The 56,917-nt window shown below is 71.4% G+C and carries 48 protein-coding genes and 1 tRNA gene (2 of these 49 running past the window's edge); 24 read left to right on the forward strand and 25 right to left on the reverse strand.

What is annotated here, in order from left to right; genetic code table 11:
• From ACZ63I_RS30840 to ACZ63I_RS30855, 4 genes are all read left to right on the forward strand, one after another.
• Positions 1–410, forward strand: the 3' portion of a protein-coding gene (locus ACZ63I_RS30840) for a methylated-DNA--[protein]-cysteine S-methyltransferase (RefSeq protein WP_469342542.1). It extends 148 nt beyond the left edge of the window; the window shows 410 of its 558 coding nt (coding positions 149–558); its start codon lies beyond the left edge, outside the window; the stop codon is at positions 408–410.
• A gap of 98 nt (positions 411–508) precedes the next feature.
• The gene (gene fdhA, locus ACZ63I_RS30845) at positions 509–1,738 is read left to right on the forward strand and encodes a formaldehyde dehydrogenase, glutathione-independent (RefSeq protein WP_469342543.1); all 1,230 of its coding nucleotides are present in this window, start codon (positions 509–511) and stop codon (positions 1,736–1,738) included.
• 117 nt (positions 1,739–1,855) lie between these two features.
• Entirely contained in the window at positions 1,856–2,770 is a 915-nt protein-coding gene (locus ACZ63I_RS30850; protein WP_469342544.1) for a pseudouridine-5'-phosphate glycosidase, read from the forward strand.
• A gap of 41 nt (positions 2,771–2,811) precedes the next feature.
• Complete coding sequence (locus ACZ63I_RS30855) at positions 2,812–3,696, forward strand: carbohydrate kinase family protein (RefSeq protein WP_469342635.1); 885 nt, start codon at positions 2,812–2,814, stop codon at positions 3,694–3,696.
• 36 nt (positions 3,697–3,732) lie between these two features.
• Here ACZ63I_RS30855 and ACZ63I_RS30860 read toward each other — a convergent pair whose 3' ends face one another.
• Entirely contained in the window at positions 3,733–4,374 is a 642-nt protein-coding gene (locus ACZ63I_RS30860) for a nucleoside/nucleotide kinase family protein (protein ID WP_469342546.1), read from the reverse strand.
• Positions 4,375–4,517: 143 nt separating this feature from the next.
• Between ACZ63I_RS30860 and ACZ63I_RS30865 the strand changes: the two genes are divergently transcribed.
• On the forward strand, positions 4,518–5,045 hold the full coding sequence (locus ACZ63I_RS30865) for an excalibur calcium-binding domain-containing protein (RefSeq protein WP_469342547.1): 528 nt from the start codon (positions 4,518–4,520) through the stop codon (positions 5,043–5,045).
• A gap of 93 nt (positions 5,046–5,138) precedes the next feature.
• Here ACZ63I_RS30865 and ACZ63I_RS30870 read toward each other — a convergent pair whose 3' ends face one another.
• The gene (locus tag ACZ63I_RS30870; protein WP_469342548.1) at positions 5,139–5,789 is read right to left on the reverse strand and encodes a winged helix-turn-helix transcriptional regulator; all 651 of its coding nucleotides are present in this window, start codon (positions 5,787–5,789) and stop codon (positions 5,139–5,141) included.
• Positions 5,790–5,857: 68 nt separating this feature from the next.
• On the opposite strand from ACZ63I_RS30870, the gene ACZ63I_RS30875 reads away from it, so the two are divergent.
• Together ACZ63I_RS30875 and ACZ63I_RS30880 are read left to right on the forward strand one after the other, a co-directional pair.
• Positions 5,858–7,069 carry a pyridoxal phosphate-dependent aminotransferase gene (locus ACZ63I_RS30875; protein ID WP_469342550.1) on the forward strand — a complete coding sequence of 404 codons (1,212 nt, stop codon included), beginning with the start codon at positions 5,858–5,860 and terminating at the stop codon, positions 7,067–7,069.
• Positions 7,070–7,142: 73 nt separating this feature from the next.
• Entirely contained in the window at positions 7,143–7,676 is a 534-nt protein-coding gene (locus ACZ63I_RS30880; RefSeq protein WP_469342551.1) for an HAD domain-containing protein, read from the forward strand.
• A gap of 38 nt (positions 7,677–7,714) precedes the next feature.
• Here ACZ63I_RS30880 and ACZ63I_RS30885 read toward each other — a convergent pair whose 3' ends face one another.
• A complete protein-coding gene (locus ACZ63I_RS30885; protein ID WP_469342552.1) occupies positions 7,715–8,143 on the reverse strand; it encodes a hypothetical protein in 429 nt (142 codons plus the stop codon).
• Between the two features lie 271 nt (positions 8,144–8,414).
• Here ACZ63I_RS30885 and ACZ63I_RS30890 point away from each other — a divergent pair, with 271 nt between their 5' ends.
• Entirely contained in the window at positions 8,415–8,834 is a 420-nt protein-coding gene (locus ACZ63I_RS30890; protein ID WP_469342553.1) for a hypothetical protein, read from the forward strand.
• 88 nt (positions 8,835–8,922) lie between these two features.
• Here ACZ63I_RS30890 and ACZ63I_RS30895 read toward each other — a convergent pair whose 3' ends face one another.
• The 4 genes from ACZ63I_RS30895 to ACZ63I_RS30910 all read right to left on the reverse strand — a co-directional run bounded on the left by ACZ63I_RS30895 (position 8,923) and on the right by ACZ63I_RS30910 (position 15,786).
• Complete coding sequence (locus ACZ63I_RS30895; RefSeq protein ID WP_469342554.1) at positions 8,923–10,170, reverse strand: SWIM zinc finger family protein; 1,248 nt, start codon at positions 10,168–10,170, stop codon at positions 8,923–8,925.
• On the reverse strand, positions 10,167–13,124 hold the full coding sequence (locus tag ACZ63I_RS30900; protein ID WP_469342636.1) for a DEAD/DEAH box helicase: 2,958 nt from the start codon (positions 13,122–13,124) through the stop codon (positions 10,167–10,169). The genes ACZ63I_RS30895 and ACZ63I_RS30900 overlap by 4 nt, the downstream gene beginning before the upstream one ends.
• Positions 13,125–13,284: 160 nt before the next feature.
• A complete protein-coding gene (locus ACZ63I_RS30905) occupies positions 13,285–14,739 on the reverse strand; it encodes a carboxylesterase/lipase family protein (RefSeq protein ID WP_469342556.1) in 1,455 nt (484 codons plus the stop codon).
• A 78-nt stretch (positions 14,740–14,817) separates the two neighbouring features.
• Positions 14,818–15,786 carry a slipin family protein gene (locus tag ACZ63I_RS30910; protein WP_469342557.1) on the reverse strand — a complete coding sequence of 323 codons (969 nt, stop codon included), beginning with the start codon at positions 15,784–15,786 and terminating at the stop codon, positions 14,818–14,820.
• 211 nt (positions 15,787–15,997) lie between these two features.
• Here ACZ63I_RS30910 and ACZ63I_RS30915 point away from each other — a divergent pair, with 211 nt between their 5' ends.
• Complete coding sequence (locus ACZ63I_RS30915) at positions 15,998–16,336, forward strand: hypothetical protein (RefSeq protein ID WP_469342559.1); 339 nt, start codon at positions 15,998–16,000, stop codon at positions 16,334–16,336.
• Between the two features lie 16 nt (positions 16,337–16,352).
• Here the strand turns inward: ACZ63I_RS30915 and ACZ63I_RS30920 are convergent, their stop codons facing one another.
• A complete protein-coding gene (locus tag ACZ63I_RS30920; protein ID WP_469342560.1) occupies positions 16,353–16,832 on the reverse strand; it encodes a DoxX family protein in 480 nt (159 codons plus the stop codon).
• A 72-nt stretch (positions 16,833–16,904) separates the two neighbouring features.
• Entirely contained in the window at positions 16,905–17,837 is a 933-nt protein-coding gene (locus ACZ63I_RS30925; protein WP_469342561.1) for an acyltransferase domain-containing protein, read from the reverse strand.
• An 84-nt stretch (positions 17,838–17,921) separates the two neighbouring features.
• On the opposite strand from ACZ63I_RS30925, the gene ACZ63I_RS30930 reads away from it, so the two are divergent.
• Complete coding sequence (locus tag ACZ63I_RS30930) at positions 17,922–18,257, forward strand: DUF6343 family protein (protein ID WP_469342562.1); 336 nt, start codon at positions 17,922–17,924, stop codon at positions 18,255–18,257.
• A gap of 17 nt (positions 18,258–18,274) precedes the next feature.
• Here the strand turns inward: ACZ63I_RS30930 and ACZ63I_RS30935 are convergent, their stop codons facing one another.
• The 6 genes from ACZ63I_RS30935 to rpsA form a co-directional block, all read right to left on the reverse strand.
• Entirely contained in the window at positions 18,275–18,640 is a 366-nt protein-coding gene (locus ACZ63I_RS30935; RefSeq protein ID WP_469342564.1) for a tetratricopeptide repeat protein, read from the reverse strand.
• A gap of 87 nt (positions 18,641–18,727) precedes the next feature.
• Positions 18,728–19,096, reverse strand: coding sequence for a hypothetical protein (locus tag ACZ63I_RS30940; RefSeq protein WP_469342565.1), 369 nt, complete (start codon positions 19,094–19,096; stop codon positions 18,728–18,730).
• A gap of 101 nt (positions 19,097–19,197) precedes the next feature.
• Positions 19,198–19,791: a dephospho-CoA kinase gene (gene coaE, locus ACZ63I_RS30945; RefSeq protein ID WP_469342567.1), complete on the reverse strand. Its 594-nt coding sequence runs from the start codon at positions 19,789–19,791 to the stop codon at positions 19,198–19,200.
• A 62-nt stretch (positions 19,792–19,853) separates the two neighbouring features.
• A complete protein-coding gene (locus tag ACZ63I_RS30950) occupies positions 19,854–20,795 on the reverse strand; it encodes a PAC2 family protein (RefSeq protein ID WP_078863692.1) in 942 nt (313 codons plus the stop codon).
• A gap of 81 nt (positions 20,796–20,876) precedes the next feature.
• Positions 20,877–22,403, reverse strand: a complete 1,527-nt coding sequence (locus ACZ63I_RS30955) for a flavin monoamine oxidase family protein (RefSeq protein ID WP_469342637.1) — start codon at positions 22,401–22,403, stop codon at positions 20,877–20,879.
• A 339-nt stretch (positions 22,404–22,742) separates the two neighbouring features.
• On the reverse strand, positions 22,743–24,260 hold the full coding sequence (gene rpsA / locus ACZ63I_RS30960; protein ID WP_041990850.1) for a 30S ribosomal protein S1: 1,518 nt from the start codon (positions 24,258–24,260) through the stop codon (positions 22,743–22,745).
• Positions 24,261–24,587: 327 nt separating this feature from the next.
• Here rpsA and ACZ63I_RS30965 point away from each other — a divergent pair, with 327 nt between their 5' ends.
• Both ACZ63I_RS30965 and hrpB read left to right on the forward strand, forming a co-directional pair.
• Entirely contained in the window at positions 24,588–25,421 is an 834-nt protein-coding gene (locus ACZ63I_RS30965; RefSeq protein WP_469342568.1) for a class I SAM-dependent methyltransferase, read from the forward strand.
• A gap of 2 nt (positions 25,422–25,423) precedes the next feature.
• A complete protein-coding gene (hrpB, locus tag ACZ63I_RS30970) occupies positions 25,424–27,943 on the forward strand; it encodes an ATP-dependent helicase HrpB (RefSeq protein WP_469342569.1) in 2,520 nt (839 codons plus the stop codon).
• Between the two features lie 370 nt (positions 27,944–28,313).
• Here the strand turns inward: hrpB and ACZ63I_RS30975 are convergent, their stop codons facing one another.
• Both ACZ63I_RS30975 and polA read right to left on the reverse strand, forming a co-directional pair.
• Positions 28,314–30,011 carry a lytic transglycosylase domain-containing protein gene (locus ACZ63I_RS30975; protein ID WP_469342570.1) on the reverse strand — a complete coding sequence of 566 codons (1,698 nt, stop codon included), beginning with the start codon at positions 30,009–30,011 and terminating at the stop codon, positions 28,314–28,316.
• Between the two features lie 160 nt (positions 30,012–30,171).
• Entirely contained in the window at positions 30,172–32,883 is a 2,712-nt protein-coding gene (gene polA / locus ACZ63I_RS30980; protein ID WP_469342571.1) for a DNA polymerase I, read from the reverse strand.
• A gap of 117 nt (positions 32,884–33,000) precedes the next feature.
• Between polA and ACZ63I_RS30985 the strand changes: the two genes are divergently transcribed.
• From ACZ63I_RS30985 to ACZ63I_RS31020, 8 genes are all read left to right on the forward strand, one after another.
• Positions 33,001–35,322: an FdhF/YdeP family oxidoreductase gene (locus tag ACZ63I_RS30985; RefSeq protein WP_469342572.1), complete on the forward strand. Its 2,322-nt coding sequence runs from the start codon at positions 33,001–33,003 to the stop codon at positions 35,320–35,322.
• A 67-nt stretch (positions 35,323–35,389) separates the two neighbouring features.
• Positions 35,390–35,854, forward strand: coding sequence for a PaaI family thioesterase (locus ACZ63I_RS30990; RefSeq protein ID WP_469342574.1), 465 nt, complete (start codon positions 35,390–35,392; stop codon positions 35,852–35,854).
• Positions 35,855–36,058: 204 nt separating this feature from the next.
• Entirely contained in the window at positions 36,059–36,664 is a 606-nt protein-coding gene (locus tag ACZ63I_RS30995; RefSeq protein WP_469342575.1) for a hypothetical protein, read from the forward strand.
• A gap of 288 nt (positions 36,665–36,952) precedes the next feature.
• A complete protein-coding gene (locus ACZ63I_RS31000) occupies positions 36,953–38,188 on the forward strand; it encodes a branched-chain amino acid ABC transporter substrate-binding protein (protein ID WP_469342576.1) in 1,236 nt (411 codons plus the stop codon).
• A 193-nt stretch (positions 38,189–38,381) separates the two neighbouring features.
• Positions 38,382–39,311 (forward strand): branched-chain amino acid ABC transporter permease, encoded by a 930-nt coding sequence (locus tag ACZ63I_RS31005; RefSeq protein ID WP_469342577.1) that lies wholly within the window; start codon positions 38,382–38,384, stop codon positions 39,309–39,311.
• A gap of 5 nt (positions 39,312–39,316) precedes the next feature.
• Positions 39,317–41,086: a branched-chain amino acid ABC transporter permease gene (locus ACZ63I_RS31010; protein WP_469342579.1), complete on the forward strand. Its 1,770-nt coding sequence runs from the start codon at positions 39,317–39,319 to the stop codon at positions 41,084–41,086.
• Between the two features lie 5 nt (positions 41,087–41,091).
• A complete protein-coding gene (locus ACZ63I_RS31015) occupies positions 41,092–41,958 on the forward strand; it encodes an ABC transporter ATP-binding protein (RefSeq protein ID WP_469342638.1) in 867 nt (288 codons plus the stop codon).
• Complete coding sequence (locus tag ACZ63I_RS31020) at positions 41,955–42,671, forward strand: ABC transporter ATP-binding protein (RefSeq protein ID WP_469342581.1); 717 nt, start codon at positions 41,955–41,957, stop codon at positions 42,669–42,671. Before ACZ63I_RS31015 ends, ACZ63I_RS31020 begins: the two co-directional genes overlap by 4 nt.
• A gap of 71 nt (positions 42,672–42,742) precedes the next feature.
• Here the strand turns inward: ACZ63I_RS31020 and ACZ63I_RS31025 are convergent, their stop codons facing one another.
• Positions 42,743–43,405, reverse strand: coding sequence for an ANTAR domain-containing response regulator (locus ACZ63I_RS31025; protein WP_041990833.1), 663 nt, complete (start codon positions 43,403–43,405; stop codon positions 42,743–42,745).
• A 94-nt stretch (positions 43,406–43,499) separates the two neighbouring features.
• Between ACZ63I_RS31025 and ACZ63I_RS31030 the strand changes: the two genes are divergently transcribed.
• Positions 43,500–43,582: transfer RNA gene (locus ACZ63I_RS31030), tRNA-Leu, on the forward strand.
• Between the two features lie 91 nt (positions 43,583–43,673).
• On the opposite strand, the gene pyk is transcribed toward ACZ63I_RS31030, so the two are convergent.
• Positions 43,674–45,107 (reverse strand): pyruvate kinase, encoded by a 1,434-nt coding sequence (gene pyk, locus ACZ63I_RS31035; RefSeq protein WP_469342582.1) that lies wholly within the window; start codon positions 45,105–45,107, stop codon positions 43,674–43,676.
• A gap of 137 nt (positions 45,108–45,244) precedes the next feature.
• On the reverse strand, positions 45,245–45,970 hold the full coding sequence (locus ACZ63I_RS31040) for an SIMPL domain-containing protein (RefSeq protein WP_469342583.1): 726 nt from the start codon (positions 45,968–45,970) through the stop codon (positions 45,245–45,247).
• Positions 45,971–46,112: 142 nt separating this feature from the next.
• On the opposite strand from ACZ63I_RS31040, the gene ACZ63I_RS31045 reads away from it, so the two are divergent.
• A complete protein-coding gene (locus tag ACZ63I_RS31045; RefSeq protein WP_469342585.1) occupies positions 46,113–47,921 on the forward strand; it encodes a bifunctional metallophosphatase/5'-nucleotidase in 1,809 nt (602 codons plus the stop codon).
• Positions 47,922–47,939: 18 nt separating this feature from the next.
• Here ACZ63I_RS31045 and ACZ63I_RS31050 read toward each other — a convergent pair whose 3' ends face one another.
• From ACZ63I_RS31050 to ACZ63I_RS31065, 4 genes are all read right to left on the reverse strand, one after another.
• On the reverse strand, positions 47,940–49,355 hold the full coding sequence (locus ACZ63I_RS31050; protein ID WP_469342586.1) for a lysine N(6)-hydroxylase/L-ornithine N(5)-oxygenase family protein: 1,416 nt from the start codon (positions 49,353–49,355) through the stop codon (positions 47,940–47,942).
• Between the two features lie 189 nt (positions 49,356–49,544).
• Positions 49,545–52,082 carry an aminopeptidase N gene (gene pepN / locus ACZ63I_RS31055; RefSeq protein ID WP_469342587.1) on the reverse strand — a complete coding sequence of 846 codons (2,538 nt, stop codon included), beginning with the start codon at positions 52,080–52,082 and terminating at the stop codon, positions 49,545–49,547.
• Positions 52,083–52,657: 575 nt separating this feature from the next.
• Positions 52,658–52,993 (reverse strand): chorismate mutase, encoded by a 336-nt coding sequence (locus ACZ63I_RS31060; protein WP_469342588.1) that lies wholly within the window; start codon positions 52,991–52,993, stop codon positions 52,658–52,660.
• Between the two features lie 129 nt (positions 52,994–53,122).
• A complete protein-coding gene (locus ACZ63I_RS31065) occupies positions 53,123–53,896 on the reverse strand; it encodes a S1 family peptidase (RefSeq protein ID WP_469342590.1) in 774 nt (257 codons plus the stop codon).
• 201 nt (positions 53,897–54,097) lie between these two features.
• On the opposite strand from ACZ63I_RS31065, the gene ACZ63I_RS31070 reads away from it, so the two are divergent.
• Complete coding sequence (locus tag ACZ63I_RS31070; protein WP_469342591.1) at positions 54,098–54,997, forward strand: hypothetical protein; 900 nt, start codon at positions 54,098–54,100, stop codon at positions 54,995–54,997.
• 63 nt (positions 54,998–55,060) lie between these two features.
• Positions 55,061–56,638, forward strand: coding sequence for an ankyrin repeat domain-containing protein (locus ACZ63I_RS31075; RefSeq protein ID WP_469342592.1), 1,578 nt, complete (start codon positions 55,061–55,063; stop codon positions 56,636–56,638).
• A 24-nt stretch (positions 56,639–56,662) separates the two neighbouring features.
• Here ACZ63I_RS31075 and ACZ63I_RS31080 read toward each other — a convergent pair whose 3' ends face one another.
• Positions 56,663–56,917, reverse strand: partial view of a barstar family protein gene (locus ACZ63I_RS31080; RefSeq protein WP_469342593.1) — the 3' portion only. 132 nt of this gene lie beyond the right edge of the window; 255 of the gene's 387 nt are visible here — the last part of the coding sequence; its start codon lies beyond the right edge, outside the window; it ends in the stop codon at positions 56,663–56,665.

The following is a 56,917-nucleotide window of genomic DNA, read 5'->3' on the forward strand; positions in this document are numbered from 1 at the left end:
TCGACCGGTTGCGGACCCGGCTCGGCGCCGAGCTGACCCCGTCGGCCACCGGCCGGCTCGCCGAGCCGATACGCCGGTTGTCGGCGTATTTCGCGGGCGGGCTGCGCGAGTTCGGGCTGCCGCTGGACTGGTCGCTGTCCACGGGCTTCAACCGCGAGGTGCTGCGCGAGCTGGCGGCGGGCGTGCCGTACGGCTCGGTCGTCGGCTACGGCGATCTCGCGGCGCGGGTGGGCCGGCCGGGCGGCGCGCAGGCGGTCGGCACCGCGATGGGGTCCAATCCGCTGCCGATCGTGGTGGCGTGCCACCGGGTCGTGGAGAGCGGCGGCGGTCTCGGCGGATTCGGCGGCGGGCTGGAGACCAAGCGGCAGTTGCTGGCCCTGGAAGGCGTGCTGCCGCAGCCGCTGTTCTGAGGCATTTGCTAGCTGTTGTCACGGTTCGCCCGATCGGCCTACTGTGAAACGGAGTGCGCGCGCGTCATCGACACGAGCCGAAGGGACGGCGAGTAGGGATGAGTGGAGGAAACAGGGCGGTCGCCTATCTCGAACCAGGTGAGGTGGAGGTTCAGGAGACCGATTACCCGACGTTCGAGCTCAAGGACGGGCCCGGCGTGGCCAAGGAGAACGTAGGGCGACAGCTCAATCACGGCGTGATCCTGAAGGTACTGGCAACCAACATCTGCGGCAGCGACCAGCACATGGTGCGCGGTCGCACCACGGCGCCCGCAGGTCTGGTCCTCGGGCACGAGATCACGGGCGAGGTGGTCGAGCGCGGCTCCGACGTGGAGTTCATCAACGTCGGCGATGTCGTGTCGGTCCCGTTCAACATCGCCTGCGGCCGCTGCCGCAACTGCAAGGAGCGCAAGACCGGCATCTGTCTGAACGTCAACCCGGCCCGGCCAGGGGCCGCGTACGGCTACGTCGACATGGGCGGCTGGGTCGGCGGCCAGTCGGAGTACGTGCTGGTGCCGTACGCCGACTTCAACCTGCTGGCCTTCCCCGACAAGCAGGCCGCGCGCGAGAAGCTGCTCGACCTGACGATGCTGTCGGACATCTTCCCGACCGGCTTCCACGGCGCGGTGACGGCCGGCGCGGGTGTCGGTTCCACGGTGTACGTAGCGGGGGCGGGGCCCGTCGGTCTCGCGGCCGCCGCCTCGGCCCAGTTGCTCGGCGCCGCCGTCGTGATAGTCGGCGACCTCAACGCGGAGCGGCTGGCGCAGGCCCGCAGCTTCGGCTGCGAGACGGTCGACCTCACCAAGGGAAGCGTCGAGGACCAGGTCGCCGAGATCCTCGGCGAGCCCGAGGTGGACGCGGCGGTCGACGCGGTGGGCTTCGAGGCCCGCGCGCACGGCGTGGACACGGAAGAGGCGCCGGCGACGGTGCTCAACTCGCTGATGGGCGTGACCAGGGCGGGCGGCGCCCTCGGCATCCCAGGGCTGTACGTCACCGACGACCCGGGAGGCGTCGACAGCGACGCCAAGTCCGGGACGCTGAAGGTCAGGCTGGGGCTCGGCTGGGCGAAGAGCCACACGTTCAGCACGGGCCAGTGCCCGGTGATGAAGTATCACCGGGGCCTCGCGCAGGCGATCCTGCACGACCGGGTCCACATAGCGAAGGCCGTCAACGCGACGGTGATCTCGCTGGACGACGCGCCGCGCGGCTACGCGGAGTTCGACCAGGGCGCGAGCAGGAAGTACGTCCTGAACCCGAACGGCGCGCTGGACAACGTCAAGGCGGCGTAGCCGGAGCGTCAAGGCGGCGTAGCCGGAGCGCCGAGGCCGTCGAGGCGAAGGCGGCGTAGCCGGAGCGCCGCCGGAGCCGGACGTTTGCGGGCGCCTTCCGCGCGCCAGGGATGGGACATGGCTGAGATCTCTGTGCACCTGTCCCCCGAGGTGCGGGAGGCGCTTGCCGCGCGCCGTCCCGTGGTCGCCCTGGAGTCGACGATCATCGCGCACGGGCTGCCGCGCCCGCGCAATCTGGCGGTCGCCGAGGAGTTGGAAGCGCTCGTACGGGCCGGTGGCGCCGTGCCCGCGACGGTCGCCGTGCTGGACGGGCGGCCGCATGTCGGCCTGGCCAAGGACCAGGTGGAGCGGATCGCCCAGGACGACTCGCTACGCAAGCTCGGCCACCGCGATCTGGCGCCCGCGCTCGCCACCGGGGCGAGCGGGGCGACGACCGTCTCGGCGACGGCGTTCCTCGCGGCGCGGGCCGGGATCCGGGTCTTCGCGACGGGCGGCCTCGGCGGGGTCCACCGCGGCTGGACGCAGACGCAGGACGAGTCGGCGGATCTGCGGCTGCTGGCGCGGACCCGGATCACGGTCGTCTGCGCCGGCGTCAAGTCGATCCTGGACGTACCGGCGACCTTGCAGCGCCTGGAGACTTTGGGCGTGTGCGTCCTCGGCTTCGGCACCGAGTACTTCCCCGGTTTCTATCTGGCCTCGTCGGGCGAGCGGGTCGACTGGACGGTCCGTACGCCCGAGGAGGTGGCGGCCGTGATGGCGGCCCAGGACACGCTGGGCGGCCCGGAGGCGGCGGTCATCGTCGCCAATCCGGTGCCGGAGGCGGAGCAGTTGGACCCGGAGTCGCACGACCGGGTCCTGGCGGAGGCACTCGCCGAGAGCGGGCGGCGCGGGATCACCGGACAGGCCGTCACGCCGTTCCTGCTCGCCGAGCTGACGCGGCGGACCGGCGGCGCCTCGCTGGAGGCCAATCTCGCGGCGGTACGCGGCAACGTACGACTGGCGGCGCGGATCGCCGTGGCGCGCGCCCGGTGACGGGCGGGCTGCTCGTCGTCGGTGACGTGGTCACCGACGTGATGGCCCGCTACCGGCCGCCGCTCGCGCACGGCACGGACACCGTCGCCGAGATCCGGACCCTGCCCGGCGGGGCGGGCGCGAACGCGGCCTGCTGGGCGGCCCGTTCGGGCTGCGCGGCGGTGACGCTGCTGGCGCGGGTCGGCGCCGACGCGAGCGGCTGGCACGAACAGGTGCTGCGCCGGGCGGGCGTACGGGCGGCCTTCGTCGTGGACGAGCAGGTGGCGACGGCGACGGTGATCTCGCTGGTGGACACGGCCGACCGGGCAGCCGAGCGTACGTTCCTCACCGACAGCGGCGCGGCCCTGCGGCTCACCGCGGCCGACTGGTCGCCGTCCCTGCTGGACGGAGTGGGCCGGCTGCATCTGTCCGGCTACCTCTTCTTCGCCGAACCGAGCCGCCGTGCGGCCCGCGCGGCGCTGGCGTCGGCGCGCGAGCGCGACATCCCGGTGAGCGTGGACCCGGCGTCCACGGGCTTCCTCGAACAACTCGGCGCCGACCGGTTCCTGACGGAGGTGGCCGGCGCGGAGACACTGCTCCCGAACGCGGACGAGGCCCGGCTGCTGACCGGCCTCACAGACGTCGAAGCCGCGGCGGCGGCACTGAGCCGCCACGCACCGGTCACGGTGGTGACCCTGGGCGCGGCAGGCGCACTGATCGCGGAGGCGGGCCGCGTGACCGCGCACGTGCCCGGCGTCCCGGCACGCGCGGTCGACTCGACGGGCGCGGGGGACGCCTTCACGGGCGCGTACCTCGCGGCACGACTGGCGGGCGCCGACCTCGCAGCGGCAGCGGCAGCGGGCTGCCGAGCGGGAGCCGTGTCGGTGACGCTCGCGGGCGGCCGCCCGCCGGAGCCGTCCGCGTCCGCCGGGACGGCCGGGATCTAGCCGGCGTCCGACGGCTCCGGTCGAGGCAGCCCCAGGTCAGGCCCGTAGGCCGCCCCACGCCGGGTGGTTCGGGTGGTCCGTTCGTACGACCACGTCGGCCGCCGCTGACGGGTCCACCTCCTCTTCGTAGCGGGCGAAGGCCGGGAGGGTCCAGCGGTCGGTGGGGGGTGTGCGGCGGGTCAGGGCGGGTGGGGAGAGGTGCAGGTGGACCGTGAGGTCGAAGGGGAACCAGTGGCCCAGCAGCAGCGGGCCGTGTACCACCAGTACACCGCCCGGGGGCAGTTCGCGGTGGGCGCTGCGGGTGGCGCGGTCGGTGGCCGGGTCCCAGAGGTCGGGCAGGACGCGGCCTGTGCCGCCCGGGTCCAGCGGTCCGAAGACCTCGCGCCACAGCGCGCCGGTGTCGAACCAGCCTCCGTAGTACGTGTCGGGGTCCTCGCGCCCGTACTCGTACCGCAGCGAGGCGGGCCGGAGGAATCCGGCGGTGCCGACCACCAGCACCGATCGGCCGCGCAGCCGCAGCGCTTCGGCGAGCGCCTCCGCCGGTTCGCCGGGGTGCGCGGCGGGCGCGCCGTCGAAGGCGACGCGCGGCCAAGCGCCGCCGTCGGCCGCTCCGGTCTCCATGACCCGGTCGGCGAGGGCGTCGGTCAGCCGGTCCCAGGTGATCGCTTCGAGTTGCACCCGTCCATCATCCATCGGACGGGCGACGGAGACGGGAGGAGACGGAACGACCGGATTTCCCCCTACTGGGTACGGAAAGCGCGTTCCGGGAACACACTGTCCCCCTTCGCACCACGCTTCACATCACACGAGGGGGGCACCTCATGTATCCCACGGCACCACAGCCGGGCTGGCCACCGCAGCCGCCGCCGAACACACCGGTGCGACCGCGCTGGGCGAGGAAGCGGATCGTCTTACCCGCTCTTCTGCTGACGCTGTCCATCGGCGCGGCCATCGGCGGTGCGGGCGATTCCGGCGATTCGGGCGGTACGCAGGTCAAGGCGGCGGCTGACACCTCCGCGCAACCGACAGCGACCGTGACGGCCACCGCGACCGAGACGCGGACGGCGACCGCGACCCCGGACGCGCCGGAGCCCGCGCCGACGGTCACGGTCACGGCGACCCGTACCGCCAAGGTCAGGGTCACCGTCACGGCCCGCGCCCCGAGCGGAGGCGGCGGCACCAGTGGCGGCGGTACGAGCGACAACGGCACCAGCGGCGGCGGGGATTCGGACACGTACTACGCCAACTGCACCGCCGTACGGGCCGCCGGAGCCGCCCCCATCCATGTCGGCGACCCCGGCTACGGCGCGCACCTGGACCGCGACGGCGACGGCGTCGCCTGCGAGTAGCCGACCCGCACCACGAGGCCCGCGCCGCGTGACCCGCGCTCCAGGCCCGCGCCACGAGGCCCGCGCTCCAGGCCCGCGCCGCGAGACCCGCGCTCACTCCCCGCGCAGCACCTTCGCGAGACCGCCCTCGCCCGACACCTCGATCCGCCCGTCCCGCACCCCGTCCTCCACCGCCAGCGCGCCGCCGCCCACCGCGCGGCACGTGTCGGCGTCGAGTACGAGGCGGGCGTCGGGGGCCGGCGCCGGGCCTTCGCCGTACGCGGGCGCGCCGTCGCCGAGCACGATGTGGAACTCCCCCTCGTCCAGGCGCACTTCGACCGTGCCCGGGGTGCCGAGCTGATCGAAGAGCGACAGCAGCGGCAGGGCGAACCAGTGGGCCCGTACGGCGTCGGTGGGCCTGCGTTCGGCCAGTTCCGGCGCGCCCCACGTCGCCAGCGCGTCGAGGACGGGCAGCAACCCCCGCCCCCGTTCGGTGAGTTCGTACACGAAGGCAGCGGCGGGCGGCGGCAGCTTGCGGCGCGTCGCCAGTCCGTCGCGCTCCATGTCCTTGAGCCGGGAGGCGAGCACATCGGTGCTGACGCCCGGCAGATCGGCGTGCAGATCGGTGTAGCGGCGGGACCCTGCGAGCAGTTCCCTGACGATCAGCAGCGTCCAGCGGTCGCCCACCGCGTCGAGGGCGCGGGCGGCTGCGCAGTACTGGTCGTAGCTTCGGCGGCGTGGTGGCATGCGTCGCAGTCTAGACATGTCATTGGACTTTCCAAGCTCGCACTTGGTAAAACCAAGTATCGCAATGAGGTCGGGGAGGCCACCGCATGGAATTCCGGCAGTCGAGCAAGCTCAGTGAGGTCCTCTACGAGATCCGCGGCACGGTGATCGAGCACGCCGACGCACTGGAGGAGGCGGGCCACACGGTCCTGCGCCTCAACACCGGCAACCCCGCCGCCTTCGGCTTCGAGGCGCCGGAGGAGATCGTCCAGGACATGATCCGGATGCTGCCGCAGGCGCACGGCTACACCGACTCCAAGGGCGTGCTCTCGGCCCGCCGCGCGGTCGCCCAGCGGTACCAGAACATGGGGCTGCCCGATGTCACCGTCGATGACATCTTCCTCGGCAACGGCGTCTCCGAACTGGTCTCGATGGCGGTGCAGGCGCTGCTGGAGGACGGCGACGAAGTCCTCATCCCGGCACCGGACTTCCCGCTGTGGACCGCTGTCACCACCCTGGCCGGCGGCCGGCCCGTGCACTACATGTGCGACGAGTCCGCCGACTGGTACCCGGACCTCGACGACATGGCGTCGAAGATCACCGACCGTACGAAGGCGGTCGTGATCATCAACCCCAACAACCCCACGGGCGCGGTCTATCCGCGCGAGATCGTCGAGGGCATCCTCGACCTCGCCCGCCGCCATCAGCTCATGGTCTTCGCCGACGAGATCTACGACCGGATCCTCTACGACGACGCGGTGCACCACAGCGCGGCGGCCCTCGCGCCCGACCTGGTCGTCCTCACCTTCTGCGGCCTTTCGAAGACGTACCGGGTGGCGGGGTTCCGGTCCGGCTGGCTGGTCGTCACGGGCCCCAAGCAGCACGCGCGCAGCTACCTGGAAGGGCTTTCGACGCTCGCCTCGATGCGGCTGTGCGCCAACGCCCCTGCCCAGTACGCCATTCAGGCCGCGCTCGGCGGCCGCCAGTCGATCCATGAACTCACCGCCCCCGGCGGCCGGTTGCGCGAACAGCGCGACCGCGCCTGGGAGAAGCTGAACGAGATCCCCGGGGTGTCCTGCGTCAAGCCGAAGGGCGCGCTGTACGCGTTCCCGAAGCTCGACCCGAAGGTGCACCGCATCCACGACGACGAGAAGTTCGTCCTGGACCTGCTGTTGCGGGAGAAGATCCAGGTCGTGCAGGGCACCGGGTTCAACTGGCCGCGCCCCGACCACTTCCGGATCCTGACCCTGCCGTACGCGGACGACCTGGACGCGGCGATCAGCCGCATCGGCCGCTTCCTGAGCGGCTACCGGCAGTGAGCCGGCGTCCGCCCCCGGGCCGACGGTCGGCGGCCGCCGTGTGCGGGGCGCCCGCGCCGGGCAGCACTCCCCCATGACTGCCCGCCCGCTGCTCCTCCTCGACGTCGACGGCCCCCTCAACCCGTACGCGGCGCGCCTCTCCCGGCCGCGCGGCTACACGACCACCCGGCTGCACCCGTCCACCTGGCTGGCCCGCCAGACTCCCGGCTCCCGCAGCCACCGCCGCGGTCTGCGGGTACGGCTGAACCCCGCGCACGGCGCGCAGTTGACGGCGCTGCCGTACGAACTCGCCTGGGCCACCACCTGGATGCACGAGGCCAACACGATGATCGCGCCGGTGGTGGGACTGCCCGCCGATCTGCCGGTGATCGAATGGCCGGAGCTGTTCGCGCGCGATCCCGACGGGCTGTACTGGAAGACCCGGCCGCTGCTGAAGTGGGCGGCGGGGCGGCCCTTCGCCTGGGTGGACGACATGATCACGGACCGGGACACGGCGTATGTGGCGGCCCACCACGACGCCCCGGCGCTGCTGTTGCGGATCCACCCGCGCCGGGGGCTGCGCGCCTCGGACTTCGCGACACTGACCCGGTGGGCGGCGAACCAGTAGCCGGGCGCGGGCGCCCCACGGGCCGACCAGTCAGCAGGTCAGCTCTCCCTGCCGAAGTGCAGGCTGCCGATCGTGCCGGTCTGGACGACGGCGCCGTGCTGGGTGCCGCCGCTGATGGTGTTGTGCACGTCGATCCCACCGCCGGTCGCTGACTCACCGGCCAATTCGTCGAGCAGCGAACGCAGTTCGGCTGCGGACTCCGGATCGGCGCGCAGCGTACGGCGCAGCCGGCCGCGCCAGTCGGCCAGTACGTCGGCCGCCGCCTCGGCGTCGTCCTCCTGCCGGGCCACGGCCAGTTCGGCCTGGGACGCGTCCAGATCGGACTGGACGGAATCCAGGTCGGTGGAGCCGCGGGCGGCGAAGTAGCCGGCGATCCGCTCACGCACCCGGGTCCAGCCGTCCGTCGCCATCTGCTGGACGAGCGCCGTCGCGCCCGCCGTCGCCAACGCCATCAACTCGGCTTCCACCAGGCCCCCTTAGACCACCGACCGACACCGAGAGTAGTCTACTCGTCACTCTTTTTCGCGAGTCGTGAAGATGTGACGCAAGTCACATAGATTTCAGGCGGAAGCGGACATGGGCCGAGTACTTCACACGGTTACTACTTATGTCTTCGAAACAATGAATCGGAGGCAAGCGAGCCAGCCCGGCGCTTCAACTGCGCCCCGATCCGACTCACTTCCTGTTCTTCTATGGTCGGTTCGGCGTTTTCGCCGATACCGGGGAGGTGCTTCAACCATGGCGCTCAGCTCTCGTTTCGCGCTTGACACCACAGCCGTCATCGGCGGTGCGTTTCTGGTGGTCTCCGCGATGAGCTTCTCCGCAACACCCGCCCACTGGCTCGCGTTCGGTGTGTCCACCGCGTTCACCGTCGCCGCTGCCGCCGGGGCCGCTGTCGCCAGGCGGACCCATCAGCAGCTCGCACACGGCGCCCTGGCGCTGGTGGCCCTGTGGTCGCTGATCACACCGCTGGTCTTCACCGGCACCGCGCAGCACTGGCTGATCTTCGCCAACGCCATCGGCCTCGCCGTGGTCGCGCTCGGCGATCTGATCGCCCACGAGTCGACGACCGAGCGTGTGGTGCACGAGCTGCACGTCCGCAATTCCGGCACCTCGCGGATCGAGTCGCCGGAGCGGTCGGACCAGCTCATCGGCTGACACGAACAACGCGAACAAACGGGTGTCGGTAAGCCCCGGATCCGGTCGGCAGCGACCGGGTGCGGGGCTTGCCGCTGCCCGCTGCCCGCTATCTGCCGAGCAGCGCGGTGAGCGCGCCGACCGGGTCGGTGTCCGGGGTGCCCCTGGGCCACCAGTCCTCCCGGCCGCGGTCCGACTCGTAGCCGTACCAGAGGCCGTCCTGGCCGAACCGGAGCTGGAGCGTGTCGGTGGAGAGGTGGTTGCGCCAGGGCCGGAAGTGCGGGAAGTCGGCGGCTATCAGGGCCGGCCTGGCGCGGTCGAAGGGGCCGGCCGGCGGGTCCCAGGGCGTTTCCAGCACGGTCAGCCCGGCGAAGCCGCCCTGCCGCCAGGCCGCCACCGCGCGCGCCAGGTCCATGGGAGACCGGTCGGTCGCCGCTGCCAGGTCGCGGTAGAGGGCGCGGGTCGAAGCGGTGAGGCCCGAACCGGGATGGGCGGCCGCCAGCCGTACCGCGTCCTGCCAGGGGGTCAGCTCCGCCACCGGGTCGATGCCCGTGCTGAGGAACGCGTGGGCGCGGGCCGCCGCTTCGGTGGCGAGCAGATCCAGCGCCAGCGGGTCGGGGGCGCCGGGCGCCTGCGGGAAGTCGGGCGGCTGCCCCGGCCGGGCCGGTACGGGGAACGGGGGCGGCAGCGCCGGACGACTGCGCACGGCGAGGGCGGCGCCCGCTGCGACGGTGGGCATGGCGGGCGCCGCCGCCGTGTGCTCCACGGCGGACCTGGCGGCGTTGCGCCGGGTCAGATCGGCGAGCACCTCCTGCTCGCCGCGCCCGCGCATCAGGAACAGGACGAACGGGTCCTCGTCCAGGAGACGCGCCGTCTGGTAGCAGAGTGCTGCGGCGTGTTTGCAGGGGTAGCCGTCGTCCGGGCAGGAGCAGTCGGGGGTCAGATCGCCGGGGCCGGGGAGCAGGCCGGCGGCTTCGGCGAGGGAGTGCGGCATGTCCTTGTCGAGGAGCGCGGCGATGTGGTCGGGGCGGGCCGCCGCGCTGTCGAGCAGGTCTTCCCAGCCCGCCTCGTCCAGGGTGCGCAGCCGGATTTCCGTACGGTACGGGCGCGGCCTGCTGCCGTGCACGTACGCCGTGACCTTGCCGGGGGTGACCGTGATCGCGTCGACATGCCCGCCGCCCGCGTACGCCCGGCCGCGCTGGAGCCGGGCCGTGTCGAGCGCGGTGTCCTCCATGGACTCCACCCAGGCGTTGCCCCACCAGCTCGCTGCGAAGTCCCCTTCGGCGCTCGGGCGCGGCGGCAGGGCGGGGAAGGTGCGGCGGCGGTCGTCGTGCCGCAGGGCGCGGGCGGCCGTCATGACGGCCTGCGCAGCGAGACGAGATCGGCCAGCTCACGGTCGGTCAGCTCGGTCAGGGCCGCCTCGCCGGAACCGAGCACGGCGTCGGCCAGGGCCCGCTTGGAGACCAGCATCTCGGCGATCCTGTCCTCGACCGTGCCCTCGGCGATCAGCCGGTGGACCTGGACGGGCTGGGTCTGGCCGATCCGGTAGGCGCGGTCCGTGGCCTGCTCCTCGACGGCCGGATTCCACCAGCGGTCGAAGTGGACGACATGACCGGCCCGGGTGAGGTTCAGTCCTGTGCCCGCCGCCTTCAGCGAGAGGACGAAGACGGGCACCTCGCCGGACTGGAACCGGTCCACCATCCGCTCGCGCTCGGCGATGGGGGTGCCGCCGTGCAGCAACTGGGAGGGGATGGCACGGGCGGTGAGATGCGCGGAGAGCAGCCGCGCCATCGACACGTACTGCGTGAAGATCAGTACCGACCCGTCCTCGGTGAGGATCGTGTCGAGCAGCTCGTCGAGCAGGGCGAGCTTGCCGGACCGGCCCGTGAGCCGGGCGGTGTCCTCCTTCAGGAACTGCGCGGGGTGGTTGCAGATCTGCTTGAGGGCGGTGAGCAGCTTCATGACGAGCCCGCGGCGCGCGATGCCCTGCGCCGCCTCGATGGCGGCCATCGTCTCGCGCACCACCGCCTCGTAGAGCGACGCCTGCTCCCGGGTGAGCGCGACCGGGTGGTCGCTCTCCGTCTTGGGCGGCAGCTCGGGCACGATGCCCGGGTCGGACTTCTTCCTGCGCAGCAGGAACGGCCGGACCAGCCGGGCGAGCCGCTCCACCGCTTCCTCGTTGTCGGCGTCCTTCACGTCGGCCGCTTTCGCGTTCTCCACGTTCTCCACGATGCGGGCGTGGCGGGCGCGGAACGTCTTGAGCGGTCCGAGCAGCCCCGGGGTGGTCCAGTCGAGCAGGGCCCACAGCTCGGAGAGGTTGTTCTCCACGGGGGTGCCGGTCAGGGCGATCCTGGCCGGCGCCGGGATCGTGCGCAGCGCCTTGGCCGTGGAGGAGAAGGGGTTCTTCACGTGCTGCGCCTCGTCGGCGACGACCATGCCCCAGGTGTGCGCGGCCAGTTCGGGGGCGCTGCCGCGCATCGTGCCGTACGTGGTCAGCACGAAGCCGTCGGTCACTCCCTCCAGCGTCCGGCCGCTGCCGTGGAAGCGGTGCACGGGCACACCCGGGGCGAACCGGGTGATCTCGCGCTGCCAGTTGCCGAGGAGGGACGCGGGGCAGATCACCAGGGTCGGGGTGGGCCTGGCGCGGTGCAGATGCAGGGCGATGAGCGTGATGGTCTTGCCGAGACCCATGTCGTCGGCGAGGCAGCCGCCGAGGCCGAGCGAGGTCATCAGATCGAGCCAGGCGAGGCCGCGCAGTTGGTAGTCGCGCAGCGTGGCGGCGAGCGCCGGCGGCTGCGGGAGCGTGGCAGTGCCGGAGGTGAGCCGGTCACGCAGGACGGCCAGGGCGCCGGTCGGCACGGCCTGTACCGTCTCGCCGTCCACCTCCGCCGTGCCGGTGAGCGCCACGGCCAGCGCGTCGACCGGGGCCAGCAGCCCCAGCTCCCGCTTGCGCGCCTTGCGGACGAGCGCGGGGTCGACGACGACCCACTGGTCGCGCAGCCGCACGATCGGGCGGTGCGACTCGGCGAGCGCGTCCATCTCCGCGTCGCTGAGCGGATCGCCGTTCAGCGCCAACTGCCAGTTGAACTTGAGCAGTTCCGTACTGTCGAAGAACGGCGTGCCGTCCGTGGCCGAGCCGGGGGCCGGCTGTACGACGGCGGCGGCGCTGAGCGTACGGGCCAGCTCGCGCGGCCAGTGCACGGCGACACCCGCTGCGGCGAGCCGGGCGGCGCCGGGGCCGAGCAGTTCGTACAGCTCGTCCTCGGACAGCGCCAGTGCGTCGGGGACATCGCGCTCCAGCAGTCTGGCGAGCGGGTGCCAGACGCGCGCCGCGCGGCGCAGCGCGAGCATCGCGTCGATCCTGGCCCGCGGCCCGAAGCTCTCGTCCCCCTCTCCCGCCCAGAGCCGGGCCGCGTCCAGCACGAGCGTCGGATCGGCGAGGCTGTGGATCTGGACGAGCGCCGCGCCCGCCCGCCGCTCGACGTCGGCCTCCGTCGAGACAGGTGCGGGCTCCGCCGAGAGGGGTGCGGGCTCGGCCGAGAAAGGGTCGGGCTCCGTATGGTCGAACAGCTCGAAGGCCGAGAGGTCCAGGCGCAGCGACACCCGCACCCCGGCGTCCATACCGACCGCCGCCTCGGCCGCCCACGCCCGCGCGCGCGGCAGGTGCTGCGGGGCCTTCGCGGCGAACGGCGCCCCTGCCGCGAACGCGGCGGCGGGCGTACGCGGCAGGCTGTCCGCCACCGCGTCGAGGAACGCGCGTACCAGCGCCTCCGGGTCGGGGAGCCGGAGCGGCGGTTGGTCGGAGACCGGCACGGCATACGCCTCGTACGGCATGGCGGCGGCGATGGCCCGCAGTTGTGCGATGTCCCCGGCGTCGAGCGGCCCGGCCCGCCAGGCGTCATGGTCGGAGGAAGTCAGTCCCGGCAGGAGCCGCCCGCGCGCGGCAAGTTGCAGCGCGTGCAGGGCTGCGGCACCCCAGCAGGCGGAGGCCGGATGCGCCGCCTTGTCCGCACGGGCGCGCACCAGCAGCGGCACCGCTTCGGCCACCGGCAGCAGCACGGCGGGCACGCGGCTGGTAGCAACGGCGCCCTCGTCCCCCCCGGCGCCCTCGTCACCCCCGCCGCCCTCGGCCCGTCCCACCACCGAGATGACGCTCCGGGTGCCCGCCTCGGCGGCATCGGCCCCCGCGAACTCCTCGGCCGGCAGCTCGCCGCCGTCCGGAGCCCAGAAGGCAACCTTCCCTTCGCGCGGCAGCCCGGCGGGCAGGAAGACAGCGGCGCAGCGCGTCAGGCTCTGTCCGTACCGCACCATCGCCCCCACCTCCCGCTCCGCGCGCTCCGAGACCGCGTCCAAGATCCGACTGTCTCTGCGAGTCTAGGCGGGGGGTCTGACATTCCCTCCAAAAGCGATGTCAGCACAGGTCAGAACAGGTCGGCGCAGGTCAGCGTAGGTCAGCGCAGGTCGGCGCAGGTCAGCGCAGCCCTTCCCACAGTTCGCGCTCCCGCGGCCTGGGGTCGTCCACGGCCGCCGACTCCTCGTCGAAGACCATCGTCGTCCGGCTGTCCCTGTCGTACGGCGCCCAGCCCGGGTCCCCGGTCCTGGCGAACTCCACCCACGCGCCGTGCATCGTGTCGGCGAGTGCCTGCGGCGCCGCGCCGCCGAGCATCGGCGTATAGGCGTCCGAGGCGGCGAGGTCGAAGACGAAGCCCAGCTCGACGGCGTGACAGGCACCGAGCCGGCCGTCGAAGCGCGGGGAGCGCCAGGCGAACTCGTACAGATACGAGCCGGGCACCGCCTCGGCGAGCCGGATCGCCGGTACCCGGTAGAACCAGTCCGTCGTCAGCGCGTCGAAGATCTCTCCCGGCATCGCCTCCGGCCGGGTCTCCCGGTAGAGCGCGAGCGCCTTGTCCGGGTCGAGTCCGTACGTCTCCGCTGCCCCGCGCAGCCGCGCCTCCGACACCAGATGCAGCCGCTCGGTCGGCACGAGGAACAGCAGGTACTCCTCGCGGTTGCTGCCGACGAGCAGGTCGACGCCGCAGTCGGGTCCCGGCAGGACGTGGTCCTCGACGACCGGTTCGAACGGCATCATGTTCAGCGCCGCCTCGCCCCACAGGGCCGGGTCGGGGCGTGCGCCGATCTCCGCCCGCAGTGCCGCCTGGGCGGGCCGCAACAGCTCCTCGGGGACGGCGGCGAAAGCGGCGGCCGTGGCCTCGATCCCCAGCTTCTCGGCGAGCCGGGCGGTGATCAGGGCGGCCGAGGCGGGCCGCAGGAAGTGGTGCGTGGCTCCGCTCTCCAGGATGGCCCGGCGGAACAGCCCGCGCGCCCGCTCCATGCCGAGCAGGACGCCGATGCCCATCGCGCCCGCGGACTCGCCGAAGACCGTGACCCGGCCGGGATCGCCGCCGAACGACGCGATGTTGTCCCGTACCCACTCCAGCGCCGCGATCTGGTCGAGCAGACCCCGGTTGTCGGGCACTCCTGCGAGATGGAGGAAGCCCTCCGTGCCGAGCCGGTAGTTGACGCTCACCAGCACGACGCCGTCGCGGGCGAACGCGGTCCCGTCGTACGTGGGGTCGGCCGAAGAGCCGTTCGTGAACGACCCGCCGTGGATCCACACCATCACCGGCAGCCCGGCGCCGCCCGACGTGGGCGAGGGCGTCCAGACGTTCAGGTTGAGATACGTCTCGCCCGGCCCCGCCGCGACGAAGGTCTCCGGGATGAGCGCGTCGAGTGGCGGCGCGTAGCGTGCCTTGGGCGGCGTGGGTCCGTACGCGACCGCCGGCCGTATCCCCTCCCACGGCTCTGCGGGCTCCGGTGGTCCGAACCGGGGCGCCTTCGCGTACGGGATGCCCAGGAACGACGCCACCCCTTCCGCCGAGATCCGGCCGCTGACCTGGCCCTGACGAGTCGTGCACACGGGTTCCATACGTTCCGGGCTCCTTCAGCCGACCGCCGCTCTCTCCGACATACCCAAAGGTAGGCAGCGGGTCACCCGAGCGCGTGTTCAGGCGTGCGACGGGGGTGGGGCGGGCGCCGCGGCCGGGTCGGACACCGCGACCGGTTCCTCGTGCGGTACCGCAACCGACTCCTCCGCCGGAGCCGACCCCTCCGCCGGAGCCGACCCCCGCGGCGGTACCGGACCTTGCGCGGGAACCGCCGGGGCCGCCGCCGTGGCCGCCTGCGACACCGTCTGCACGGCCCGCGCCGCTTCCGCCGGTGTCGCCCGCTCCAGGAAGCGCAGCAGTTCGACGGGGAACGGCAGCACCAGTGTGCTGTTCTTCTCGGCCGCGACCGCCACCACCGTCTGCAGCAGCCTCAGTTGCAGGGCGGCCGGCTGCTCGGACATCTCCTTGGCCGCCTCGGCGAGCTTCTTCGACGCCTGCAGTTCCGCGTCCGCGTTGATGATCCGGGCGCGCCGCTCCCGGTCGGCCTCCGCCTGCCGCGCCATCGAGCGCTTCATCGTCTCCGGGAGCGAGACGTCCTTGATCTCCACCCGGTCGATCTGCACGCCCCAGCCGATCGCCGGACTGTCGATCATCAGCTCCAGGCCCTGGTTGAGCTTCTCCCTGTTCGACAGGAGATCGTCGAGATCGCTCTTGCCGATGATCGAACGCAGCGACGTCTGCGCCATCTGGGAGACCGCGAACCGGTAGTCCTCCACCTGCACCAGCGCGTCCGGCGCGTCGACCACCTTGAAGTAGATGACCGCGTCGACCCGTACCGTCACGTTGTCGCGGGTGATCCCGTCCTGTGCGGGGACCGGCATCGTCACGATCTGCAGATTGACCTTGCGGAGCTTGTCCACGAACGGCACGACGAGCGTGAACCCGGGTCCTCTGACGCCCTCGCGCAGCCGGCCGAAGCGGAACACCACGCCTCGTTCGTACTGTTTGACCACCCGGGCCGCGGCCGCCGCGTACACACCGCCCGCACAGACCACCGCGATGCCCGCTGTCACCAGTTCCTCGACCATGATGGCCCCCTGACGCCGACCGAGGTATCTGTCAACACGGTAAGCCTCAGCCGGTGTACCGGTCGAGACTCGCGCAGCGGCCCGTACGTACCTGGCCCGCGCCGGCCCCTACCGCGCCCGTACCCCGACCGGCCGCGCTTCTCGTGCCGCTCCCGCGCCGGTCCGGCAGGGTGACCAGGACCAGGCTTCTCCGTACAGACGAGGACGGCCCATGTCCCTCACCCACCACCGGCGCCTCCGCATCGCCGCCGGGACCGCGCTCCTGACCCTCGCCGTCACCGGCTGCTCCGTACTCGGCAGGACCGCCGTCGGGCCGGTGACCTACACGGCGGGCGACGCCGGCCACGTGCAGGTGAACAGCCCCCCGGTGAAGGGCTGTCACCGGCTCACCGGGGGCGGCGCCCGCATGGTCACCAACCTCACCCTGGTCGATCTGAAGCTGTACCCGAAGGGCGACTGCAAGGGGGAGTACACCTACCTCGGCACGACGCTGACCAACAGGACCGCCCCGGGCGCCGGGCCGTGGCAGAGCTACGGCATCGTGCACTGACCTGCGGCGGTACGGGTCACAGCCGCGCGCGTACGAGGGCGGCGAGCCGGGCGGTCTCGTGGCGACGGACCCGGGCGATCAGCGCGAGCGGCAGGATGAGCACCAGCGGTGTGAACGCGTTCTCCCCGCCGAACGACGTCAACTGGACGACGAAAGCACCGATCATCAGGGCGATCAGCGCCAGCGCCGAGACGCCGGACAGCAGCGGGATCACCAGCGCGATCCCGCCGGCCAGCTCCAGGGCACCGACGGCGTACATGAACCAATGGCCGAAGCCGATCGTGTCGAAGGACTCGACGGCCGACGACTGCGCGACCAGCTTCGGCGCCGCGCTGGCCCCGACGTAGAACAGCGCCAGCACGATCTGGAGCACGCGCACCGTCAGATGCGTACGGCGGGACGGAGTACGGCGCGCGGTGACCGGCGCGGTGGTGGTCGCGGTGCTGGCAGTGGTGCTGGCAGTGGTGCTGGCAGTGGTGAGCGACGAGTCCGACATGGTGATGGTTCCCCTCCGTGAATGGCTGCTTTCACAGAGGTAGACGGGCCGCACCCGCAGAACTCATCGCTCTCAGGGCGTGGACGGCCGCATCTCCAGCCAGCCGTGCCCGCCGTACCAGTGCAGACCCGCCCGCAGATGGTCGCCGACCGCGCGTTCCAGCGTGGTGCGGCGCGGCAGGGTCGCCACCGGGAGCGCCGGGTCGCCGAACACGAACTCCAGCGGGCCCCTGTCGTAGTTCTCGGTCAGCTCGTAGCCGCTCGTGAAGCGCCGCTGGAAGCGGACGATGTTGGAGTCGGCCGGCAGATATCCGGCGAGCTGCGGGTCGAGCAGCCACGACTCGCAGACCGCGACGCCGTACGCCTCGTCGGGGAAGTGCCGGGCGAAGAACGCCCTGGCCAGCGCGTAGGACCGGTCGCAGGTCTCCGGCGTGAGCGGCCCGAGGAAGTCGGGGATGTGGACGTCCAGACAGCGGTCGCCCGGACCGTACGGCAGTCCGGCCTCGCGTACGGCCGCGCCCATCCGGTCGTCGAGCCTGCCGCGCTGGAACTGGAGCCGGCCGAGCTGGTAGATCTCGCCGCGGAAGTGCAGCGCCAGCCACCCGGGGGTGGCCAGCCCGCCCGTGCCGTGCCTGCGGCGGTGGACCGCCATCTGCCGGCCCAGGTCGGCGAGGGTACGGCGGCTGATCTCCTCGGATATGCCCAGCGCCCGGTGGTACGCCCGTACGGCGGGGAGCGCGGCGACCAGCGCGTACACCGGGAAGTAGCGGGCCACCGCTTCGGGCTCCGCGGGCTGCCGCGGCGCGGGCGGCTTGCCGCCTGCCTCACCCATGTCGGCGATCAGCGCGCCGGTGGCCGCAGCCAGCAGGTCGCGCAGCTCCGGGTCGGCCGTCATCCGGCGGCGCAGGGCGAGCAGCGCGCCGATGTCCTCGTGCGGGACGGTGAGGTCGAGCAGCACATCCGCCAGAGCGTCGGCCTCGGGCAGTGCTTCCGCGTCATTCGTCACCCATGCCCCCTATTATCTGTTTGTTCCGTTATCGGTTGTACGGGCCGCCCTCGTGGGTACACGCCAGGTGGGAGGTGCCGAGCCATGCGCACCGGAAATGAACCGACGACCGCACGCAGCCCCTTGCGTATGCGGTTCTGGCTGAGCATATGGGGCCTGGCCTGGACCGCCTTCGGCACGGCTGCCTTCGCCATCGCGGACCGGCCGGGCTGGGCCGCCGCCTGCGGCGCCCTCGCGCTGATCGTCATCGTGGATCTGGGGTTCGTCATCCGCCATATCCGGCAGGGGTCGCGCTATCAGCCCGGCCGCGACGTCCCGCCGTACGACCCGGCCCGCGAGCGGGACCGCGAACGCGACTGGCAGCGCGAACGCGAGCGGCACGGGAGCGGCAGAGGCGGCCCGCCGAGGGACGGCCGCTGACCGTCACCCGGCCGGTTTCACTGGTCGGAGTCGAACTGCGCCGCCTTCAGATACTCCGGGTTCGGGTCGAGCGCCGCCGCCAGCCTGAAGTGCTTCCTCGCCTGCTCGGGCCGCCCCGACCGCTCGAAGGTGCGCGCCAGCGCGAAATGCGCGAACGCGTTGTCCGGCTCACGCTCCAGGACCAGCTCGAATTCGAGTTCGGCGGGGCGCAACTGGGCGGCGGCGAAGAACGCGCGGGCGCGCAGCAGCCGGGCTGCGGTGTTCTCCGGATGGGAAGCGATCACGGAGTCGAGGAGCTTGACCGCCCCGCGCGGATCCCGGGCAGCCAGCAGTTGCTCCGCCGCTCGGTAGTCGATGACATGGGTCTCCGGGCTTTCGGGCACAGTCGCATCCTTCCCTTGCTGCGCACGTTCAACGCCGGTCTCGGCGGCGCGTTTTCCATTCTGCATCCGGGGCTCCGGCGAGGAACATCAGAAGGAAGTGGCGGCCAGGACGGCCGCGAGGACGACCACGGCGGCGCCCGCCACCACGAATCCCACGTCCAGTCCGGTACGCCGGTGGGCGGGCAGCGCCACGTCGCGCGGGTCGGCCGGGTCGTACGACAGCTCGACGACGGAGCCGATGTCGAGCGGGGCCGGTGAGACGATCTCCATCACCCGTCCGTCCACCGTCTCGAACTGGAGCAGTGCCCGCTCGGCGCCGGTCGGGGGCCGCTTGACCAGGCCCGTCACGGAGTGCCCCGTGGCGAGGATCTGCCGGGTCCTGCGCAGTCCGTGGACCCCGGCGAGCAGCACGAGCAGACCGCTGACAGCGGTGGCGCCCGCGAAGACGATCTGCACGGGCCGATGGTAGTACCGGTACGCCGCGGACGGCCCCTAGTGGCGCCCGCGTTGACGGGCGCCTGACGCCCGGCCGGCGCCCGGCTCGCGTATGCCCGGTCTCAGGCCCGCTCGGCGAGTTGTCGCCAGATCGCGCGTACCTGCGGTTCGAGCTTCTCCAGCGGGCCGTCGTTGTCGATGACGAGATCGGCCACTGCCAGCCGCTCCTCGCGGGTGGCCTGCGCCGCCATCCGCTGCCGTGCGTCCTCCGGTGCCATGCCCCGCAGCCGTACGAGCCGGTCGAGCTGGGTCTCGGGCGAGGCGTCCACGACCAGCACCAGGTCGAACCCCTCGGTCAGCCCGTTCTCGACGAGGAGCGGCACGTCGTGGACGACGACGGCGTCGTCGGCCGCCTCCTCGGCGATCTCGGCGGAGCGGTCACGCACCAGCGGATGCACGATGGCGTTCAGCGCCCGCAGCCTGTCGGGGTCGCCGAAGACGATCCCGCCGAGCTTGGGCCGGTCCAACGCGCCGTCGGCCGTGAGCACCCCGTCGCCGAACTCGGCCACCACGGCGGCGAGCCCCGGCGTACCGGGCTCGACCACCTCGCGCGCGATCAGGTCGGAGTCGATGAGCACCGCCCCGTACCCGGCCAGCAGCCGGGACACCGCACTCTTGCCCGCGCCGATCCCACCGGTCAGTCCGATCTTCAGCATGGGGCCAGCGTAAAGGCCGCCGCTGTCGGGGCGGACAGCGGCGGCCTTCGTTCGCGGACGGCTCAGCCGCCGTCGCCCTCGCGCTCGGCGAGGAACTTCTCGAACTCCAGGCCGATCTCGTCGGCCGAAGGCAGTTCCGTCGGCTCGGCGACCAGATTGCCGCGGGACTCGGCGCCCGCCACCGCGTCGTACTGGTGCTCAAGGCCCTGGACCATCGTGACCAGTTCCTCGTCGCCCTCGCCGAGCTGCCGCTCGATCTCGGTCTGGGTGCGCTGCGCCTCCGTACGGAGTGAGTGCGCGACCGCGGGCAGGACAAGCCCGGTGGCGGCCGTGATCGCCTCGAGCGCGGTCAGCGCCGCGTCCGGGTACGAGGACCTGGCGACGTAGTGCGGTACGTGCGCGGCGACACCGAGCACGTCATGGTCCGACTCCATCAGCCGCAGCTCCACCAGGGACTCGGCGCTGCCGGGGATCTGCGCCTCGTCGAAGGGGCTGCGATGGCCCGGCATGAGGTCCGTGCGGTTGCCGTGCGGAGTGATGCCGACCGGGCGGGTGTGCGGGACGCCCATCGGAATCCCGTGGAAGTTCACCGAGAGGCGTACTCCCAGCCGCTCCACCACCTGCTCGACCGCCGCCGCGAACCTCTCCCACTCCACGTCCGGCTCGGGGCCCGACAGCAGCAGGAACGGCGCGCCCGTGGCGTCCTGGACGACCCGCACCTCAAGGGTGGGCGTCTCGTACTCGGTGAAGCGGTCGCGCCGGAAGGTGAGCAGGGGGCGGCGCGCGCGGTAGTCGACCAGTCTGTCGTGGTCGAACCGGGCGACCACCTGGTGCGGCAGCGCTTCCAGCAGGTTGTCGACGATCTGGTCGCCGGTCTCCCCCGCGTCGATATATCCGTCGAAGTGGTAGAGCATGACAAGGCCCGCCGACTCCTGCGCGAGCGCCATGTCGACGACGGCGAGCCCCTTGGGCTCCCATTCGTACAAACTCTGCGGATCAAGCACGATTACCGCTCCTCCTCGTGTTCCTTGGAAGAACGCGCCGCGGGACGCGGGCATTCCCTGCCCGCGTCCCTGGTGGAGCCGTCACGCCAGGACCCGCTCGTGCAGCGTGGTCACGACCTTGCGGGCCGAGCTGAAGGCGCCATGCTGCCAGGCGTCGGCGTAGGACAGGTAGTCGCCGGCGAAGTACACCCGTCCGGCGGCCTTGTTGAGCGGCGCGTAGGCGGCGGCGTCGGGGCCGCCGGACATGCTGTGCCAGGCGCCTTCCAGATGCGGGGTCTGCCGCCAGTGGTGGGAGAAGGAGGTGGCCAGTTCGGTGCGGTACTGCTCGCCGTGGATCTTCACGCCCTGGGCGACGGCGCGCGCCTCCCGCTCGGCGGGGCTCAGCAGCGCGTAGTTGTCGGCGTTCGTCCCGGTGTTGTAGTACCCGATGATCAGACCGCGCTTGCCGTGGAACCCGTACGAGGGGTACCAGATGTGGCTGAGGTCCATGTCGGTCTCGGTGATGCCGCCGTAGATCCGGTGGTCGGTCTCCCACCAGCGGTTGCGGTACTCCAGGCCGATCTTGCCGGAGGAGACGGGCTTGACCGCCTCCAGCGCGGTCTGCACAGCGCTGCCGAGGTTGTGCGCGGTCTTGGCGAGGATGTGCGGCGGCAGGGCCGCGATGCAGTAGTCGGCGTCGATGGCGCGGGTGCGGCCGTCCTGCTTGTAGGTGACGGTGACGCCGTGCGCCTTGTCGGTGATCTGCTGGACGACGGCCCCGGTGTGGATCTTCCGGCTGCCGACGGCCTTGGTGAGCGCGGCGGGTATCCGGTCCATGCCGCCGACCGGCTGGAACATCAGCATGGCCTGGTCGTAGCCGAATTCGAAGGAGAAGTAGCGGCCGACGCCGCTGGCGAAGACCTCGGACGCCGTGGGCACGGAGCCCAGTTCGGTGCCGGGGGTGCCGGCGGCTCCCGGGTCGACGGTGAAGCCGCGGTGCTCGCTGCCGGTGTACTTCAGCTCCTTGCCGATGTCCCCGAAGCTCTCCAGGAAGCTCAGCAGTTTCGCCTTGTCGTCGGCGGTGAGGTCGGCGTCGAGCGCGCCGAGGTTGGTGGCCTTGGCGAGCAGTTCGGAGACGTATCCGTACGTGTCGGCCTTGGCGGTGCGGTAGCGGACCGCCTCCGTCATGCCGGCCTTCTCGTTGTAGATGTACGCGCTGGCGTTGCTGTTGGTGAACACCTCGACGGGTACGCCCAGTTCGCGGCAGTAGTCCATGGTGATCATCCACTGCGGGATGCGGGCGGGGCCCGCGTTCATGTACTGGCCTTCGCTGAACCGCGCGGTCTGCCGGTTCCCGTACAGGTCCTGGGTCGAATCGCCGCCGCGTACGGTGAAGTTGCGGCCGCCGGTGCGCTCCCGCGCCTCCAGGACCGTACAGTCGTAGCCGGCTTTGCCCAGTTCGTAGGCGGAGGTGAGGCCCGCTATGCCGCCTCCGACGATGACGACCTTGGCGCCTCTGCCCTTGCCCTTGAGGTGGAAGTCGCTCTCGGTGGGGGCCCGGAACGCCGCTTCGCGGCTCGCGGCCTCCGCGGTGGGCGCCAGGCCCAGGGCTCCCATGGTGGCGAGCATGGCGCCCGCTCCTCCGGTGGCGCCCACCTGGCGCAGGAAGCTGCGGCGGCTCGATCCGGTGGCGGTGTTCGGCGCATGGCTCATGTCCCGGTACCCCTTTCGATCTTCAGGTGTCGCCGGGATCCTGACAAGCGGTTGTTACGGCGCTGCGGATGCTGGTGTATCCCGCACGTTGCCCTCTGCTCACCTCGTCGGCGCCGGACGAGCGCACGTACGGATCGGCCGCCGCCGCGCAGGTCGCGGGACATGCGTAAGGCCCGCCCCCCAGGGGGGAGCGGGCCTTACGTCGTACCGAACCTGGGAGCTACCTACGAGCTACCCGCCGGGAGGGGCAGAGCGTCAGCTCTGACCACCCGCCAGCTTCTCGCGCAGGGCGGCCAGCGCCTCGTCCGACGCCAGGGCGCCGGAGTTGTCGTCGGACTCCGAGGAGTACGAGCCACCGGACGCCGCCGGGGCGCTGCCGCCACCGGTGCCACCGGCGGCCGGAGCCGCTGCACCTTCGGCTGCGGCGGCCTCGTCGGCCTCGCGGGACTTGATGACCTGGGCCTGGTGCTGCTCGAAGCGCTGCTGCGCCTCGGCGTACTGGGCCTCCCACGCCTCCCGCTGGGCGTCGAACTCGGGGAGCCAGTCGTTGGTCTCCGGGTCGAAGCCCTCGGGGTAGATGTAGTTGCCCTGGTCGTCGTAGGACGCGGCCATGCCGTACAGGGTCGGGTCGAACTCGACCGAGGCCGGGTCGCTGCCGAAGGACTCGTTGGCCTGCTTCAGCGAGAGGCTGATGCGGCGGCGCTCCAGGTCGATGTCGATGACCTTGACGAAGATCTCGTCGTTGACCTGGACGACCTGCTCCGGGATCTCCACGTGGCGCTCGGCCAGCTCGGAGATGTGGACCAGGCCCTCGATGCCCTCGTCGACGCGGACGAACGCACCGAACGGAACGAGCTTGGTGACCTTGCCGGGGACGACCTGACCGATCTGGTGCGTCCGGGCGAACTGCTGCCACGGGTCTTCCTGCGTCGCCTTGAGCGACAGGGAGACACGCTCGCGGTCCATGTCCACGTCGAGAACCTCGACGGTGACTTCCTGGCCGACCTCGACAACCTCGGAGGGGTGGTCGATGTGCTTCCAGGACAGCTCGGAGACGTGCACGAGACCGTCGACACCGCCGAGGTCCACGAACGCGCCGAAGTTGACGATCGAGGAGACGACGCCGGAGCGGACCTGGCCCTTCTGCAGGGTCGTGAGGAAGGTCTGGCGGACCTCGCTCTGCGTCTGCTCCAGCCAGGCACGGCGGGACAGGACCACGTTGTTGCGGTTCTTGTCCAGCTCGATGATCTTGGCTTCGAGCTCCTTGCCCACGTAGGGCTGGAGGTCGCGGACACGGCGCATCTCGACGAGGGAAGCCGGCAGGAAGCCACGGAGGCCGATGTCGAGGATGAGACCACCCTTGACCACCTCGATGACGGTACCGGTGACGATGCCGTCCTCTTCCTTGATCTTCTCGATCGTGCCCCAGGCGCGCTCGTACTGAGCGCGCTTCTTGGACAGGATGAGACGGCCTTCCTTGTCCTCCTTCTGGAGAACCAGGGCCTCGATCTCATCGCCCACGGCGACGACCTCGTTGGGGTCGACGTCGTGCTTGATCGAAAGCTCGCGGGAGGGGATGACGCCTTCGGTCTTGTAACCGATGTCGAGCAGGACCTCGTCCCGGTCGACCTTCACGATGACGCCGTCGACGATGTCGCCGTCGTTGAAGTACTTGATCGTCTCGTCGATCGCGGCGAGGAAAGCTTCCTCGTTACCGATGTCGTTGACCGCAACCTGCGGGGTGGTGGCGGTGGTCTCGGTGCTGCTCGTCATGTGGGTTAGGGCTCCGGTACGGACATTGAGTCGTAGGTACTGCTACGCCGGGAGCCCGTATCGCTTCTGCAGAAGCCGGACAGCATGGGAAGCGCCGCCCCAATACACCAGGGAAGGCGCCTCGACAGCCGAGGGGACATACGACAGACGCGAGCGCGGCTGCTACGTCTGAGGCGCGCAAGCCCGCAGCGCAACCTTTAGCATACGGGGGCAGCCGAGCACGGTCAATGCGCGAAGGCACCCACCCGGGGCGGAACGCCCCATATCCGGCACAAGGTCGGCACCCCGGGCCCGGACCCGCGAACCGGATGCCAGCACACTACGACGATGGACACGATCATCCAAGAGATCCCCGAAGAAGAGTCCGAGGCGACCAGGCGCGCGAGCGGCGAGCGCGAGAGCTCCCGGGCGAACCGCGGCTGGTGGGACCGCAACGCGGACGAGTACCAGAACGAGCACGGCACTTTCCTGGGCGACGACCGGTTCGTCTGGGGCCCCGAAGGACTCGACGAGATCGAGGCCGGACTGCTCGGCCCGGTGGAGTCGCTGCGCGGCCGGGACGTCCTGGAGATCGGCGCCGGCGCGGCGCAGTGCTCGCGCTGGCTCGCGGCGCAGGGCGCGCGTCCCGTCGCCCTCGACCTCTCGCACCGCCAGCTCCAGCACGCGCTGCGGATCGCCGGCGGTGACGAGGTGTCGTTCCCGCTGGTGCAGGCCGACGCGGGGGCGCTGCCCTTCGCCGACGGCTCGTTCGACCTCGCCTGCTCCGCCTACGGCGCGGTGCCGTTCGTGGCCGACCCGGTGAAGGTCTTCCGCGAGGTGCGCCGCGTGCTGCGGCCCGGCGGGCGCTGGGTGTTCTCGGTGACGCACCCGGTCCGCTGGGCGTTCCCCGACGAGCCGGGGCCCGAGGGGCTGACGGCGACCGTCCCCTACTTCGACCGCACCCCGTACGTGGAGCAGGACGAGGAAGGCAACGCGCTGTACGTGGAGCACCACCGCACGGTCGGCGACCGGGTGCGGGACGTCGTGGCGGGCGGCTTCCGGCTGGTCGACCTGGTGGAGCCGGAATGGCCGGAGTGGAACACCCAGGAGTGGGGCGGCTGGTCGCCGCTGCGCGGACGGCTGCTGCCGGGCACCGCGATCTTCGTCTGCGTACGGGACTGAGGGTGATCCGCGGCGAGGCGCTGGCCGCGCTGCCGGTACGCAAGGCGCTGCCCGCGCTGGCGCGGGCCCTGGCGGGTCCCGGCTGCGCCGTGCTGTGCGCACCGCCGGGCACGGGCAAGACGACGCTGGTGCCGCTGGTGCTCGCGGGGCTGCTGACCGGGGAGCTGCGCGCGGGTGAAGGGCCGGTACGGCGCGTCGTCGTCGCCGAGCCCCGGCGGATCGCGGCGCGGGCCGCCGCCCGGCGGATGGCCTGGCTGCTCGGCGAACAGGCGGGCGACCGGGTCGGTTTCACCGTGCGCGGCGAGCGGGTGGTGGGGCCGCGGACGGTGGTCGAGGTCGTCACGACGGGGGTGCTGCTGCAGCGGCTCCAGCGCGACCAGGAGCTGGCCGGGGTCGATGTGGTGATCATCGACGAGTGCCACGAGCGGCATCTGGACGCGGACACCGTCGCCGCCTTCCTGCTGGACGTACGCGCCGTGCTGCGGCCCGAGCTGCGGCTGGTGGCGGCGTCGGCGACGACCGACGCCGCGGGCTGGGCCCGGCTGCTGGGGGACGCGCCGGTGGTCGAGGCGCGGGGCGTGTCGTACCCGGTCGAGGTGGTGTGGGCGCCGCCGGCCGCGCCCGTACGGCCGCCGCACGGGATGCGGGTGGACCCGGCGCTGCTGACGCATGTGGCGTCGGTGGTGCGCAGGGCACTGGCCGAACGGACCGGTGACGTGCTCTGTTTCCTGCCGGGGGTCGGTGAGATCGGCCGGGTGGCGGGCCAGTTGGCCGGGCTCGACGCCGAGGTGCTCCAGGTGCACGGGCGGGCGCCGGCGGCCGTGCAGGACGCGGTGCTCGCCGGGTCGTCGGACCGGCGCAGGGTCGTGCTGGCCACGGCGGTCGCCGAGTCGAGCCTGACGGTGCCCGGGGTACGGGTCGTCGTGGACGCGGGCCTGGCGCGCGAGCCGCGTACGGACCACGCGCGCGGGCTGAGCGCGCTGGCGACGGTACGGGTCTCGCAGGCGGGCGCCCGGCAGCGGGCGGGCCGGGCGGGGCGTGAGGCGCCGGGCAGTGTCTACCGGTGCTGGACGGAGGCGGAGGACAGCCGGCTCGTCCGCTTCCCGTCCCCCGAGATCAAGGTCGCCGATCTGGCGGCCTTCGCGTTGCAGGCGGCGTGCTGGGGCGATCCGGACGCCTCGGGTCTTGCCCTGCTCGACGCGCCGCCCGCGGGGGCGCTGGCGGCTGCCCGCTCCGTACTGGCCACGACCGGCGCGGTGGACGCGGCGGGCCGGGCGACGGAGCGCGGCGTACGGATGGCCGGGCTCGGGGTGCACCCCCGGCTGGCGCGCGCCCTGGTCGACGGGGCGCGCGAGGTCGGCGGCCGGCGGGCCGCCGAGGTGGTGGCGCTGCTCAGCGAGGAGCCGCCGCGCGGGTACGGGGACGATCTGGCGGCGGCCTGGCGGCAGGCACGGGCGGGCGGCGACGCGTACGGCGCGCGCTGGCGCCAGGAGGCGCGGCGGCTGGCCTCGGCGGCGGGCAGGGCCGGCCCGGCGGGCGGTGGTCCGGTGACGGACGACGCTGCGGCGGGTCTTGTGGTGGCGCTGGCGTTCCCCGAACGGGTGGCGCGGGCGCGGGCGGAGGGCACCTATCTGATGGTGTCCGGCACCGGCGGTGAGGTCGGCGAGGGGTCGCGGCTGCGGGGCGCGCCGTGGCTGGCGGTCGCGGTGGCCGACCGTCCGGCGACGGCCGCCGCCGCGCGGATCCGGCTGGCCGCCGTCATCGACGAGGCCACGGCGCTCGCGGCGGCGGGCGCGCTGCGTACGGCGGGCGAGGAGGTGCGCTGGGAGGACGGCGACGTGGTCGCCCGGCGGGTGGAGCGGCTGGGCGCCGTCGAACTGTCCGTACGCCCGCTGAAGAAGCCCGCCCCTGAACTGGTGCGCGGCGCGCTGCTGGACGGGCTGCGGCGGGACGGGCTCGGTCTGCTGCGCTGGACCCGGGACTCCCGTGGCCTGCGGGAGCGGCTGGGCTTCCTGCACCGCGCGCTCGGCGGCAACTGGCCGGACATGTCGGACGAGGCGCTGCTGGAGCGGGCGGCCGAGTGGCTGGAGCCCGAACTGTCCCGGGCGCGGCGCCGCGCGGATCTGGGCGGGATCGAAGCGGGGCAGGCGCTGCGGCGGCTGCTCCCGTGGTCGACGGGCGAGGCGTCCCGGCTCGACGAGCTGGCCCCTGAGCGCATCGAGGTGCCGAGCGGCTCGCGGGTGCGGGTGGAGTACGGCGGCGAGCAGCCCGTACTGGCGGTGAAACTCCAGGAGTTGTTCGGCTGGCGGGACACCCCGCTGCTCGCGGGGGTGCCGGTGCTGGTCCACCTGCTCTCCCCGGCGGGCCGCCCGGCGGCGGTGACGGCGGACCTGGCGTCGTTCTGGCAGGAGGGCTACCGGGCGGTACGGGCGGAACTGCGGGGCCGCTACCCACGCCACCCCTGGCCGGAGGACCCGTCAACGGCGGAACCGACCCGCCGCCTCAACAACCGCCGGCAGTAAGGGCTGCGGGCGACGACGACCGGGCTGCGGAGCCGCGCGGCCGCCCCGTCCGTGGCCGAGCCGGCCCGCTGCCTCGGCCGCCGCCGGGCGTGGCCGTGCCGGCAGCACCGCCTCCGGCGGATTAGGTGCCGGCCGCGGGCGGTTCGCGTGTCGCGCACGTCGGGGCCGTCGCGGCGGCGCCGCCCGGCCGTCACGGCTACAAGCCGAACGGGCGGCGCACCTGTCAACCGCCGCACCGCCCCCCGGCCGGTTCAGCTCTGGTCCGGGGCGGTGCCCCGCGCGGCCGGTGCCGTCGGCATCGCCGCCGGGGCCGAGCGCGGCGCCGCCCCCGGGCGAAGTTGTTTCGGCCGGGGGCGGTGCGCGGGTGGTGCTACTTGGGTGCTTCGACCGTGAGGTGGACGGTCAGGACCGCGCCGCCCGCCGCTTCGATGCGGAGGTCGAAGGTGCCGGTGGCGGCGTCCGCGTAGATCTTGGGGAGCTGGAGCTTGCCGTCGGCGTCGGTCTTGAGGCCTTCCAGGGTGCGGACCGGCTTGCCGGCCTCGTCCTTGAAGGACGGCCCCGAGTCGGCGGTCACCATCGAGACCTTGACGTCCGTGCCGGCGACGGCCGCGCCCTTGCGGGTGGCCTGGACCGTGACGGGGTTGGCGAACTCCGCGCCGGGCGCGGCGGTCAGGGCCGCTTCGTCGGTCCTGACGACGGTGTCGGCCTGGCGGGCGGTGACCGTCGCCGCGTACTCGACGGCGGCGACTCCGCCGGTCTTCACGCTGGCCTTGACGGTGAAGCTGCCGGCCTTCTCGCCCGCGCGCACGGCCGGCGCGGTGGCCGTGCCGTCCGTGCCGGTGGTGACGACGATCTTGGCCGGGCTGCCGTCGAAGTGCGCGTCGGTGTCGCCGACGATCTCGAACTGCACCGCCGTGCCCGCGACGGGCTTGCCCGCTTCGGTTTCCGCCTTGACCGTGGCCCGGCCGGCGAAGAGGTCTCCGGCGACGGCCGACAGGCCGTCACCCGCTGTCTTTTCGAGGTGGCCGACCACCGGCTGCGCCGGGGGCGTGGTCGGGCCTTCGCCGGGCGGGGTGGTGGGTCCTTCGCCGGGCGGCGTGGTCGGCGGGGTGCTCGGGGAGCCCGAACCGCCGGGGTGCGTGGGCTTGCTGCCGCCCTTGTCCGGCTTGGCCGGGGAGTGCGATCCGCCGGGGTTGGGGCTGCTGCTGGGCGGCGCGCTGGGCGTGGGCGAAGGCTCGGGGTTGAGCGGTCCGCTGCCGGAGGGCAGCACGCCGCTGCCGTCCGGGACCTCGTGGATGCCGTTGCGGTAGAACTCCAGCCACGACAGGACCGTGTTCAGGTACTCCTGCGAGTGGTTGTAGCTGAGGACCGCCGCGTCGCGCTCGCTGTCGATGGACAGGTCGCGGTCGCCCGCACAGAGGTAGAGGCCCGCGGAGAGCGCCGCGTCGTACACGTTGTTGGGGTCCTTGGTGCCGTCGCCGTTGGCGTCGCGGCCCCAGGTGGCCCAGGTGGAGGGGATGAACTGCATCGGGCCTACGGCGCGGTCATGGACGCTGTCGCCGTCGTACTGTCCGCCGTCGGTGTCCGGGATGTTGGCGAAGCCCGCGCCGTTGAGCACCGGGCCGAGGATCGGCGCGTTGGTGGTGCCCTGCGCGTCGACCTGGCCGCCGCGTGCCTGCCCCGACTCGACCTTGCCTATGGCGGCGAGGAGCTGCCAGGGGAGCCGGCACTGCGGCTTGCTCTCCTTGAGGGTCGCCTCCGCCTGCCGGTACGCGGCGAGGACCGAAGCGGGGATGCCCGCTTCCGCCGGTCCTTCGACGTCCGGCTTGCCTATCGAACTGCCCGGCTTGTTGGGCGTGTTCAGCGGGGGCAGCTCCGTGTAGTACTGGGAGCCGCCGGTGACCGAGTCCGCGGCGGGTGGAGTCACATCGGCCGTCGCCCCGCCGTCGGGTCTGGGGGCGGGGGTCGCGCCGGGGGCTTGTGATGCGGCCAGAGCCGCGATCGCGGCCGCGGCCACGGCCGTGCTGGTCGCCCCTCTGCGCAGTCGGCGGCCGAATAGCGCTGCCATACGTCTGGCCCTCCCGTTAAGCGGACGTTCGCGCTCCCCAGCGCGTGGACTCAGGCGACCCTACGTCAACTCCCCGCCCCAGCACATCGGTCCGTGACCGGTTTTCACCAGTTCGCCACCTGCGGTTGGGCCGCAGGTGGCCGGGGCCCGGAGTCCGCCGTCAGTGCGCCGCCGACTCCCAGTCGGCGCCGACGCCCACCGAGACGTCCAGCGGCGCGCGCAGTTCGACGGCGGCCAGCATCTCGCGGCGCAGCAGCTCCTCCACGGCGGCCCGCTCGCCGGGGGCGATCTCCAGCACGATTTCGTCGTGGACCTGGAGGAGCATCCGGGAGGTGAGCCCGGACTGCCGCAGCGCGCTGTCGACATGGAGCATCGCGACCTTGACGATGTCGGCGGCGGTGCCCTGGATGGGGGCGTTGAGCGCCATCCGCTCGGCGGCCTCGCGGCGCTGCCGGTTGTCGCTGTTGAGGTCGGGCAGGTAGCGGCGGCGGCCGAGCATCGTCTCCGTGTAGCCGGTGGCCCTGGCCTCGACGACGGCGCGCTGGAGGTAGTCGCGCACCCCGCCGAACCGTTCGAAGAAGGTCTCCATCAGCCCGCGTGCCTCGGCGGCCTCGATGTTGAGCTGCTGGGAGAGGCCGAAGGCGGACAGGCCGTAGGCGAGGCCGTACGACATCGCCTTGATCTTGCGGCGCATCTCGGGGTCGACGGCGGCCCGCTCGACGCCGAACACCTGGGAGGCGACGGTGGTGTGCAGGTCCTCGCCCGAGGTGAACGCCTCGATCAGCCCGGCGTCCTCGGAGAGATGCGCCATCACGCGCAGCTCGATCTGGCTGTAGTCGGCCGTCATCAGCGATTCGTAGCCCTCGCCCACGACGAAGCCGCGCCGGATGGCCCGGCCCTCGTCGGTGCGCACCGGCACGTTCTGCAGATTGGGGTCGGTGGACGAGAGGCGTCCGGTGGCGGCCACGGTCTGGCTGAAGGTGGTGTGGATCCGGCCGTCGGCGCCGATCGACTTGATCAGCCCCTCGACGGTGACGCGCAGCTTCGCCTGCTCGCGGTGGCGCAGCATGATGACGGGCAGCTCGTGCTCGGTCTGCGCGGCGAGCCAGGCCAGCGCGTCGGCGTCCGTCGTGTAACCGGTCTTGGTCTTCTTCGTCTTGGGCAGGCCCAGCTCGGCGAAGAGGACTTCCTGGAGCTGCTTGGGCGAGCCGAGGTTGAACTCGCGGCCTACCGCGGCGTGCGCCTCCTTGACCGCCTGCTGCACGGCGCCCGCGAACTGCTGCTCCATGGCTTCGAGATGCGCGCGGTCGGCGGCGATGCCGTGCCGCTCCAGGCGGGCCAGCATGATGGAGGTGGGCAGCTCGATGTCGTCGAGCAACCGGGCGGCGCCGACCTCGGCGAGCCGCCCGGTGAAGGCGTCGCCCAGGTCGAGGACGGCGCGGGCCTGGGTCATGAGGGACTGCGCCTCGGCCTGTTCGTCCGTGCCGAAGGCGAGCTGTCCGTCGGCGGCGGCTGCGGGGGCGAGTTCCCGGCCGAGGTATTCGACGGCGAGGGCGTCCAGCGCGAAGGAGCGGCGGCCGGGCTTGACGAGGTAGGCGGCGAGGGCGGTGTCCATCGTGACGCCGCCGATCAGCCAGCCGTGCTCGGGGGCGACCCGCATGACGGCCTTCGCGTTGTGCATGACCTTGGGGCGCTCCGCGTCGGCGAGCCAGCCGGCGAACGCCTGCTCGTCGGCCTCGTCCAACTGCGTGGTGTCGAACCAGGCGGCGGCCCCGCCCGCGGCGGCGAGCGCGATCTCGCTGATGCTGCCGGTACCGAGCGCCCAGGTGTCGACGGTGGCGAGACCGAGAGGCTGTGCGCCGTGCTCGGCGAGCCAGGGGGCGAGTTCGCCGGTGGCGAGGACGGCCCCGTCCAGCTCGACACCGGCCTCGGGCGGCGGGGGGGTGTCCTCGACGGCGCCGGGGTCGACCGCGAGCAGCCGCTCACGCAGGCTGGGGTTGCGGATCTCCAGGACCTCCAGCACCCCGGCGACCGCCGTGCGGTCGTAGGGGGCGCGCGCCAGCTCCAGGGCGGTCTTGGGCAGCGGCACGTCGCGCACCATCTCGGTGAGCCGGCGGTTGAGCTTGACCGACTCCAGATGGTCGCGGAAGTTCTGCCCGGCCTTGCCCTTGACCTCGTCGGCGCGGGCGATCAGCTCGTCGAAGGAGCCGAACTGGTTGATCCACTTGGCGGCCGTCTTCTCACCGACGCCGGGGATGCCCGGGAGGTTGTCGGACGGGTCGCCGCGCAGGGCGGCGAAGTCCGGATACTGCGCGGGCGTCAGCCCGTACTTCTCCTGGACCTTCTCCGGGGTGAAGCGGGTCAGCTCGGAGACGCCCTTGGTGGGGTAGAGCACCGTGGTGTGCTCGCTCACGAGCTGGAAGGAGTCCCGGTCGCCGGAGACGATCAGCACGTCGAACCCGGCGGCCTCGGCCTGGGTGACGAGGGTGGCGATGATGTCGTCGGCCTCGAAGCCGTCGACGGCGAACCGGACGGCGCCCATGGCGTCGAGCAGCTCCCCGATCAGCTCGACCTGTCCTTTAAACTCGTCGGGAGTCGTGGAGCGGTTGGCCTTGTACTCGGGGAACTCCTCGGAGCGCCAGGTCTTGCGGGACACGTCGAAGGCCACGGCGAAATGCGTGGGCGCCTCGTCGCGCAGCGTGTTCGCCAGCATGGACGCGAAGCCGTAGATGGCGTTGGTCGGCTGGCCGGTCGCGGTGGTGAAGTTCTCCGCGGGCAGCGCGAAGAACGCCCGGTACGCCAGGGAGTGCCCGTCCATGAGGAGCAGGCGAGGACGGATGTCTGCGGTCTTCTTCGATGCTGTCTCAGCCACGCACCCGATCCTGCCACGCCCCACTGACAATCCCGACCGGCCTGTCCCGCCGACGGGTCCCGGGACCGCCGTGACAGGATTGGATACCGTACGCGGTCGACCAACGAGGAGAGCGTGATGGCCACCAAACCGCCCGCGGACGATCCCGTCCAGGACGACCCGCAGGTCTCGCCGCCCCCGCACGCGGCGGCCGGCCTCCCCGCCGTCGCGCACAGCCTGCGGATGGCCCAGCGGCAGATGGGGGTCCGGCGCGCGGCGCGCACGCTCCTCAAGGTCAACCAGAAGGACGGCTTCGACTGCCCCGGCTGCGCCTGGCCCGAGGGCGACCACCGGCACATCGCGGAGTTCTGCGAGAACGGCGCGAAGGCCGTCGCCGAGGAGGCGACGCTGCGCCGGGTCACCCCCGACTTCTTCGCCGCCCATCCGCTGGCCGACCTGTTCACCCGCAGCGGTTACTGGCTCGGGCAGCAGGGCCGTATCACCGAGCCCGTCCTGCTGGAGCGCGGCGCCGCCCCGGACGGCGACGACCGCTACGCACCGGTGAGCTGGGAGCGCGCCTTCGCGATCATCGCCGAGGAGCTGGCCGCGCTCGAATCGCCCGACGAGGCGGTCTTCTACACCTCGGGCCGCACCAGCAACGAGGCGGCCTTCCTGCTCCAGCTCTTCGCCCGCGAGTTCGGCACGAACAACCTGCCGGACTGCTCCAACATGTGCCACGAGTCGTCCGGCTCCGCGCTCTCCGAGACGATCGGCGTCGGCAAGGGCAGCGTCTCCCTCGACGACATCCACCAGGCCGACCTGATCATCGTCGCCGGCCAGAACCCGGGCACCAACCACCCCCGGATGCTGTCGGCGCTGGAGAAGGCCAAGGCGGCGGGCGCCAAGATCATCTCGGTCAACCCGCTGCCCGAGGCGGGGCTCGAACGGTTCAAGAACCCGCAGACCCCGCAGGGCATGCTCAAGGGCGCCGCGCTCAACGACCTGTTCCTGCAGATCAGGATCGGCGGCGACCAGGCGCTCTTCCGGCTGCTCAACAAGCTGATCATCGGCACTCCCGGCGCCGTCGACACCGCCTTCGTCGCCGAACACACCCACGGGTACGCGGAGTTCGCCGCGGCCGCCGAAGAGGCCGACTGGGCCGACACCCTCACGGCGACCGGACTCGACCGCGCGGACATCGAACGTGCCCTCGCCATGGTCCTCGCCTCGAAGCGCACCATCGTCTGCTGGGCGATGGGTCTCACCCAGCACAAGCACGCCGTGCCGACCATCCGCGAAGTCGTCAACTTCCTGCTGCTGCGCGGCAACATCGGCCGCCCCGGCGCCGGTGTGTGCCCGGTGCGCGGCCACTCCAACGTGCAGGGCGACCGCACGATGGGCATCTTCGAGCGGCCGGCGCCGGCCTTCCTCGACGCCCTCGACCGGGAGTTCCACATCACCTCGCCCCGGCACCACGGCTACGACGTCGTCCGCTCCATCGAGGCGCTGCGCGACGGCAAGGCCAAGGTCTTCTTCGCGATGGGCGGCAACTTCGTCGCCGCGACGCCCGACACCGACGTCACCGAAGCGGCGATGCGCACCGCGCGGCTGACCGTGCACGTCTCCACCAAGCTCAACCGCTCGCACGCGGTCACCGGGCGGCGCGCCCTGATCCTGCCCACCCTCGGCCGCACCGACAAGGACGTCCAGGCGGCCGGCCGGCAGGTCGTCACCGTCGAGGACTCCATGGGCATGGTGCACGCCTCACGCGGCAACCTCCCGCCTGCGAGCCCGCACTTGCTCTCCGAACCCGCCATCGTCGCCAGGATGGCCCGCGCCGTGCTCGGCCCCGCCTCCACCACTCCCTGGGAGGACTTCGAGAAGGACTACGCGGCGATCCGCGACCGCATCGCCCGCGTCGTCCCCGGCTTCGAGGACTTCAACGCGCGCGTCGCGCACCCCGGCGGCTTCCAACTGCCGCACGCCCCGCGCGACGAACGCCGCTTCCCGACCGCGACCGGCAAGGCCAACTTCACCGCAGCGCCGGTGGAGCACCCCGAACTGCCGCAGGGGCGGCTGCTGTTGCAGACCATCCGCTCCCACGACCAGTACAACACCACGATCTACGGCCTCGACGACCGCTACCGCGGCATCAAGGGCGGCCGCCGCGTCGTCCTCGTCAACCCCGACGACGCGGCCGAACTCGGCCTCGCCGACGGCGCGTACACCGATCTCGTCAGCGAGTGGCGGGACGGCGTCGAGCGCCGCGCCGCCGGCTTCCGCGTCGTCCACTACCCCACCGCACGCGGCTGCGCCGCCGCGTACTACCCCGAGACGAACGTACTGGTCCCGCTCGGCTCGACCGCCGACACCAGCAACACACCCGTCAGCAAGTCCGTCGTCGTGCGCTTCGAGCAGTCCGGTGACGGCGAGCGGGCCGGTCGGCGGGACAGGCCCTAAGCGTCCGCTCAGCGATCTGGTTAAGTGAGACCCGCACACGCCTCACCGACGATCGGAGCCGAGCCCCATGGGTGACCAGTCCGCCATCAAACTGCCCCAGGACATCATCGACGAGTACGCGGCGCTCGGCACCGACCTGCCCGCGCTGTTCTCCGCCGGGCACCTCGGCGAGCGCATGGGCGTCGAGATCGTCGAAGCCACCGCCGAGCGCGTCGTCGGCACGATGCCCGTGGAGGGCAACACCCAGCCGTACGGGCTGCTGCACGGCGGCGCGTCCGCCGTGCTCGCCGAAACCCTCGGCTCCGTCGGGGCGATGCTGCACGGGCGCAGCGGCAAGGTCGCCGTCGGCGTCGACCTCAACTGCACGCACCACCGCGGCGTACGCGGCGGCACCGTCACCGGCGTCGCCACCCCCGTACACCTCGGCCGCACGACCGCGACCTACGAGATCGTCATCACCGACGAACACGACAAGCGGGTGTGCACCGCGCGCCTCACCTGCCTGCTGCGCGACGCGGGCCCGCGGAGCTGACGCGGGGCCGGGGCCCGACCCGAACGACAGGCCGGGCCGCCCCCGCCGCGCCGGGGCGGCAATAACCGTCCCGGCGCGACCGGTTGTGTCACCGAAGGTGACGACCTAGCTTTCCCTCATGGGGACCACGCCGCACGCCTCGGACCGACCCGCCACCGGCGCCCAGCGCCCGGTTCGCCGCCCGCACCGGCCGGGGCCTGCCCGATGAACGCGATCGGCCCCGTCGAATCGGCGTCCGACGCGCAACTCCCGCTCCCCGTCCGGCCGCAGGCCGGTGACATCCTCGACGCCGAACCGCCGCTGCCGCCCGCGACCCGGTGGCGCCGGGTCCTGCTGGTCACCGGCTGCGCGCTCGTCGTCGTACTCGCCGTCGCCAACACGCTGACCCGGCAGCCCCGGTCAGCCGTCACACCAGCGCCGCTGCCCGGGGACGCCACCCGGATCAGCTACGCGGGACCCGTCGGCGCGCCCGACCCGGGCAGCCGCACGTTCCGGCTGCGCGTCACCGTCAGCGCGGCGGCCGGACCGCCGCTCACCGTCGAGGAGATGCAGCAGCCCTTCACCGCGCTGACGACCACCACGCTGCCCGAAACGCCGTTCACGCTGACCGAACACCACAGCCGCCGGATCACCTTGCGGATCAAGGTCGACGACTGCGCGGGCACACCGGCCGGATTCGAACTGCCTTTCCTGGATGTAACACTCCGTAACAAGCGTGCAATACAGAAACAGACCTTCGTGCTCAGCCGCACCTACGCCGCCGACGTCTCGGCCGCCATCCGGGCCATCTGCCGGCCGTCAGTACCATGATCGCGTCAAGCCCCTTAGCGGAACTGCGGGTTCTCAGCATGTGAACACAAACGGGCTGTTCGGAAACTCCCGGTCTGCCCCCATGGCGCCCGCCTCCTTGCCGTCGGGGCATAACAAGACAGTCACATCCTGACCTTCATCGGTTCCCCACTCCCCCGCCTCGCTTAGAGTCACGCCCAGTCACCGCGCCGCCGGGCGCGTCCACAGCACGGCCCAGCACCGCCAGTACGGCCCGGCGAGACACACGGCACCTCAGCAGAGGCCGCCGCGCCAGGGAGAGGATTCATCGTGCGACAGCGTTCGTTGCTCATACTCACCACCGTGCTCACCACCGGAGCACTCACACTCACGGCCTGCGGATCGCGCGACGACGACAGCGACTCCGGCGGCGGCGACAGCGGCAAGTCCGTCACCGTGGTCATCGGCGTCGACGCGCCGCTCACAGGACAGAACTCCGCCACCGGCCTCGGCCTGCAGTACGGCGCCCAGATAGCCGCCGACGACGCCAACAAGAACAAGACCGTCCCGGGCGTCACCTTCAAGATCAAGGCCCTCGACGACAAGGCGCTCCCGGCCTCCGGCCAGCAGAACGCCAGCGCCCTGGTGGCCGAGAAGGAAGTCCTCGGCGTCGTCGGCCCGCTGAACTCCGGTGTGGCCACCTCGATGCAGAAGACCTTCGCGAACGCCAACCTCGTCGAGATCTCCCCCGCCAACACGGCGCCCGAGCTGACGCAGGGCAAGGACTGGCAGACCGGCACGAAGAAGCGCGACTACAAGACGTACTTCCGCACCGCCACGACCGACGCCCTGCAGGGTGGCTTCGCCGCCCAGTACGCGTTCAAGGAGCTCAAGAAGAAGAGCGTCTACGTCGTCGACGACCAGCAGACGTACGGCGCCGGCCTCGCGAAGCTCTTCAAGGAGGGCTTCGTCAAGGAAGGCGGCAAGGTCGCAGGACAGGACCACGTCAACACCGGTGACAAGGACTTCTCCACCCTCGTCACCAAGATCAAGAACTCCAAGGCCGACCTGGTCTACTACGGCGGCCAGTACGACGAGTCGCAGATCCTGACCAAGCAGCTCAAGGACGCCGGGGCCAAGATCCCGCTGTTCGGCGGCGACGGCATGTTCTCCGACACGTACATCAAGACGGCGGGCGCCGCCGCCGAGGGCGACCTCGCCACCTCCGTCGGTGTCCCGCTGGACACCCTGCCCGCCGCCAAGGCCTTCATCGCCGAGTACAAGGCGAAGAAGTACCCCGGTGACTACGGCACCTACGGCGGTTACTCCTACGACGCCGCGACCGCCATCATCAAGGCCGTCGGCAACGTCGTGAAGGACGGGAAGATCCCGGACGACGCGCGTGAGCAGGTCGTCGCCGAGGTCCAGAAGTCCAACTTCTCGGGCATCGCGGGACCCGTCTCGTTCGACCAGTACGGCGACACCACCAACAAGCAGCTCACCGTCTACCAGGTCACCAACAAGGCCTGGAAGGCCGTCAACAGCGGCACCTACGACGCCGGCTGAGCCGACAGCGCCGAGCCGGCAGTGAGCTGAATCCGCACACCGAGCCCGGCACCACACCTCATGTGATGGTGCCGGGCTCCGCCGGGAGCACCCCGCAGCGAACAGCCCACGCACCACCACGGACAGCGCCGCCACAGCGGGCCGTCCCCACCACCCCGCGCACACTCCCCACCACCCACATGGAGGCCATGCGGTGAACACCCTGCCGCAGCAGCTGGCCAACGGGCTGTTCCTCGGCTCGATGTACGGGCTGATCGCCATCGGCTACACGATGGTGTACGGCATCGTCCAGCTCATCAACTTCGCCCACGGCGAGATCTTCATGACCGGCGGCTTCGGAGCCCTCACGGTCTATCTCGTCCTGCCGGACGGCATATCCATGTGGATAGCCCTCCCCCTGATGCTGATAGGCGGCGCGCTCGTCGCCGTGCTCATCGCCATCGGAGCGGAACGATTCGCCTACCGACCACTACGCGGCGCGCCACGCCTCGCGCCACTCATCACCGCCATCGGGCTCTCGCTCGCGCTCCAGCAGATCGTCTTCAACCTGTACCCGGACGCGAAGAGCGCCAGGCCGTTCCCCCAGCTCAACTTCGGGCCCTACCACCTCGGTTCGGTGAACGTCCAGGGCGGCGACATCTTCCTGCTCGCCGCGGCGGTCGTCTCCATGGGCGCACTCGCCTACTTCATGCGCACCTCCCGCACCGGGCGTGCCATGCAGGCCACCGCGCAGGACCCGGACACCGCGCAGCTCATGGGCATCGACACCAACCGCATCATCGTCGTCGCCTTCGCCATCGGCGGCCTGTTCGCCGCCGTCGCCGGTGTCGCGTACGGCGTCAAGTACGGCAGCATCGACTACTCGATGGGCTTCCAGGCCGGACTCAAGGCCTTCACCGCAGCCGTGCTGGGCGGGATCGGCAACATCTACGGAGCCATGCTCGGCGGCCTCGTCCTCGGCCTCGCCGAAGCCATGGCCACCGCCTACATCTCCGACATCCCCGGCATGGAACAGTTCGGCGGCCAGAGCTGGGCCTCCGTGTGGGCCTTCATCCTCCTCATCCTCGTACTGCTGTTCAGGCCACAAGGGCTGCTCGGCGAACGTGTCGCGGACAGGGCGTGAGCACCATGACCACAGAGACCACCACCCCCGTCGTCCGCGGCGTCGTCCCGCTGCCCACAGCCGCGGCCCGCGTCGTCACCGCCGTCGGCGCGATCGGCACCATCGCCAGCGCCTTCATGTCCTGGACCTACACCTCGGAGTTCCCCGGCGACCTCACGGTCTACGGCTATCCCGCGGGCCTGCAGATCCTCGCCATCGCCGCCGCTGTCCTCACCCTCGTCTTCACCCTCACCCAGTGGGACGTCCGCGGGCTGCGCTGGGCCAACCCCACCGGCTCGGCCAACCCGGTGTTCCTCGCCGCGGTCGCCACCTTCGCCGTCACCTGGTTCAGCGCGATCGCCATCGCCGTCGACCTCGGCGGACTGGCCAACCTCGACCCGGGCGCGTACGTCGCGGCCGTCGCCGGACTCCTCGCCCTGCTCGGCGCGCTCGCGCTGCTCCCGGGCGACAGCGCCTTCCGCGACCACCTCCGCAAGCCCGACACCCTGCCCCAGGCGGCCCTGCCCGCCCCCTGGGTACAGCGCGTCATCATCACCGCCGCCACCGCCATCGGGCTGATCGTCTTCAGCTACGGCATCAGCATCGACAACGACGACAGCGAGACCTTCATCGGCTTCGTCCTCCTCGTGCTGTTCGGCGCCTGGGCGATCTTCGCCTCGGGGCTCCTCGACCGGTTCTCCGAACTCAACGGCCGGTACAAGGGATTCGCCACCTCCATGGCGTTCCTCGCCGCGGCGATCTTCCCGTTCACCCAGAGCGACGACCACAACGCCAACCTCGGCGTCAACATCCTCATCTTCGGCACCGTCGCCCTCGGTCTGAACATCGTCGTCGGCCTCACCGGACTCCTCGACCTCGGATACGTCGCCTTCCTCGGCGTCGGCGCCTACGCGGCGGCCCTGGTCTCGGGATCCGAGTTCTCCCGCTTCTCCGGAGTGCAGTTCCCGTTCTGGGCGGCGGCCCTCACCGGTCTGGCGGCCTCACTGATCTTCGGCGTGCTCATCGGCGCACCAACCCTGCGGCTGCGCGGCGACTACCTCGCCATCGTCACCCTCGGGTTCGGGGAGATCTTCCGTATCGCCGTCAACAACCTCAACGGCTCCTCAGGCCCCAACCTCACCAACGGGCCCAACGGCATCCCCGCCATCCCCGACCTGAACCTCTTCGGATTCGACTTCGGCATCGACCACGAACTCGGGTCGTTCACCATCGGGCGCTTCGCCAACTACTTCTTCCTGATGCTGCTGATCACCGCGCTCGTGGTGATCGTCTTCAACCGGGCGGCGGACTCCCGTATCGGCCGGTCCTGGATCGCCATCCGCGAGGACGAGACAGCCGCGACCGCCATGGGCATCAACGGCTTCCGCGTCAAGCTCATCGCCTTCGCCCTGGGCGCCTCACTCGCCGGCCTCGCCGGTACGGTCAGCGCGCACGTCACCTACAGCGTCGTGCCCAACCCGTACCAGTTCGCCGGCTCGGCGCCGCCCAACTCGGCCTTCCTGCTGGCCGCCGTCGTCCTCGGCGGCATGGGCACGGTCAACGGCCCGATCCTCGGCGCCACCCTGCTCTACCTGATCCCCGAGAAGCTCGGCTTCCTGCAGAACTACGAGCTGCTCGCCTTCGGTATCGCACTCGTCCTGCTCATGCGCTTCCGCCCCGAAGGCATCATCGCCAACCGGCGGCGCCAGCTCGAATTCCACGACACCGGACAACTCGACACACCTGACGGCACCCTCCCCACCAGTACCGTCGGCGCGACCAAGGCGGGGGCGTGACCACGATGACAACCGCGACCACCACCACCGTCCTCCAGGCATCCGGCGTCACCATGCGGTTCGGCGGCCTCACCGCCGTACGCTCCGTCGACCTCACCGTCAACAGCGGCGAGATCGTCGGGCTGATCGGCCCCAACGGCGCCGGCAAGACGACCTTCTTCAACTGCCTCACCGGGCTCTACGTGCCCACCGAGGGCACCGTCGCCTACAAAGGCACCGTCCTGCCCGCCAAACCGCACCTCGTCACCAGCGCCGGCATCGCCAGGACCTTCCAGAACATCCGGCTCTTCGCCAACATGACCGTCCTGGAGAACGTCCTCGTCGGACGGCACACCCGGACGAAAGAAGGACTCTGGTCCGCGCTGCTCCGCGGTCCCGGCTTCAAGAAGGCCGAAGAGAAGTCACGCGCACGCGCCATGGAACTGCTGGAGTTCATCGGCCTCCAGCACAAGGCCGACCACCTCTCGCGCAACCTCCCCTACGGCGAACAGCGCAAGCTCGAAATCGCCCGCGCACTCGCCAGCGAACCCGGGCTGCTGCTCCTCGACGAACCCACCGCCGGCATGAACCCGCAGGAGACCAGGGCCACCGAGGAACTGGTCTTCGCCATCCGGGACCAAGGCATCGCCGTGCTCGTCATCGAGCACGACATGCGCTTCATCTTCAACCTGTGCGACCGGGTGGCCTGCCTCGTCCAGGGCGAGAAGCTCGTCGAAGGCACGCCCGACGTCGTCCAGGCCGACGAACGCGTCATCGCCGCCTACCTCGGTACGCCGATGGACGACGACACCGATGCCGATGCCGGTTCCGGTGCCGACGACACCACTCCCGCCGCACCCGCCGCCGGAAACGCGGAAGGAGAAACCAAATGACCGCGCTGCTCGAAGTCGAAGACCTGAAGGTCGCCTACGGCAAGATCGAAGCCGTCAAGGGCATCTCCTTCAGCGTCGAAGCCGGCCAGGTCGTCACCCTCATCGGCACCAACGGCGCGGGCAAGACCACCACCCTGCGCACCCTCTCCGGGCTGCTCAAGCCGGCCGGCGGCCGTATCACCTTCGACGGGAAGCCACTCGCCGGAATCCCCGCCCACAAGATCGTCTCCCTCGGGCTCGCCCACTCCCCCGAGGGCCGGCATATCTTCCCCCGCCTCACCATCGCGGAGAACCTCCAGCTCGGAGCGTTCCTCCGGACGGACAAGGCGGGCATCGAAAAGGACGTCCAGCGCGCTTACGACCTCTTCCCCATCCTCGGGGAACGCCGGAAGCAGGCTGCGGGAACGCTCTCCGGCGGCGAACAGCAAATGCTCGCCATGGGCCGCGCCCTGATGTCCCAGCCGAAACTGCTCATGCTGGACGAGCCCTCCATGGGCCTCTCGCCCATCATGATGCAGAAGATCATGGCGACGATCGTCGAACTCAAGGCGGCCGGCACGACGATCCTGCTCGTGGAACAGAACGCGCAGGCGGCGCTGTCGCTGGCCGACCACGGCCATGTGATGGAAATCGGCAACATCGTCCTTTCCGGCACGGGACAGGACCTGCTGCACGACGAGTCGGTGCGGAAGGCGTACCTGGGCGAGGACTGACGCCGCGCAGGTAAGGCTGAGGCCCGCCCCGATACGTTTCCGGGGCGGGCCTCAGCCGTGGCAACGCCGTACTACGAGCCCTGCTCGCCCTTGGCGGCCTTCTTCTCCTCGGCGTCCTCGATGACGGCCTCGGCGACCTGCTGCATCGACAGCCGGCGGTCCATGGACGTCTTCTGGATCCACCGGAAAGCGGCGGGCTCCGTCAGCCCGTACTGCGTCTGCAGAACCGACTTCGCCCGGTCCACCAGCTTCCGCGTCTCCAGCCGCTGCGTGAGGTCGGCGACCTCCTGCTCCAGCGTCCGCAGCTCGGTGAAGCGCGACACGGCCATCTCGATGGCCGGCACCACGTCGCTCTTGCTGAACGGCTTCACCAGATACGCCATGGCCCCGGCATCCCGCGCCCGCTCCACCAGATCGCGCTGCGAGAACGCGGTCAGCATCAGGACCGGCGCGATCGACTCGGCGGCGATCTGCTCGGCGGCGGAGATCCCGTCCAGGACGGGCATCTTCACATCCAGGATCACCAGATCGGGCCGGTGCTCCCGCGCCAACTCCACAGCCTGCTGCCCGTCCCCGGCCTCACCGACGACGGAATAGCCCTCTTCTTCGAGCATCTCCTTGAGGTCGAGACGGATCAGCGCCTCGTCCTCGGCGATGACGACACGCGTCGTCAGCGGCGGGACGTGCGACTTGTCGTCATCGTCGACGGGCTGGGGCGACTCGGGGGTGGTCACGGGGAGCTCCTTGTAGCGGGGCGCAGGCTGCATCCATGAGCCTACCTAGCAGCGGTGAGGTCCGGTGACCCGGTAGACTTTCGCGCAGCGCCGCGCCGGGTTGGTGGAACGGTATACACGGAGGTCTCAAACACCTCTGCCCGAGAGGGCTTGCGGGTTCGAGTCCCGCACCCGGTACGAGTCTGCGACGAAGTGGATGTTCACGTCCTCGTGAACATCCACTTTTCGTTGTCCGGCGCCACGGCGTGTACGGGGCGGGCCCGACTCGCTACTTCGGGCTGTCGTCCTCGCCTATGTGGTGGACGCGGACCATGTTGGTCGTGCCGGCCACCCCCGGCGGGGAGCCCGCTGTGATCACCACCACGTCGCCCTGCCGGCAGCGGCCGCTGCTCAGGAGTAGTTCGTCGACCTGGTCGACCATCGCGTCCGTCGAGTCCACGTACGGGCCAAGGAACGTTTCCGTGCCCCAGGTGAGGTTGAGCTGGCTGCGGGTGGCCGGGTCCGGGGTGAAGGCCAGGAGGGGGATCGGGGAGCGGTAGCGGGAGAGGCGTTTGACCGTGTCGCCGGACTGGGTGAAGGCGACCAGGGCCTTCGCGCCGAGGAAGTCGCCCATTTCCGCCGCCGCGCGGGCGACCGCGCCGCCCTGGGTGCGGGGTTTGCTGCTTTCGGTGAGTTCCGGGAGGCCCTTGGCGAGGAGGTCCTCCTCCGCCGCCTCGACGATGCGGCCCATCGTCCGGACCGTTTCGACCGGGTACTTTCCGACGCTGGTCTCGCCGGAGAGCATGACCGCGTCCGTGCCGTCGATGACGGCGTTCGCGACGTCGGAGGCCTCCGCGCGGGTGGGGCGGCTGTTCTCGATCATGGAGTCGAGCATCTGCGTGGCGACGATGACCGGTTTGGCATTGCGCCGGGCGAGATTCACGGCGCGCTTCTGGACCATGGGGACTTGTTCGAGGGGCATTTCCACGCCGAGGTCGCCGCGCGCCACCATGATTCCGTCGAAAGCGGCCACGATGCCGTCGATGTTCTCGACGGCCTGGGGCTTTTCGACCTTGGCGATGACGGGAAGGCGCCGGCCTTCTTCGTCCATGATCCGGTGGACGTCGGCTATGTCCGCCCCGCTGCGTACGAAGGACAGGGCGATGACGTCCGCGCCGGTGCGCAGCGCCCAGCGGAGGTCGTCGATGTCCTTTTCGCTGAGCGCGGGGACGGAGACGGCGACGCCGGGGAGGTTGAGCCCTTTGTGGTCGGAGACCATGCCGCCTTCGACGACCGTGGTGCGCACGCGCGGTCCGTCGACCCCGGTGACTTCGAGGGTGACTTTTCCGTCGTCCACCAGGATGCGTTCACCGGTGGTGACGTCGGCGGCGAGCCCCGGGTAGGTGGTGCCGCAGGTGTGGCGGTCGCCGTGGTGGGGTTCGACGGTGATGGTGAACGCGTCGCCGCGTTCAAGGAGTACGGGGCCCTCGCGGAACGTGCCGAGCCTGATCTTCGGGCCTTGAAGGTCGGCGAGGATGCCGACGTTGCGGCCCGTCTCGTCCGCCGCTTTGCGCACCCGCTGGTACCGGTCTTCGTGCTCGGCGTAACTGCCGTGGCTGAGATTGAGTCTCGCGACGTCCATTCCGGCTTCGACCAGGGCTTTTATCTGGTCGTACGAGTCGGTTGCGGGCCCCAGGGTACAGACGATCTTTGCTCGGCGCATATATCGAGAGTAGACCTTACCGATGGGTAGGTAATTGGACCGGAATGACGAGGTAACAACCTCCGGGTTAAAGGTTGTTGACAAAGCTTGAATTGTGCGGGGGGTCGCTCTTTTGAGCAATTCCCCGGCCTTTTCGGTTACGCGCCGAGATCGGGCGGTGTCATGGTGAAGCGGGCATTCACCTGTGCGTAAACGGTCTGCCGCTGCGGTTCGAGATCGAGCGCGGGGGCCTCTTCCTCCTGGCCGCCGCCGAAGGCCGCGCGGCTGCGCATCGCGCCGCCGGGCGCGGGGGGCGCGTAGCTCGCGGCGGTGTTCTCGGCGCCGAGGTCGGCTAGTTCCACGAGGGCCGCGAGGTCGGCGCCGACGGCTTCGGCGTACTCGCGGGCGCGCTGCACCGCTTCGCGTACGGCTTGCCGGCGGGCCTCGCCCCGGGCGGGCGAGTCGGGGCGCAGCGCCCACCAGGGCCCGGTGACATGGGTGAGGTCGAGGTCGGCGAGGCGGGTGGTGAGTTCGCCGAGTGCGGTGAAGTCGTTGAGTTCGGCGGTGAGATGGACCCGCCCGTGGTAGGTGCGGATGCGTTCGGTCCGGCCGCGCCTGGTCAGTTCGGGGCTGATGGAGAAGGCGCCGGTCTCGATCTTCTCGACGGCCTCGCCGTAGCTCTTGACGAGGTCGAGCACCTGGCTGTTGCGGCGGGTGAGGTCGTCCAGCGCCGTGCGGCGGTCGGTGCCGCGGGCGTCGACGGCGATGCTGATACGGGCGATCTCCGGGTCGACTTCGAGGCGCGCCTCGCCGCGTACGGCGACGCGCGGGGCGCCGGGGGTGCCGTACGGGACGGCGGTGTCCGTGGGCGTTTCGGCCGTCATGGGCGTTTGCTCCTTCGCGGGCGGGGACTTGGGGCTGCGGCGCGTCAGGTGTTCACTCTGGCAGGTGTTGTCCGGTGGGGGCTCGTGGGTCATTATCTACGCGCGTTGTTTCATCGGGATCGGGTTAAGACGAGGGAGTGGCATGTCGCTGGATCGTAGGACTTTCCTGGGGAGTTCGGCTGTGGCCGGTGCGGGTGCGGCGCTGGTGGGAGGAATCGCGGCGCCGGCCGAGGCGCACGGCCACAAGCCGGGGCACGGCGGCCATGCGCCCCAGCGCTACTCGTTCACGGTGCTGGGCACGACGGATCTGCACGGTAACGCCCTGAACTGGGACTACTTCACCGACAAGGAGTTCGACGACGCGGCGCACAACGATGTGGGCCTGGCGAAGATCTCGACGATGGTGGACGGGATCCGCAAGGAGCGCGGCCGGCGCAACACGCTGCTGATCGACGCGGGTGACACGATCCAGGGCACCCAACTGTCGTACTACTACGCCAAGGTCGACCCGATCACCGCGAAGCACGGTCCGGTGCACCCGATGGCGCAGGCGATGAACGCGATCGGCTACGACGCCGCGGCGCTGGGCAACCACGAGTTCAACTACGGCATTCCGGTGCTGCGGAAGTTCGAGGAGCAGTGCGACTTCCCGCTGCTGGGGGCCAACGCCCTGGACGCGAAGACGCTGCGCCCCGCGTTCGCGCCGTATGTCATCAAGAAGCTGCGCACCCCGCAGGGCCGTGAGGTGCGGGTGGCGGTGCTGGGGCTGACGAACCCGGGGATCGCGATCTGGGACAAGGTGAACGTGCAGGGGAAGATGACGTTCCCCGGCCTGGAGGAGCAGGCGGCCAAGTGGGTGCCGAAGCTGCGCTCGATGGGCGCCGACGTGGTGATCGTCTCCGCGCACTCGGGCTCGGACGGCACGTCGTCGTACGGTGACCAGGTGCCGTACGTGGAGAACGCGGCCTCGCTGGTGGCGGAGCAGGTGCCGGGCATCGACGCGATCCTGGTGGGCCACGCGCATGCGGAGATCCCGGAGCGCCGGGTGGTCAACAAGAAGACCGGCAAGGAGGTCGTGCTCTCCGAGCCGCTCAAGTGGGGCCAGCGGCTGACGGTGTTCGACTTCGACCTGGTCTGGGAGCGGGGCGGCTGGTCGGTGGAGCGGGTCGCTTCGAAGGTGCTGAACTCGAACACGGCCGTCGAGGACAAGAAGATCACCAGGATGCTCGCGGGTGAGCATCGCAAGGTGGTGGCGTATGTGAACCAGGTGATCGGTACGTCGTCGGTGACGATGACGACGGCCGAGGCGGCCTGGAAGGACGAGCCGATCATCGACCTGATCAACCATGTGCAGACGGAGACGGTGAAGGCGGCGCTGGCGGGCGGCGAGTACGCGGCGTTGCCGGTGCTGTCGCAGGCGTCGTGCTTCTCGCGTACGGCCGTGATCCCTGCGGGCAATGTGACGATCAAGGACGCGGCGGGTCTCTACCCGTTCGAGAACACCCTGGAGGCGCGCCTGCTGACGGGCGCTCAGATCCGGGAGTATCTGGAGTTCTCCGCGCGGTACTACGTGCAGACGGCGGCGGGCGCTCCGGTGGACCCGGCGAAGCTGACGAACGCGGGCAACACACCGGACTACAACTACGACGCGGTGTCGGGTCTGACGTACGAGATCGACATAGCGAAGCCGGTCGGCTCGCGGATCGTGGATCTGCGGTTCGAGGGTGCGGCGCTGGATCCGGCGGCGCGGTTCGTGCTGGCGGTGAACAACTACCGGGCGAGCGGCGGCGGCAACTTCCCGCAGGTGGCCAACGCCCAGCAGGTGTGGGCCAATTCGGACGAAATCCGCAACACGATCATCGCGTGGGTGCAGGCGGCGGGTTCGGTCGATCCCGCGTCGTTCGCCTCGGTGGACTGGAAGCTGACGCGGGACGGTACGCCGGTGTTCTAGACGGCCGTCGCGCTGGTCTCAGCGGACTTCGGTGAGCGGGACCAGGCCCCTGGGTGCGGGCACCTTGCGGGTCCGGTCCTGTCCGTCGAGTCCGAAGCTGGTGAAGGCGGTGCGCCGGGGCAGCGGGTAGGGCTCGTTGCCGGTGAGGTGGTTGAGGATGGTGGCGCTGCGCCAGGCGGCGAGCCCGAGGTCGGGGGCTCCGACGCCGTGGCTGTGCCGCTCGGCGTTCTGGACGTAGACGGATCCGGTGACGGACGGGTCCAGGACGAGCCGGTGGTGTTCGTCGATGCGCGGGCGGGTGGCGGCGTCGCGCCGCATGTACGGGTCGAGTCCGGCGAGGACGCGGTCGAGCGGGCGCTCCCGGTAGCCGGTGGCGAGGACGACGGCGTCGGTGGTGAGCCGGGACCTGGCGCCCTGCTGGGTGTGTTCGAGGTGGAGTTCGACCTTGGTGGTGGCGACGCGGCCCGCCGTGCGGACGTTGACCCCTGGGGTCAGCACGGCGTCGGGCCAGCCGCCGTGCAGGGTGCGGCGGTACAGCTCGTCATGGATGGCCGTGATGGTGCCGGCGTCGATGCCCTTGTGCAACTGCCACTGCTTGGGCAGCAGTTCGCCGCGCACGTGTTCGGGCAGCGCGTGGAAGTAGTGGGTGTAGTCGGGCGTGAAGTGTTCGAGGCCGAGCTTCGAGTACTCCATGGGCGCGAACGCCTCGGTGCGGGCGAGCCAGTGCAGTTTCTCGGCGCCGGCCGGACGGGCGCGAAGCAGGTCGAGGAAGACCTCGGCGCCCGACTGGCCCGAGCCGATGACGGTGATGTGCTCGGCGGCGAGGATCCGTTCGCGGTGGTCGAGGTAGTCGGCCGCGTGGATGACGGGCACGGCGGGTGTCTCGACGAGCGGCTTGAGGGGCTCGGGGATGTACGGCTCGGTGCCGACGCCGAGGGCGATGTTGCGCGTGTAGGTGCGGCCGAGGGCCTCCGCCTCGCCTTCACCGTCGAGCTGGGTGAAGTCGACTTCGAAGAGGCCGCGTTCGGGGTTCCAGCGGACCGCGTCGACCTGGTGTCCGAAGTGCAGCGCGGGGAGCTGCTCGCTGACCCAGCGGCAGTAGGCGTCGTACTCGGCGCGCTGGATGTGGAAGCGCTCGGCGAAGTAGAAGGGGTAGAGCCGCTCGCGGGCGCGCAGGTAGCTGAGGAACGACCAGGGGTTCGCGGGGTCGGCGAGGGTGACGAGGTCGGCGAGGAAGGGCACTTGGAGGCTGGCGCCCTCGATGAGCAGCCCCGGGTGCCAGTGGAAGGCGGGGTTCTGGTCGAAGAAGGCGGCGTGGATGCCGCCGTGCACGCCGTCGGCGAGCGCGGCGAGGGAGAGGTTGAACGGGCCGATGCCGATGCCCACCAGGTCGTGCGGCTGGTCGAGGTCGTCCGGGGCTTGGGGGGTGGTCATCGGCTGGGGTGCCTTCCACGAGGGTGACAGGGCCTTCGGGGGCTGGACTGCCCCGGTGTTCAACGACCCGTGCCCGGCACCGGTATTGCCCCTTGAGGGTGGTTTGGGCGCGGCCGGCGCGGGTTCCCTGACGGGTGCCGCACCGGCCGCGTACTCGCGTATCAGGCTCCGCGTAGCGCGCTTCGCGTATCAGGCTCCGCGTACGCGCAGGGCGCGGGCGAGGTCGTCGATCTGGTCGGCCAGCTTGCGGCGCAGCGCCGGGGACAGCTCGCCGTGGTCGAGCGCTTCCCTGCCGAGGCGGAGGTTCTCCTGGTCGACGGCGTACTGCGGGAAGGCGTGCCGGCCGACGGCTTCGGCGATGGCGGTGCCGCGCCGGCTCGCGAGCGCGGCGGCGTCGGTGTAGTAGCGGGGCACGTAGTCGCGCAGGACGTCCGTGTGTTCGGGCTGCCAGAAGCCTTGCGCTGTGGCGGTGAAGAGGTAGTTGGACAGGGTGTCGTCGGTGAACAGCCGGGCCCAAGCGGCTGCTTTGGCCTCCGGGCTCGGAAGTGCGGCCCGGCAGCGGGCGGCGCCTTCCTGCCCTGTGGCGCTGGGATCGCGGTCGAGTTCGGCGGCGATGGCGGGCTCGTCGACGGCGCCGAGCACGGCGAGCCGGGTGAGGACGCGCCAGCGGAGTTCGGGGTCGAGGTCGGGGCCGCCGGGCACACCGCCGGAGCCCAGCCACTCCTGGATGGCGGCGGGTTGGGTGGCCGCGTCGATGAAGTGGCGTACGGCGGTGAGGCGCAGCCCCGGGTTGCTGCCGTCCTCGGTGCGGCGGATCAGGTCGCGGCAGATGTCGGTGAGGGTGCCGAGTGCGGTGTGCCGCTGGGGCGCCGGGAGGTAGCGGTCGGTGATGTGGTCGGCGGCGAAGACGAGGACGCCCTGCACGACGGCGAGGTCGGGTTCGTGCGGGAGGTGGGTGCGGGCGGCTTCGAGGTGCGCGGCGGGGGCGAGTCGGCCGTCGCGGACCATGTCGCGTGCCGCGTTCCAGATGACGGCGCGGGTGAGCGGGTCGGGGATGCCGGAGAGCGAACTGAGCGCGGTGGCCCAGGATTCGGGGTCGAGCCGGATCTTGGCGTAGGTGAGGTCGCCGTCGTTGAGCACGACGAGCGCCGGCCGGGCGCCGGGGCGGGTGAGGGGCCCATCGGCGCGGGACCCTTCGCCGCTGGATCCCTCGGCGCGGGACCCCTCGACGCGCGGGACGTCGAGGTCGAGGCGGTCGCGCTGGATGAGCCGGCCCGGGTCGACGACGTCGACGTCGTACGTGCCGACGGTGATGTGGTGGGGGCGGCTGCCGTCGTGCGCGACGTCGAGGGTCCAGCCGTCGGCCGTGTCGGCGACGGTGGCGGTGAGGGTGTCGACGCCGGTGGTGCGCAGCCACGCGTCGGCCCAGGCGTGCACGTCGCGTTCGGTGGCCTGGCCGAGGGAGTCGATGAAGTCGGCGAGGGTGGCGTTGCCGAACTTGTGCCGGGCGAAGTGCGTGTTGATGCCGGCGAGGAAGTCCTTCTCGCCGAGCCAGGCGACGAGTTGGCGCAGCGCGGAGGCGCCCTTGGCGTAGGAGATGCCGTCGAAGTTGAGCATGGCGGCGGCCACGTCGGGGACGGCTTCGGGGTCGGGGGCGACGGGGTGGGTGGTGGGCCGCTGGTCGGCGTCGTACCCCCAGGATTTGCGTCCGACACCGAAGTCGACCCAGGTGTCGGTGTACCGGGTGGCCTCGGTGAGGACCTGGTAGCCCATGTACTCGGCGAAGGACTCGTTGAGCCAGATGTCGTCCCACCAGGCGAGGGTGACGAGGTCGCCGAACCACATGTGGGCCATTTCGTGGGCGATGACCATGGCGCGGGTCTGGCGTTCGGTGTCGGTGACGGCGGAGCGGTAGATATACCCGTCGCGGAAGGTGACGAGTCCCGGGTTCTCCATGGCGCCCCAGTTGAACTCGGGGACGAACGCCTGGTCGTAGGAGTCGAAGGGGTAGGGCTCCTCGAACTTCTCGTGGTAGCGGTCGAAGCAGGCGCGGGTGAGGCCGAGGATCTCGTCGGCGTCCACGTCGAGGTGGGGCGCGAGGGAGCGGCGGCAGTGGATGCCGAAGGGCAGTCCGGCGTGTTCGGTGCGTACGGAGTGCCAGGGGCCCGCGGCGACGGCGACGAGGTAGGTGGAGATACGCGGGGTGGGGGCGATGCTCCAGCGTCCCGCGCCGTTGTGGGTGGCGACGCCGTTGCCGAGGACGGTCCACTCCTCGGGGGCTGTGACGTCGACTTCGAAGACGGCCTTGAGGTCGGGCTGGTCGAAGGAGGCGAAGACGAGGGAGGCGTCGTTGGGGCTGACCGCGGTGTAGAGGTAGGTCTCGCCGTCGGCCGGGTCGGTGAAGCGGTGCATACCTTCGCCGGTGTGCGAGTACGGCATGTCGGCCTCGACGCGCAGCTCGTGCGCGCCGGGGTCGAGCCCGGTGAGGGCGAGCCGGTTGCCGGTGAGCGCGCCCGGGTCGAGCGGGTGGCCGTCGAGGGTGAGGGTGCGCAGTGCGGCCGGCCTGAGTTCGACGAAGGTGTCTCCGGCAGCCCGGGTGGTGAAGTGGATGGTGGTGCGGGAGTCGAAGGTGTCGTCACCGGTGGTCAGATCGAGGCTGATCGAATACCGGTGGACTTCGAGGAGCCGGGCACGGGTCTGCGCTTCGTCGCGCGTCAGTACGGACATGGGGCCATGCTGCCTGATGGCCCAGGACGAGTGCAGCAGGGCTCCGCACGCGGCCGAAGCCCCGCGGTTACCCCTTACCGGGGCCCGCGCTGTGCGGTCGTCCGCCCTCGGGCCTGTCTGACACATAGCACCGTCCGCCCACAGGGCGGGCTTGCGGCGTCTGGTGCGTGCGATCGCAAGGCGGAGGGTCGTCCTCGTACTGGACATACGCCGACGAGCCCGCCGAGCCGACAACGCGGCGAGCGTGCGTGCCAGGCGTCGCAAGCCAGGCGGGATGTGTCAGACAGGCCCTAGGGGCCCGTGGCGGCTGCCGGGTGCTGTCGCGCGGCGCGGAAGTGCCGGGTGTCCCGGACGAGTCCGGCGGGGTTCCGCGAAGGGCCGAAGCCCCGCGGGCCCGGCCTGGGGAGTGTCCGCGACGTATCGTCGTCCGCCCTTTGGGCGGGGCTCGCGGTGGCCGGTGCGTGCGATCGCAAGGCGCCGATGTGCCCTTGTAGCGGAGCTACTCGGGCAGGTCGGCAACACCGCGAGCGTGCCTGCCAGGCACCGCGAACCAGACGAGACTTCGCGGACACGACCTAGGAGCGCTGGGCCGCGTTGTCGCGGGCGTCCGCGATCGTCTCGTGGTGGCGGATCACTTCGGCGACGATGAAGTTGAGCAGCTTCTCGGCGAACGCCGGGTCGAGCTTGGCGCTTTCGGCGAGGCGGCGCAGCCGGGCGATCTGGCGGGCCTCGCGTGCCGGGTCGGCGGGCGGCAGGTGGTGGGCCGCCTTGAGGTGGCCGACCTGCTGGGTGCATTTGAAGCGTTCGGCGAGCATGTGTACGACGGCGGCGTCGATGTTGTCGATGCTCTCGCGGAGGCGGTTCAGCTCGGCTGTTGCGGACGCGTCGTCGGCCGGGTCGCTCGTGGTCATGGTCGGGCAGCTTAGACGCAGCGGGCGGCCGGGGCGGGAGGCTGCTCAGGATGCGGGACACGCGTACGGGTGGTGCGGTGGGCCGGTTCGTACGCGTGTCCCGTTCCGGTGGTGCCGGTCCGGCTCAGATCACAGCGTGGCGGCTGCCGACGCGATGGCGGAGGCGAAGGTGGACACCTGGCTGTAGACGCCGGGGTAGTTCGGGCGGGCGCAGCCGTTGCCCCAGCTCACGATGCCGACCTGGATCCAGGCGCCGGCGTTGTCCTTGCGGAACATGGGGCCGCCGGAGTCGCCCTGGCAGGTGTCGGTGCCGCCCTGGGCGTAGCCCGCGCAGATCTCGTCGCTCGGGACGAGGTCGCTGCCGTAGGACTGCTGGCAGGTGGCGTCGGAGACGTACGGCACGGTGGCCTTGAGCAGGTAGCGCTGCTGGGCGCCGCCCTCGGTGGCCGAGCCCCAGCCGGCGATGGTGAAGGTGCCGGTGTTGTAGGTGGTGGTGGTGGCGATCTTCAGGGTGGGCTGGTTGATGTTCTTGGCGAGCTTGATCAGCGCCCAGTCCTTGCCGAAGCCGTTGTAGCCGGGGGCCTGGAGCACCTTGGTGGACTTGACCTTGACGGCGCTGGCGCTCTGCAGGTCCACGACGCCGGCCGTGGCGGTGATGCTGGTGTTGTTGCCGCTTCCGTCGACGCAGTGGGCGGCGGTGAGGACGATGTTGGGGGCGTAGAGCGCGCCGCCGCAGCCCATGGACAGGCGGACCATGAACGGGAATTCGCCCTGGGCGGCGCGGGTGCCGCCGACGACCGGCGCGGGGGCCGCCGATGCGGAGGAGGGCTGGAGGCTGACGGCTGCGAGGATGACGGCGCCGGCGGCGGCGCATCTCTTGAGGGTGCGCAGGAGCTGCTTCAACGGACTGCCCTTCGTGGGGGTCGGGTTCGTACTCCGCCGGGCCCATGGGATGTCATGTGCCCGACAAATGTTGAACCGGAGTATGGAGAGCCCGCAGAGGTCGCCACAAGTGGCTGTTTTCAGCCATCCGGCCGCCCCGCCGTATTCTTGACCCGGGCCGGCCGCCGCACCGCTGTGCGGCCTCGCAGTGGGGGTGCTGATGTGACAGACGGCAGTGAGGTCGTCCACGGCTACCCGCATCTCGACACGGTCCGCGCGGCCCTGACCGCCCTGTACCGGCGGCTCTCGCCCGACACGATCCTCTCGTACGCGCCGAGCGTCGCCCCCGGCGACGTCGCCTTCTCCGACATGGACGATCTGCATCTCGGCGCCCAGCGGGTGGCCCGCGCGCTGGTCCAGCAACTGCGGCTGCCCGACGCGCGGATGATCGTGAGCTTCGCCGAGATGGAGCACGCGGCGAGCGTCGAGCTGACCGCGGGACCCGAGTACTTCATCGAGCTGAACGACCGGTTCCGTACCCACCGCAGGGACATCGGCGCCGCCCTCGCGCACGAGATCACCCATGTCCTGCTGCACCGGCTCGGGCTCAGCTTCCCCGGCACCCGGGACAACGAGATCCTCACCGACACCGCCACGACGTACCTCGGCGCCGGGTGGCTGCTGCTCGACGCGTACCGCGAGGACCGCGACTCCAGCCAGAAGCTCGGCTATCTCACCCCCGAGGAGTTCGGCTACGTGCTCGCGAAGCGGGCGCTGGTCTTCGAGGAGGACCCCCGGATCTGGTTCACCAGCCCGCAGGGGTACACCGCGTACACCAAGGGCAGGGCGCAGGCCCTGCGCGACGAGCAGCAGCCGCCGCTGACCACGGCCGGCTGGGCGGGCAGGCACCGCTACGCCAAGGACCGCCGCTACGCGCTGGAGCACCCCGCCGCTCCCCCGGCGGCCGACCCCGGCATGCCGTACAGCTTCGAACACGCCGGGGACGGGCTGCGGGTCGCGTTCGCCTGCCCCACATGCCGGCAGCGGATCCGGGTACCGGTCCGGGGCCGGGTCAGAGCCCGGTGCGGGCTGTGCAGGACCGTGCTCGAATGCGATACGTGAGGGAAAGGCGCGCCCCCGAGGGGCGCGAGGGTCATGGCGAACGGCAGACCCTGGGGTCGAAGCATGACCGGTGAGCCCACGGCGGGGGTCCAGGGCCTGTTCGCCGCTGTGTACGGCGGGGCGCAGGACACCGTCGTCCAACTGCTCAGGGCCGGGGTGCCGGCCGAGGCCACCGACGAGGACGGGCAGAGCGCGCTGTATCTGGCGGCGGTCAGCGACGAGGCGGGCGTGGCGCGGCTGCTGCTGGCCGCCGGCGCGGACCCGGACCGGGCGAGCGGCCCCGACGGCGCGGATCTGCCGCTGTGCGGCGCCGCGTGCGGCGGGCACACCGAGGTCGTACGGGCGCTGCTCGCCGGCGGCGCGCGGCCCGACCGGCGTGAGGCGTTCGGGTTCACCGCCGTCGCCTGGGCGGTCGTCCAGGGCTTCGCCGACACGCTGGAGGCGCTGCTGGAGCACGGCGCCGACCCGGATCTGCCGGGTCCCGGCGGGGAGCGGCCGCTGGTGCTGGCCGCCCGCAGGGGCTCGCCCGCGGCCGTACGGGCGCTGCTGCGGCACGGCGCGGGGCTCCACGACGAGGGCGCGCGGGAGGCGGCGCTCGCCGAGGCGCTGCGCTGGTCGGCGCTGGACGTGGAGCACGAGCTGCGCGAGGGGCTGCGGCGCGCCTACGGGGACGGCTACGGGACGGTGGTGCGCCGGGTCGTCGCCGACGGCTCGCAGAGCGTCGTGGTGGAGCTGGTGGGCGACGACGGGGTGCCGGTGGCGGGGCGGGAGCAGCAGACGGGGCACGCGGCCGTCGCGACGGTGCTGGAGGCGGAGCTGGCGGTCGCCACCCCGTACGAGGAGCTGGCGCTGCGCGCGCTGCGGTGCGGCGACCCGGAGCGCGACGACTGGCTGGAGTCGGTGGCAGCGCTGTGGCGGCGCGGCGATGAAGAAACGTTCCAGGCGGTCGCCGCCTGGTGTGCGGACGACGATCCGCTGCGGCGGGCCTTCGCCGCCGACGCGCTGGGCAGGCTGGGGACGGTCCGGGCGCACGACGACGCGGACGGTGCGAGCGGCACCGGCAGCGCCGGTCCGTTCACCGCGCGGGCGGTGGCGCTGCTGGGCGAGCTGTCCCGGACGGCGAAGGAGCCTGAGCCGGCCCGCGCCGCCGTGCGGGCGCTGGGGCGGTGCGGTGACCCGTCGGCGCTCCCTGAGATCCTGCGCCACGCCGGTCATCCGGACGCCGGTGTGCGGCGGGCGGTGGCGCTGTCGCTGCCCGAGGTCCTGGCCGGGACGGCCGGGACCCCGGCCGTCGACGGCGGGGCCGTACGGGCGCTGGTGGCCCTGAGCGGGGACGCGTGGGCATCGGTCAGGGCGCGGGCGGTCCCCGCGCTGGCGGTCGCACCGGCCGACGCGGCGGAGATCCGCGAGGCGCTGGCCGCGCGGCTCGACGACGCGGACGCCGGGACGGCGGCCTGGGCGGCGTACGGCCTGGCGGTACGTCAGGACGGGCGCGCCGTCGCGGCGTTGGCCAGGATCCTCGGGGACGAGGACCCGGCGGGCCACGCGCGCGCCACGGCGCTGGACGCGGTGCGGTACGTCCCCGACAGCCAGGACCGGCTCATGCTGGAGAGCACGCTGCCGCGCCGCAGCCGTATGTGAGGGGCCGTCAGACATGACGGGCCGTCAGAGCAGTCGCAGTTTGCCCGGCGCCCGCTCCTCCATGATCTCGACCAGCCAGTCGAAGACCGTGGGCCCCCTGCCGGCCTTGGCCTCGGCCAACTCACCCTGGATCGCGGTCCGGCTGTCGGGGTGGGCGCGGGCGAGCCGCCGCTGGAGCGCCGCCGCGGTCTCCTGGTGGCCGAGGGCGGCCCTGGACAGCTCGTGGCGGCGCCATTCGATGACGAAGTCGCCGTCGTCGGGCGTGCCGTACCCGCCGCT

It is taken from the genome of Streptomyces sp. NPDC087906 (genome assembly GCF_055584925.1).

Excerpts from the sequence above, each read along its gene's own strand:
- ACZ63I_RS30995 (WP_469342575.1), top strand. The coding sequence starts at position 36,059 with ATGAACGCGATCGGCCCCGTCGAATCGGCGTCCGACGCGCAACTCCCG.
- fdhA (WP_469342543.1), top strand. The coding sequence starts at position 509 with ATGAGTGGAGGAAACAGGGCGGTCGCCTATCTCGAACCAGGTGAGGTG.
- pepN (WP_469342587.1), bottom strand. The coding sequence starts at position 52,082 with ATGTCCGTACTGACGCGCGACGAAGCGCAGACCCGTGCCCGGCTCCTC.
- ACZ63I_RS31015 (WP_469342638.1), top strand. The coding sequence starts at position 41,092 with ATGACAACCGCGACCACCACCACCGTCCTCCAGGCATCCGGCGTCACC.
- ACZ63I_RS30910 (WP_469342557.1), bottom strand. The coding sequence starts at position 15,786 with ATGGTCGAGGAACTGGTGACAGCGGGCATCGCGGTGGTCTGTGCGGGC.
- ACZ63I_RS30920 (WP_469342560.1), bottom strand. The coding sequence starts at position 16,832 with ATGTCGGACTCGTCGCTCACCACTGCCAGCACCACTGCCAGCACCACT.
- ACZ63I_RS31060 (WP_469342588.1), bottom strand. The coding sequence starts at position 52,993 with ATGACCACGAGCGACCCGGCCGACGACGCGTCCGCAACAGCCGAGCTG.
- ACZ63I_RS30890 (WP_469342553.1), top strand. The coding sequence starts at position 8,415 with ATGGCGCTCAGCTCTCGTTTCGCGCTTGACACCACAGCCGTCATCGGC.
- ACZ63I_RS30930 (WP_469342562.1), top strand. The coding sequence starts at position 17,922 with ATGCGCACCGGAAATGAACCGACGACCGCACGCAGCCCCTTGCGTATG.
- ACZ63I_RS31020 (WP_469342581.1), top strand. The coding sequence starts at position 41,955 with ATGACCGCGCTGCTCGAAGTCGAAGACCTGAAGGTCGCCTACGGCAAG.
- ACZ63I_RS31040 (WP_469342583.1), bottom strand. The coding sequence starts at position 45,970 with ATGACGGCCGAAACGCCCACGGACACCGCCGTCCCGTACGGCACCCCC.
- ACZ63I_RS30985 (WP_469342572.1), top strand. The coding sequence starts at position 33,001 with ATGGCCACCAAACCGCCCGCGGACGATCCCGTCCAGGACGACCCGCAG.
- ACZ63I_RS30880 (WP_469342551.1), top strand. The coding sequence starts at position 7,143 with ATGACTGCCCGCCCGCTGCTCCTCCTCGACGTCGACGGCCCCCTCAAC.
- pyk (WP_469342582.1), bottom strand. The coding sequence starts at position 45,107 with ATGCGCCGAGCAAAGATCGTCTGTACCCTGGGGCCCGCAACCGACTCG.
- ACZ63I_RS30855 (WP_469342635.1), top strand. The coding sequence starts at position 2,812 with ATGGCCCGCTACCGGCCGCCGCTCGCGCACGGCACGGACACCGTCGCC.
- ACZ63I_RS30875 (WP_469342550.1), top strand. The coding sequence starts at position 5,858 with ATGGAATTCCGGCAGTCGAGCAAGCTCAGTGAGGTCCTCTACGAGATC.
- ACZ63I_RS30850 (WP_469342544.1), top strand. The coding sequence starts at position 1,856 with ATGGCTGAGATCTCTGTGCACCTGTCCCCCGAGGTGCGGGAGGCGCTT.
- ACZ63I_RS30955 (WP_469342637.1), bottom strand. The coding sequence starts at position 22,403 with ATGCTCGCCACCATGGGAGCCCTGGGCCTGGCGCCCACCGCGGAGGCC.
- ACZ63I_RS30905 (WP_469342556.1), bottom strand. The coding sequence starts at position 14,739 with ATGGAACCCGTGTGCACGACTCGTCAGGGCCAGGTCAGCGGCCGGATC.
- coaE (WP_469342567.1), bottom strand. The coding sequence starts at position 19,791 with ATGCTGAAGATCGGACTGACCGGTGGGATCGGCGCGGGCAAGAGTGCG.
- ACZ63I_RS30865 (WP_469342547.1), top strand. The coding sequence starts at position 4,518 with ATGTATCCCACGGCACCACAGCCGGGCTGGCCACCGCAGCCGCCGCCG.
- ACZ63I_RS30870 (WP_469342548.1), bottom strand. The coding sequence starts at position 5,789 with ATGTCTAGACTGCGACGCATGCCACCACGCCGCCGAAGCTACGACCAG.
- ACZ63I_RS30990 (WP_469342574.1), top strand. The coding sequence starts at position 35,390 with ATGGGTGACCAGTCCGCCATCAAACTGCCCCAGGACATCATCGACGAG.
- ACZ63I_RS30965 (WP_469342568.1), top strand. The coding sequence starts at position 24,588 with ATGGACACGATCATCCAAGAGATCCCCGAAGAAGAGTCCGAGGCGACC.
- ACZ63I_RS30915 (WP_469342559.1), top strand. The coding sequence starts at position 15,998 with ATGTCCCTCACCCACCACCGGCGCCTCCGCATCGCCGCCGGGACCGCG.
- rpsA (WP_041990850.1), bottom strand. The coding sequence starts at position 24,260 with ATGACGAGCAGCACCGAGACCACCGCCACCACCCCGCAGGTTGCGGTC.
- ACZ63I_RS30975 (WP_469342570.1), bottom strand. The coding sequence starts at position 30,011 with ATGGCAGCGCTATTCGGCCGCCGACTGCGCAGAGGGGCGACCAGCACG.
- ACZ63I_RS31010 (WP_469342579.1), top strand. The coding sequence starts at position 39,317 with ATGACCACAGAGACCACCACCCCCGTCGTCCGCGGCGTCGTCCCGCTG.
- ACZ63I_RS30900 (WP_469342636.1), bottom strand. The coding sequence starts at position 13,124 with ATGGTGCGGTACGGACAGAGCCTGACGCGCTGCGCCGCTGTCTTCCTG.
- ACZ63I_RS31050 (WP_469342586.1), bottom strand. The coding sequence starts at position 49,355 with ATGACCACCCCCCAAGCCCCGGACGACCTCGACCAGCCGCACGACCTG.
- ACZ63I_RS31075 (WP_469342592.1), top strand. The coding sequence starts at position 55,061 with ATGACCGGTGAGCCCACGGCGGGGGTCCAGGGCCTGTTCGCCGCTGTG.
- ACZ63I_RS31045 (WP_469342585.1), top strand. The coding sequence starts at position 46,113 with ATGTCGCTGGATCGTAGGACTTTCCTGGGGAGTTCGGCTGTGGCCGGT.
- ACZ63I_RS30895 (WP_469342554.1), bottom strand. The coding sequence starts at position 10,170 with ATGACGGCCGCCCGCGCCCTGCGGCACGACGACCGCCGCCGCACCTTC.